The 52,657-nt window shown below is 53.2% G+C and carries 42 protein-coding genes, 1 tRNA gene, 1 pseudogene and 1 riboswitch; of the genes and pseudogenes, 23 read left to right on the top strand and 21 right to left on the bottom strand.

Features of this window, described 5'->3' with window-relative positions; genetic code table 11:
* Positions 1-274: 274 nt before the first annotated feature.
* Positions 275-350: transfer RNA gene (locus ACTG3Z_RS14430), tRNA-Lys, on the bottom strand.
* Between the two features lie 106 nt (positions 351-456).
* On the opposite strand from ACTG3Z_RS14430, the gene dapF reads away from it, so the two are divergent.
* The 4 genes from dapF (at position 457) to ACTG3Z_RS14410 (ending at position 3,852) form a co-directional block, all read left to right on the top strand.
* Positions 457-1,278, top strand: a complete 822-nt coding sequence (gene dapF / locus ACTG3Z_RS14425; protein WP_439143760.1) for a diaminopimelate epimerase — start codon at positions 457-459, stop codon at positions 1,276-1,278.
* Entirely contained in the window at positions 1,275-2,528 is a 1,254-nt protein-coding gene (gene mtaB / locus ACTG3Z_RS14420) for a tRNA (N(6)-L-threonylcarbamoyladenosine(37)-C(2))-methylthiotransferase MtaB (RefSeq protein ID WP_439143759.1), read from the top strand. Before dapF ends, mtaB begins: the two co-directional genes overlap by 4 nt.
* A 61-nt stretch (positions 2,529-2,589) precedes the next feature.
* Complete coding sequence (locus ACTG3Z_RS14415) at positions 2,590-3,219, top strand: FMN-binding negative transcriptional regulator (protein ID WP_439143761.1); 630 nt, start codon at positions 2,590-2,592, stop codon at positions 3,217-3,219.
* A gap of 21 nt (positions 3,220-3,240) precedes the next feature.
* The gene (locus ACTG3Z_RS14410) at positions 3,241-3,852 is read left to right on the top strand and encodes a glutathione S-transferase (protein ID WP_439143758.1); all 612 of its coding nucleotides are present in this window, start codon (positions 3,241-3,243) and stop codon (positions 3,850-3,852) included.
* Here the strand turns inward: ACTG3Z_RS14410 and ACTG3Z_RS14405 are convergent.
* Positions 3,849-4,511 carry an outer membrane protein gene (locus tag ACTG3Z_RS14405; RefSeq protein ID WP_439143757.1) on the bottom strand — a complete coding sequence of 221 codons (663 nt, stop codon included), beginning with the start codon at positions 4,509-4,511 and terminating at the stop codon, positions 3,849-3,851. The genes ACTG3Z_RS14410 and ACTG3Z_RS14405 overlap by 4 nt on opposite strands.
* A gap of 255 nt (positions 4,512-4,766) precedes the next feature.
* On the opposite strand from ACTG3Z_RS14405, the gene petA reads away from it, so the two are divergent.
* Genes petA through ACTG3Z_RS14390 form a run of 3 tightly spaced genes read left to right on the top strand, consistent with a single transcriptional unit; the run spans position 4,767 to position 7,481 of the window.
* Positions 4,767-5,327 (top strand): ubiquinol-cytochrome c reductase iron-sulfur subunit, encoded by a 561-nt coding sequence (gene petA / locus ACTG3Z_RS14400; protein ID WP_439143756.1) that lies wholly within the window; start codon positions 4,767-4,769, stop codon positions 5,325-5,327.
* 14 nt (positions 5,328-5,341) lie between these two features.
* Positions 5,342-6,667: a cytochrome b gene (gene petB / locus ACTG3Z_RS14395; protein WP_439143755.1), complete on the top strand. Its 1,326-nt coding sequence runs from the start codon at positions 5,342-5,344 to the stop codon at positions 6,665-6,667.
* A gap of 16 nt (positions 6,668-6,683) precedes the next feature.
* Positions 6,684-7,481, top strand: coding sequence for a cytochrome c1 (locus ACTG3Z_RS14390; protein ID WP_439143754.1), 798 nt, complete (start codon positions 6,684-6,686; stop codon positions 7,479-7,481).
* 58 nt (positions 7,482-7,539) lie between these two features.
* On the opposite strand, the gene ACTG3Z_RS14385 is transcribed toward ACTG3Z_RS14390, so the two are convergent.
* Genes ACTG3Z_RS14385 through thiB form a run of 3 tightly spaced genes read right to left on the bottom strand, consistent with a single transcriptional unit; the run spans position 7,540 to position 10,740 of the window.
* On the bottom strand, positions 7,540-8,235 hold the full coding sequence (locus ACTG3Z_RS14385) for a thiamine ABC transporter ATP-binding protein (RefSeq protein ID WP_439143753.1): 696 nt from the start codon (positions 8,233-8,235) through the stop codon (positions 7,540-7,542).
* Entirely contained in the window at positions 8,228-9,787 is a 1,560-nt protein-coding gene (locus ACTG3Z_RS14380) for a thiamine/thiamine pyrophosphate ABC transporter permease ThiP (protein ID WP_439143752.1), read from the bottom strand. The genes ACTG3Z_RS14385 and ACTG3Z_RS14380 overlap by 8 nt, the downstream gene beginning before the upstream one ends.
* On the bottom strand, positions 9,763-10,740 hold the full coding sequence (thiB, locus tag ACTG3Z_RS14375; RefSeq protein ID WP_439143751.1) for a thiamine ABC transporter substrate binding subunit: 978 nt from the start codon (positions 10,738-10,740) through the stop codon (positions 9,763-9,765). The genes ACTG3Z_RS14380 and thiB overlap by 25 nt, the downstream gene beginning before the upstream one ends.
* Positions 10,741-10,785: 45 nt before the next feature.
* A riboswitch (TPP riboswitch) is annotated at positions 10,786-10,886 on the bottom strand.
* Between the two features lie 88 nt (positions 10,887-10,974).
* Here thiB and aroC point away from each other — a divergent pair.
* Complete coding sequence (gene aroC, locus ACTG3Z_RS14370) at positions 10,975-12,078, top strand: chorismate synthase (protein WP_439143750.1); 1,104 nt, start codon at positions 10,975-10,977, stop codon at positions 12,076-12,078.
* Between the two features lie 74 nt (positions 12,079-12,152).
* Here the strand turns inward: aroC and serB are convergent, their stop codons facing one another.
* Entirely contained in the window at positions 12,153-13,034 is an 882-nt protein-coding gene (gene serB / locus ACTG3Z_RS14365) for a phosphoserine phosphatase SerB (RefSeq protein WP_439143749.1), read from the bottom strand.
* Between the two features lie 154 nt (positions 13,035-13,188).
* On the opposite strand from serB, the gene ACTG3Z_RS14360 reads away from it, so the two are divergent.
* From ACTG3Z_RS14360 to ACTG3Z_RS14350, 3 genes are all read left to right on the top strand, one after another.
* A complete protein-coding gene (locus ACTG3Z_RS14360; protein ID WP_439143748.1) occupies positions 13,189-14,331 on the top strand; it encodes a phosphoserine transaminase in 1,143 nt (380 codons plus the stop codon).
* Between the two features lie 51 nt (positions 14,332-14,382).
* Complete coding sequence (gene serA, locus ACTG3Z_RS14355) at positions 14,383-15,978, top strand: phosphoglycerate dehydrogenase (protein ID WP_439143747.1); 1,596 nt, start codon at positions 14,383-14,385, stop codon at positions 15,976-15,978.
* Between the two features lie 66 nt (positions 15,979-16,044).
* Positions 16,045-16,773: a metallophosphoesterase gene (locus ACTG3Z_RS14350; protein WP_439143746.1), complete on the top strand. Its 729-nt coding sequence runs from the start codon at positions 16,045-16,047 to the stop codon at positions 16,771-16,773.
* Positions 16,774-16,855: 82 nt separating this feature from the next.
* On the opposite strand, the gene ACTG3Z_RS14345 is transcribed toward ACTG3Z_RS14350, so the two are convergent.
* The 4 genes from ACTG3Z_RS14345 to smpB all read right to left on the bottom strand — a co-directional run bounded on the left by ACTG3Z_RS14345 (position 16,856) and on the right by smpB (position 19,908).
* A complete protein-coding gene (locus ACTG3Z_RS14345) occupies positions 16,856-18,040 on the bottom strand; it encodes an aromatic amino acid transaminase (RefSeq protein ID WP_439143745.1) in 1,185 nt (394 codons plus the stop codon).
* Positions 18,041-18,898 (bottom strand): 3-mercaptopyruvate sulfurtransferase, encoded by an 858-nt coding sequence (gene sseA / locus ACTG3Z_RS14340; protein ID WP_439143744.1) that lies wholly within the window; start codon positions 18,896-18,898, stop codon positions 18,041-18,043.
* A 124-nt stretch (positions 18,899-19,022) separates the two neighbouring features.
* Positions 19,023-19,295 carry a hypothetical protein gene (locus ACTG3Z_RS14335; protein WP_439143743.1) on the bottom strand — a complete coding sequence of 91 codons (273 nt, stop codon included), beginning with the start codon at positions 19,293-19,295 and terminating at the stop codon, positions 19,023-19,025.
* A gap of 136 nt (positions 19,296-19,431) precedes the next feature.
* Positions 19,432-19,908: an SsrA-binding protein SmpB gene (gene smpB / locus ACTG3Z_RS14330; protein WP_439143742.1), complete on the bottom strand. Its 477-nt coding sequence runs from the start codon at positions 19,906-19,908 to the stop codon at positions 19,432-19,434.
* 144 nt (positions 19,909-20,052) lie between these two features.
* On the opposite strand from smpB, the gene ACTG3Z_RS14325 reads away from it, so the two are divergent.
* Both ACTG3Z_RS14325 and ACTG3Z_RS14320 read left to right on the top strand, forming a co-directional pair.
* A complete protein-coding gene (locus ACTG3Z_RS14325) occupies positions 20,053-21,972 on the top strand; it encodes a cation:proton antiporter domain-containing protein (protein WP_439143741.1) in 1,920 nt (639 codons plus the stop codon).
* Positions 21,969-23,321, top strand: a complete 1,353-nt coding sequence (locus tag ACTG3Z_RS14320; RefSeq protein ID WP_439143740.1) for an aminotransferase class III-fold pyridoxal phosphate-dependent enzyme — start codon at positions 21,969-21,971, stop codon at positions 23,319-23,321. Before ACTG3Z_RS14325 ends, ACTG3Z_RS14320 begins: the two co-directional genes overlap by 4 nt.
* Here the strand turns inward: ACTG3Z_RS14320 and ACTG3Z_RS14315 are convergent, their stop codons facing one another.
* The 4 genes from ACTG3Z_RS14315 to ACTG3Z_RS14300 are packed head-to-tail and all read right to left on the bottom strand — an operon-like array spanning position 23,322 to position 27,223.
* Positions 23,322-24,251, bottom strand: coding sequence for a metal ABC transporter permease (locus tag ACTG3Z_RS14315; RefSeq protein WP_439143739.1), 930 nt, complete (start codon positions 24,249-24,251; stop codon positions 23,322-23,324). It lies immediately after the preceding gene.
* Complete coding sequence (locus ACTG3Z_RS14310) at positions 24,248-25,453, bottom strand: metal ABC transporter permease (protein ID WP_439143738.1); 1,206 nt, start codon at positions 25,451-25,453, stop codon at positions 24,248-24,250. Before ACTG3Z_RS14310 ends, ACTG3Z_RS14315 begins: the two co-directional genes overlap by 4 nt.
* Before the next feature lie 3 nt (positions 25,454-25,456).
* Positions 25,457-26,260 carry a metal ABC transporter ATP-binding protein gene (locus tag ACTG3Z_RS14305; RefSeq protein WP_439143737.1) on the bottom strand — a complete coding sequence of 268 codons (804 nt, stop codon included), beginning with the start codon at positions 26,258-26,260 and terminating at the stop codon, positions 25,457-25,459.
* Positions 26,261-26,263: 3 nt separating this feature from the next.
* On the bottom strand, positions 26,264-27,223 hold the full coding sequence (locus tag ACTG3Z_RS14300) for a metal ABC transporter solute-binding protein, Zn/Mn family (RefSeq protein WP_439143736.1): 960 nt from the start codon (positions 27,221-27,223) through the stop codon (positions 26,264-26,266).
* Between the two features lie 193 nt (positions 27,224-27,416).
* On the opposite strand from ACTG3Z_RS14300, the gene deoC reads away from it, so the two are divergent.
* Positions 27,417-28,406, top strand: coding sequence for a deoxyribose-phosphate aldolase (deoC, locus tag ACTG3Z_RS14295; RefSeq protein WP_439143735.1), 990 nt, complete (start codon positions 27,417-27,419; stop codon positions 28,404-28,406).
* A gap of 11 nt (positions 28,407-28,417) precedes the next feature.
* Complete coding sequence (locus ACTG3Z_RS14290; protein ID WP_439143734.1) at positions 28,418-30,742, top strand: aldehyde dehydrogenase family protein; 2,325 nt, start codon at positions 28,418-28,420, stop codon at positions 30,740-30,742.
* A gap of 15 nt (positions 30,743-30,757) precedes the next feature.
* On the opposite strand, the gene ACTG3Z_RS14285 is transcribed toward ACTG3Z_RS14290, so the two are convergent.
* Positions 30,758-32,356: a hypothetical protein gene (locus ACTG3Z_RS14285; RefSeq protein ID WP_439143733.1), complete on the bottom strand. Its 1,599-nt coding sequence runs from the start codon at positions 32,354-32,356 to the stop codon at positions 30,758-30,760.
* 84 nt (positions 32,357-32,440) lie between these two features.
* On the opposite strand from ACTG3Z_RS14285, the gene ACTG3Z_RS14280 reads away from it, so the two are divergent.
* Complete coding sequence (locus ACTG3Z_RS14280) at positions 32,441-33,619, top strand: acetyl-CoA C-acyltransferase family protein (protein ID WP_439143732.1); 1,179 nt, start codon at positions 32,441-32,443, stop codon at positions 33,617-33,619.
* A gap of 57 nt (positions 33,620-33,676) precedes the next feature.
* On the opposite strand, the gene pbpC is transcribed toward ACTG3Z_RS14280, so the two are convergent.
* Both pbpC and ACTG3Z_RS14270 read right to left on the bottom strand, forming a co-directional pair.
* Positions 33,677-35,719 (bottom strand): penicillin-binding protein 1C, encoded by a 2,043-nt coding sequence (pbpC, locus tag ACTG3Z_RS14275; RefSeq protein ID WP_439143731.1) that lies wholly within the window; start codon positions 35,717-35,719, stop codon positions 33,677-33,679.
* A 3-nt stretch (positions 35,720-35,722) separates the two neighbouring features.
* A complete protein-coding gene (locus ACTG3Z_RS14270) occupies positions 35,723-41,155 on the bottom strand; it encodes an alpha-2-macroglobulin family protein (RefSeq protein WP_439143730.1) in 5,433 nt (1,810 codons plus the stop codon).
* 139 nt (positions 41,156-41,294) lie between these two features.
* Between ACTG3Z_RS14270 and ACTG3Z_RS14265 the strand changes: the two genes are divergently transcribed.
* Entirely contained in the window at positions 41,295-43,493 is a 2,199-nt protein-coding gene (locus tag ACTG3Z_RS14265; protein ID WP_439143729.1) for a response regulator, read from the top strand.
* On the opposite strand, the gene yaaA is transcribed toward ACTG3Z_RS14265, so the two are convergent.
* The 3 genes from yaaA to ACTG3Z_RS14250 form a co-directional block, all read right to left on the bottom strand.
* Positions 43,481-44,251: a peroxide stress protein YaaA gene (gene yaaA, locus ACTG3Z_RS14260; RefSeq protein ID WP_439143728.1), complete on the bottom strand. Its 771-nt coding sequence runs from the start codon at positions 44,249-44,251 to the stop codon at positions 43,481-43,483. The genes ACTG3Z_RS14265 and yaaA overlap by 13 nt on opposite strands.
* Positions 44,252-44,280: 29 nt before the next feature.
* Positions 44,281-46,326, bottom strand: coding sequence for a DNA helicase RecQ (recQ, locus tag ACTG3Z_RS14255; protein WP_439143727.1), 2,046 nt, complete (start codon positions 46,324-46,326; stop codon positions 44,281-44,283).
* Between the two features lie 76 nt (positions 46,327-46,402).
* On the bottom strand, positions 46,403-46,690 hold the full coding sequence (locus tag ACTG3Z_RS14250) for a YggT family protein (protein ID WP_439143726.1): 288 nt from the start codon (positions 46,688-46,690) through the stop codon (positions 46,403-46,405).
* 131 nt (positions 46,691-46,821) lie between these two features.
* On the opposite strand from ACTG3Z_RS14250, the gene ACTG3Z_RS14245 reads away from it, so the two are divergent.
* The 6 genes from ACTG3Z_RS14245 (at position 46,822) to arfB (ending at position 51,927) form a co-directional block, all read left to right on the top strand.
* A complete protein-coding gene (locus ACTG3Z_RS14245) occupies positions 46,822-47,358 on the top strand; it encodes an acyl-CoA thioesterase (protein ID WP_375264952.1) in 537 nt (178 codons plus the stop codon).
* Positions 47,359-47,426: 68 nt separating this feature from the next.
* Positions 47,427-48,800: an MFS transporter gene (locus ACTG3Z_RS14240; RefSeq protein ID WP_439143725.1), complete on the top strand. Its 1,374-nt coding sequence runs from the start codon at positions 47,427-47,429 to the stop codon at positions 48,798-48,800.
* The gene (mepA, locus tag ACTG3Z_RS14235; RefSeq protein ID WP_439143724.1) at positions 48,797-49,663 is read left to right on the top strand and encodes a penicillin-insensitive murein endopeptidase; all 867 of its coding nucleotides are present in this window, start codon (positions 48,797-48,799) and stop codon (positions 49,661-49,663) included. The genes ACTG3Z_RS14240 and mepA overlap by 4 nt, the downstream gene beginning before the upstream one ends.
* Positions 49,636-50,517: an esterase-like activity of phytase family protein gene (locus ACTG3Z_RS14230; RefSeq protein WP_439143723.1), complete on the top strand. Its 882-nt coding sequence runs from the start codon at positions 49,636-49,638 to the stop codon at positions 50,515-50,517. The genes mepA and ACTG3Z_RS14230 overlap by 28 nt, the downstream gene beginning before the upstream one ends.
* Before the next feature lie 90 nt (positions 50,518-50,607).
* Positions 50,608-51,240, top strand: a complete 633-nt coding sequence (locus tag ACTG3Z_RS14225) for a queuosine precursor transporter (RefSeq protein WP_439143722.1) — start codon at positions 50,608-50,610, stop codon at positions 51,238-51,240.
* Positions 51,241-51,504: 264 nt separating this feature from the next.
* The gene (arfB, locus tag ACTG3Z_RS14220; protein WP_439143721.1) at positions 51,505-51,927 is read left to right on the top strand and encodes an alternative ribosome rescue aminoacyl-tRNA hydrolase ArfB; all 423 of its coding nucleotides are present in this window, start codon (positions 51,505-51,507) and stop codon (positions 51,925-51,927) included.
* Here the strand turns inward: arfB and ACTG3Z_RS14215 are convergent.
* Positions 51,924-52,657 (bottom strand): annotated as a pseudogene (locus ACTG3Z_RS14215) (nicotinate phosphoribosyltransferase); the annotation flags it as partial. The gene arfB and the pseudogene ACTG3Z_RS14215 sit on opposite strands and share 4 nt — an antisense overlap.

The raw sequence follows: 52,657 nt of genomic DNA, 5'->3' as shown, positions 1-52,657 counted from the left end.
CGGCGAAACAAAGGTCAGCGATTACACCGGCACAAGACCTTGCATTCTTGGTCGCAAGTCACGCAATAAAACGGTTCGATACGAGACGTGGCGCTACAAACGACATAACAGGTTCGAACGAATGCTGTAGCAGGGTGAAGAAAAGACCGGCTTCGCCTAGGTGGGATTTACAAAGCAATATATTTTGCTAGCAAGAATGGCTGATAGACTTTCAGCCGCGCAAAAAGGCTTTGAACAGGAAAACTAAATTTTTTTAAAAGATTTAGGGAAAAAGTGGTGAGCCGTGATGGGTTCGAACCATCGACCTACTGATTAAAAGTCAGTTGCTCTACCAACTGAGCTAACGGCCCACTGAGCGCGTATCTAGAAAGCGCAGAGCATCGGGTCAACCCCGAAAATCATGTAAATGCACACAATGTCTGGATTCATTTCAAGCGCGTCTCTATATGCGCGGATATGGTAGCGAAAGCAGCGTATAAACTGCCGTTCATGAAGATGCATGGGCTAGGCAACGACTTTGTCGTCTTTGATGAGCGCGAGAGCGGGCCTGTCGTGACGCAGGCGTTGGTGATTGCGATGGCTGATCGTCATTGTGGCGTCGGTTATGATCAGCTTGTTGCCATTCGGAATCATCCGACTGAGGATATTGAACTGGTATTCTGGAACGCGGATGGCAGCATTGCAGGGGCCTGTGGAAATGCAACGCGCTGTATCGCAGGCTGGGAGTTGGCACGTCTTGGCGAGGTCGCTCTGAGCATACGAACAGAACGCGGTATTTTGCGGGCGACCGATGCAGGCTATGGCCAGATAGAAGTGAACATGGGCCAGCCGCTCGTGCTCTGGGATGAGATACCTTTGGCGGAAGAGCTTGATACTTTGAGCCTCCCTATTGAAGGCAATCCAGTCGCGACGGGAATGGGAAATCCACATTGCACCTTCTTTGTGCAAGACATCGAGGCCATTGACCTAGAGGCTTTGGGGCCAACAATAGAACACCACCCCTTGTTCCCCGAGCGTACCAATGTGCAGATTGCACAGATGATCAGCCCTGAGCGGATTCGTATGCGGGTTTGGGAACGCGGTGTCGGGATTACCTTGGCTTCAGGTTCATCGTCTTGTGCTGTTGCCGTCGCAGCGTCGCGTCGTGGTTTGATCGATCATCAGGCGACGCTTGTGCTTGACGGTGGCGAGATCGGGATCAAGATTTTGCCAAGCGGGGTTCATATGACAGGCGCATGGGCGCATGTGTTTGATGGTCTATGGCGAGGCGTAAGATGAGCGCGCCGAAGTTCACAACGCTCGGCTGTCGATTGAATGCATATGAAACTGAAGCCATGAAGGAGCTGTCGGGGGCCGCAGGGCTTTCGAACGCGGTGGTTGTGAACACATGCGCAGTCACCGCGGAAGCCGTGCGCAAAGCGCGCCAAGAGATTCGAAAATTGCGCCGTGAGAACCCTGATGCACGTTTGATTGTGACAGGATGTGCCGCACAGACAGAGCCAGAAACATTTGCTGCTATGACCGAAGTCGATGCCGTCATCGGAAACACTGAAAAAATGCATGCTGATACATGGGCAGGTCTCGCAGCTGATTTTATTGGCGAGACTGAAGCAGTGCAAGTCGACGACATCATGTCAGTCACCGAAACCGCTGGGCATTTGATTGATGGTTTTGGCACGCGCAGTCGTGCCTATGTGCAAGTTCAGAACGGGTGTGATCACCGTTGCACGTTTTGTATCATTCCTTATGGGCGGGGAAATTCGCGTTCTGTGCCCGCAGGCGTTGTTGTTGAGCAGATCAAACGGCTTTTGGGAAAAGGTTACAATGAAGTTGTCCTAACGGGTGTCGATTTGACATCGTGGGGTGCTGATTTGCCAGCGGAGCCTAAGTTGGGCGATTTGGTAATGCGGATCCTCAAGCTTGTTCCGGATTTACCCCGTCTTCGAATTAGCTCGATCGATTCTATCGAGGTTGACGAAAATTTGATGCAAGCGATTGCGACGGAGCCACGTCTGATGCCACATCTTCATCTCAGTTTGCAGGCAGGGGATGATATGATCTTGAAGCGTATGAAACGTCGCCATCTTCGTGACGACGCTATCGCGTTTTGTGAGGAAGCCAAGCGTTTGCGCCCGGATATGACCTATGGTGCAGATATTATTGCAGGCTTTCCGACTGAAACGGATGCGATGTTCGAGAATTCCCTCAAGCTGGTGGAAGAGTGTGATCTGACATGGTTGCACGTGTTTCCCTATTCACCGCGCAATGGCACGCCCGCGGCGCGCATGCCTGCGGTAAATGGTAAGATTATCAAAGAACGTGCTTCGCAGCTTCGCGCCGCAGGAGAGCGTCAAGTGAGCGCGCATCTCGATCAGCAGGTTGGAAAGACGCATCACATTTTGATGGAAAACTCAAAGATGGGGCGCACGGAACAATTTACAGAAGTGCGGTTTGAAACTGATCAGCGTGAAGGTCAGATCGTCACGGCACAGATAAACGGCCAATCAGGTACTCAGCTTACGGCGTAGGGGTACAATTCTTTTACAAAAAGGAATTGCAAAAGTCTTCGTGAAGACTTTTTCTGCGCCCATGCATCCAAATCCGATTTTTCATAAAACCGACGCCCAACATAGTCTCGCCTTCGCACGAGAGCGGAGCTTTGGCACGCTCGCAATGAACGCTGATCCTGTTCCATTGTTTGCACATATTCCGTTTTTGTTAAACGACACAGCGAGTTATGCGGATTTACACTTGGTCCGCTCTAACCCGATTGTGCGTGCGCTTTCAACGGCAAAGCAAAACGCGCGGCTCGCGGTTACGGCCCCTGATAGCTATATTTCACCAGACTGGTACGAGGTTAAAGATCAGGTTCCGACATGGAATTATGTTGCCGTGCATTTTATCGGAGTATTAGAATTACAGCCGCAAGAGCATTTGCACGCGTTGCTTGACCGGCAATCATCACATTTCGAGAGTCAGCTTTTGCCCAAGGCACCGTGGACGTCTGACAAAATGAGTGAGCGTGTCATGGAAAAGATGATGCGCGCTATCGTGCCTGTTCGGTTCCATATTGAAGACATGCAGAGCACATGGAAGCTTGGTCAGAACAAGCCTGATGTGGTTCGAAAAAGCGCAGCCAAACATGTGGCTGAGCACAATTTGGGTTCGGACACATCAGCTCTTGCAGAATGGATGGAAACTCCGCCATCTTCAAAGTGAATTCATAAAAGGACGTTTCAGATGAAGCTTTTCTATAGTCCCGCCTCTCCCTACGCGCGCAAAGTTATAGTTTTGCTGCATGAAACAGCTCAGCTAGACGATGTTGAGTTGGTTGAAGGATCCGGCACCCCCCTCGCACCAAATGCTGACATCATTCAAAAGAACCCGATGGGTAAGATTCCAGCGTTAGAACGCCCAGACGGCGCAACGCTTTACGATAGCCGCGTGATCTGTGCGTTCCTAGACGCGCGCAAGGGTGACAAGCTGTACCCCTCCGGAACACGCCGCTGGGAGACTTTAACCTTAGAAGCCACCGGCGACGGGATCATGGATGCCGCGCTGTTGATGACTTATGAGGGACGTCTTCGTCCGCAAGAGCTTCAGATGGAGACTTTTGTTGATGCTCAATACGGGAAAATTGCCCAAGCTTGTGCAGCGCTCAACACGCGATGGATGAGCCATCTTGCTGGTCCGATTGATATGGGACAAGTCGCAGTGGCTTGCGCGCTTGGCTATGTTGATTTCCGCCACGGTCACCGTGAATGGCGTAAGGGCAATGATGCGCTTGCAACGTGGTTCGAAAGTTTCAGCGAACGTGCATCTATGCTGGCGACAATGCCGCCTGCGTCTTAAAAGCTATAGCTGACACCGACATTGATCGCATTGGTGATGATGTCGGTGTTCAATGATCCGCCTCCGACCAACTCGGCCTTGTTGGAAGAATAGGTGAATTGATACTCACCAAAAAGCGCCCAGTTGTTGGTCAGATCATATTTCATACCAGCAGTGAGACGCACGGCTGGGCCAGTCAGTTGATACCCCAGCGTTTGATGACCGTTCGCGGACGTTACATCCACGTGCGGCAGAGCGAGACCAAGTCCAGCACCAACGTAGGGTGTGAAAGAGCCAAAACGGTCGTTCCAGCGTTTCATTATATTCAGTGTGATGATGTTATGCCCGTCAGTAAACTCCATGCGGTTGAAGCCAATTGCGCTGCGCTCTGCAGCAGGGGCGTAAGTCTTCGCATGGGTCAGCTCCGCGCCGAAGCCAAGATCAGAGCGCTGCCACCACATGACACGCGCCCCATAGTAAGGGGGTGGCGCGAAGCTTTTGCCTTCCCAACCGATCAATGCGTCAAACGGTGCCCCTGTGCCGGGGTAGTTTCCAGTGACACGGCTGTGCGGGGAGCTTTGTGTGCCGCCGTAAAAACTCAGCTCGATTTGTGCGCTTACCGGGGCGGAGAGGGACAACAAAACCGTCAGGCTGGCGAAGAACGATAGAATCAAGCGCATTGAAAACCCTCACAAGGCGATTTTTGAGCGAAATATTTAACTTTATCTTCTCATATAGATGTTTGAAGACCCTCTCAACCGCGACACATCGGCGCTAATTACATTCCTATGCTTTGCTTGCTGGACGAGTTGTCTTTGTAGCGCTAGATACCCCTCGAACCGGTCGCGGGGATTCCCTTTTCGAATCCTCGCGGCTCGACGCGTTTTTTGCCGCAATGTCATACCGACCAGCGGCCCAGATATGGAGAGAACCTCGTGTCCCACGCAGACGAAAACGAAGGCACCCGTAGGGATTTCCTCTACTACGCAACAGCGGGCGCTGGAGCAGTGACAGTTGGTGCAGCCGCTTGGCCGCTTGTGAACCAGATGAACCCATCTGCTGATGTGAGGGCGCTGTCCTCAATTCAGGTTGACGTATCGGGCATCGAGCCTGGAACTCAATTGACGGTCAAATGGCTTGGTAAGCCGGTTTTCATTCGACGTCGCACCGAGGCAGAGATTGCGGAAGCCCGTGATGTTGACCTCGCTGTTTTGATCGATGGAGACGCGCGTAACACCAACCTTGGTGAAGTTGACGCTTCCGATGAAAACCGTTCGCTGGATGAAACAGGCGAATGGCTGGTCATGATGGGCGTGTGTACACACCTAGGCTGCGTTCCGCTTGGCGATGGCGCTGGCGACTACAATGGTTGGTTCTGCCCATGCCACGGTTCGCACTACGACACATCTGGCCGTATCCGCAAAGGACCTGCACCGACGAACCTTCCGGTTCCGCCAGTCGCCTTTGTAGACGACTCAACAATTAAACTCGGTTAAGGGAGAGCATACACATGTCTGGAATTCCTCACGACCATTACGAGCCGCAGTCAAACGGCGCAAAGTGGGTGCACTCGCGCCTGCCTGTCATTGGCTTGCTCTACGACACCATCATGATTCCAACGCCAAAGAACCTCAATTGGATGTGGATCTGGGGTATTATTTTGACGTTCTGTCTCGCGATGCAAATCATCACGGGCGTTATCCTTGCAATGCACTACACACCGCATGTTGATCTTGCGTTCGCGTCTGTCGAACACATCATGCGCAACGTAAATGGCGGTCACATGATCCGCTATCTGCACCAGAACGGCGCATCTTTGTTCTTTGTTGCGGTCTACGCGCACATTTTCCGTGGTCTTTACTACGGCTCATACAAGAGCCCGCGTGAAATCACATGGATCATTGGTATGCTGATCTTCGTTCTGATGATGGGCGCAGGTTTCATGGGCTACGTTCTTCCATGGGGTCAGATGTCCTTCTGGGGTGCGACCGTTATCACGGGTCTGTTCGGTGCGATCCCATTCGTGGGTGAGGCAATTCAAACGTTGCTGCTCGGCGGTCCTGCCGTTGATAACGCGACGCTGAACCGCTTCTTCTCGTTGCACTACTTGTTGCCGTTTGTGATTGCCGGACTTGTGATTGTTCACATCTGGGCGTTCCACACGACAGGCAACAACAACCCAACGGGTGTTGAAGTTCGCCGCACATCTAAAGCAGACGCAGAGAAAGACACGCTTCCATTCTGGCCCTACTTCGTGATCAAAGACTTGTTCGCGCTTGCGGTCATCTTGGCTGTGTTCTTCGCAATTGTTGGCTTCATGCCGAACTATTTGGGTCACCCAGATAACTATATTGAAGCAAACGCGCTGGCGACGCCTGCACACATTGTTCCTGAGTGGTACTTCTTGCCATTCTACGCAATCTTGCGCGCGTTCACATCTGAAGTCTGGATCGTAATCTTCTTTGAATTCATCTCAGGTGGTATCATCGACGCGAAGTTCTTCGGTGTTCTTGCGATGTTCGGTGCGATCATCGTGATGGCGCTGGCACCTTGGCTCGATACATCGTCTGTGCGCTCCGGTCGTTACCGCCCAATGTTCAAGTGGTGGTTCTGGATCTTGGTAGCAGACTTTGTGTTCCTCACATGGCTAGGTGCAATGCCAGCAGAAGAGCCATATGCGACGCTCTCGTTGATCGGTTCTGCCTACTGGTTCGGTTACTTCCTAGTGATCTTGCCACTGTTGGGTGTAATCGAGAAACCATTGCCACAGCCTGCCACAATCGAAGAAGACTTTGCTGCTCACTACGGCAAGTCCGACGCGACACCGGCTGAATAAGAAAGGACTGAGGACAATGTTTAAGAAACTCAGCATCGCAGCGATTGCTGCACTGGCCCTCACATCCGGCGCGTTTGCGGCGGGTGGCGGCGATCAAAAGATCGAAAACATCGATTTCTCTTTCGATGGGCCATTCGGTAAATTCGATCAGAACCAGCTCCAGCGTGGCCTTCAGGTCTACACCGAAGTTTGTTCTGCTTGCCATGGCCTGAAGTATGTGCCCCTTCGCACGCTTGCAGATGAGGGCGGCCCACACTTGCCCGAAGATCAGGTTCGCGCGTATGCCGCTGAAAACTTCGAAGTTTACGATGAGTCGATTGAGGATTTCCGCACGGCTACGCCGGTTGACCACTTCCCTGAAAATAACGGCGCAGGCGCACCTGACCTATCTATGATGGCTAAGGCGCGCGCGGGCTTTCATGGTCCTTACGGCACAGGTATCAACCAGTTGCTGAAAGGTATGGGCGGCCCTGACTACATTGCATCCTTGCTCCTTGGCTACACTGGCGAAGAGAAAGAAGAAGCAGGCGTAACTCTGTATGAAAATACGGCGTTCCCAGGTGGTTGGATTTCCATGGGCCCCCCGCTCTATGGTGAAGACGTTGATTACAACGACGGACACGCCAATGACTTGCGTAGCATCTCTGAAGACGTTTCTGCATTCTTGATGTGGACAGCGGAGCCAAAGATGATGGCACGTAAGCAGGCTGGTTTCGTATCCGTGTTCTTCCTGACGGTTCTTTCTGTTCTCTTGTATCTCACGAACAAGCGGATCTGGGCACCAATCAAAGGAAAAGGTCGTAAAGAGAGCTGATCTCTTTCGCCTTAATGTGAAAATGAAACCCCTGTGAGAGTGATCTCACAGGGGTTTTTTATTTGCCCAAGTATGCGCGCAGGGGCTCAGGTGGGTTATCCAGCAAATCATCCGTGGCTGTTGGTGCATGAGCGAGCCCGTCTGCGACTAAAATGGTATTTTCACAGATGCGCCTTGCGTCTTCAGGATCATGGCTCACCATTAAAAGACCAGCGCCAAGCTTTTCACAGAGTTCTGCCACCAGATCGAGCATTTCAATTTTTAAGGCGGGGCCAAGCGCTGCAAATGGTTCATCAAGCAACAGCATTGGTTTGCGCTGAACCAACACTCTGGCGAGCGCGACGCGGCTTTGCTGACCACCTGAAAGTTCGGCTGGCTTACGCTCGTCCATGCCTAATAACCCAACCGACAAGAGTGCCTCTTGAACACGCGTCTTGTCTTTCGCGGACAGGCGCAAAGACGGCCGAACCCCCAACCCAACATTCTGCGCGACGCTCATATGGGGAAATAGATTATTGTCTTGAAACAAAACCGAGAATGGCCGCGCACTAGGAGCAGTGGACGTAATATCTGCACCGTCCCAAGACAGCTGCCCTGAGGCAGGTTTCAAAAACCCCGCAAGCGCCATGAGCAGTGTTGATTTACCAGCGCCAGACGGGCCAATCACCGCGGCGCGCGCAGCAGGGTCAACGCTGAACGAAGCGTGCAGCGCAAACGTGCCTTGACGCAACTCGATATTCTTTAACTCAAGCATTTTTGCGCCCCCACATGTCGCAGATCCAGAATAGACCAAATGACAACAGTGCCAACAAGAGCGCTGCGCCCGCTGCATCATCCATGCGATATGCGCCCATCAGTCGATATATTTGTAGCGGTAAAGTTGCGTCCTCTGTGCTTGCAAACAGTGCAATTACACCAAGATCCCCCATCGACAATGCCGCCGCCAAACCGATGGCAAACCCTAGCGGTGCGCATACACGTGGCAGGACGATAAGCCTAAGCATTGTTGATTGGGACATACCTAAAATCTGTGAAAGTTTCCCGTAGCTTTCGATTACGTCTTGGACAGCGGGGATTAAGACCCTCAAGGCAAAGGGCAATGCCATAACGGCGTTGACGCAAGCAGTGACAACCGTTCCCCAATCTTGCGGTGAGGCGATGGGAAAAATCATGATAAACAGTCCCGTGCCAATCACTAAAGGTGAAGCGGCAATCGCAAGTAATCCGATACTTTCGACCCATGCAAATCTTACAGCAGAAAGGGCAATAGATATGCTTAGCAAGAAAGCCAAGGCCGCCGATGTGAACGCAATTTTAAGAGAAATCCAGCTTGAACTCCAAACAGACAGCGGAAGATCTGGAAGAGCCGTGATGCCGCGAATGCCGACGGCACCCATCGGGACCAGTAAAAATAATGCTGCGCATAAGATTGCTATAAAGTCGCCCAGTTGCGCGACACGGGTCTGGCCATCCCACCGTAGGACAACGCGATCCAACCCTTTGCCAAAGCCCGCTTGTCCTTGGCTCGCCCATAGCGCAAATAATGCAGCGCTTCCTGCCATGACCAGCTGAACACTTGCCAACATCGCTGCTTTGCTTAGGTCGAAGTCAAATCGAAACGCCTGATAAATCGCAAGTTCTACGGTGGTGGCGCGCGGTCCCCCACCCAAGGTGAGCGAAACCGCAAAGCTTGAGAGACAGATCGCAAAGACGATGGCAAACGCTCCGGGCACAGTGCGTTTCAACATCGGATATTCTAAGTATCGCGCTACATCGCGGGAAGAGAACCCAAGCTGCGCAGCAAGGCGGAAGCGCTCGGCAGGAATGCTCGACCAGCCTTGCAAGATGATCCTTGTGGCAAGGGGAAGGTTGAAAAACACATGGGCGATGACCACACCATGAAATCCGTAGATCGGAATTGCGGGTAGGCCAAAAACCTCTAGCAGTTGTGATACCCAACCTGATCGCCCGAATACGGCAAGCAGTCCCATAACGGCAACGATCACCGGTAGTAGAAAGGGTGCGCCAAGCAAAGTAATTAATAAAGAGCGCCCTAAAAACTGCCGTCTGCTCAGTGCCTTGGCGACAGGAATCGCGAAAAGCACACTTAATGCTGCTGATAGCAATGCTTGTGAGACTGTAAACCTTACTGCCGCCCAATCGCTTGGCCCAAGCTGCCCTGCCTCAGGCGCATAACTTGCGACGACACTCAAAGTACCAAGGATAAGGGCAGCCACTAATGCCGCTGCCCCAAGCCCAACCCATGGGTTGATCAAAGGTTTTATTTGCTGAGCGCGGTAAGCCATTCAGCCAATGCTGCATCACGAATGTCTGGCGCATCTTCTGCTGGAACCAGCAACGATTTTGTTGGCGTCACAAGCGTCTCAAACCCGTCTGGTAAGCCGGCTTCTGGCGTGACTGCCGGATACATCCAGTTCGTGGTTGGAATGATCGTTTGGAACTCTTCGTTGACCATAAATGCGAGGAACTGATCTGCCAGTTCCGGCTGATCCGACGAAGTCAACTTGCCCGCGACTTCGACCTGCAAATAGTGCCCTTCGTCGAATGCTGCTGCGGCAAAACCTGCGTCCTCTTCAGCGATCAAGTGATAGGCAGGGGACGTGGTATAGGATAACGCCATGTCTGCTTCGCCCTCAAGAAACAGGCCATAAGCTTCGGACCAGCCCTTCGTCACAGTCACGATATTGTCTGACAGGCTGTCCCAAATCATCGGGGCTTCATCGCCATAGGCCGCTTTGACCCACATAAGCAAACCAAGACCGGGGGTCGATGAGCGAGGATCTTGAATAACGATCTTCAGGTCGCTTTCGCCCAATGCCTTCAAGCTTGTTGGCGCGTTGATGCCTGTTTTATGAACGAATGCGAAATATCCCCAATCGTAGGGTACAAACGTTTGATCATTCCATTCAATCGGTAGGCTATACTGTGCGCTCACGCTGTGCGGTGCAAACAGTTCCGTCGCGTTGGCCGCGGCAGTTAAGTTGGTATCCAGCCCAAGTACAACGTCTGCCTCCGTGCGCGGGCCCTCAAGCTTGATGCGCGCAAGCAAAGCAGCGCCATCGCCAGCACCGACGAATTTCAAATCACATCCGCACTCAGCCTCAAAAGCCTTTTCGACAGCAGGGCCGGGGCCCCAGTCGGATACAAAACTGTCGTAGGTGTAAACCACCAATTCAGGTGTTTCTGCTGCAGCCATACTTGCTGCAAAAACACCCGCGATACATCCAAGATACTTCATCGCATCCTCCAATAAATGTAGGCGGACGGTCGGATAGGGTTGGAGATAGTGTTTCCAGACCTTCCCTCCGCCGGTCCTAACCGGTTCAGGTTCTACGGGTCATGCGTACGCATATCTCAGCCAGATTGGCCCCCCGAGGTACTCCTTTGGTAGGATGCGTTAAAGGACTTGTCCAGCGAAATCCCTTGAGAGCCGCGCGCGGCCTATGTAACAGGGGCGCAAAGGAGCTATTCCATGAGCCTAAACACATTCGGTCATCTCTTCCGCGTCACCACCTGGGGTGAAAGCCACGGGCCTGCTTTGGGTGCGACTGTGGATGGCTGTCCACCGAATGTTGCGATTGATGAAGGCGCGATCCAGCACTGGCTCGACAAGCGTAAACCGGGGACCTCCAAATATACGACGCAGCGCCGTGAAGCAGATGCCGTTAAAATCCTCTCCGGCACGTTTGAGGGCAAAACAACCGGCACACCGGTTCAGTTGATGATCGAAAACACCGACCAGCGCTCGAAAGACTACGGCGATATTATTGAGAAATTTCGCCCGGGCCACGCTGACATCACATACTACCAGAAATACGGAAACCGTGACTATCGCGGTGGTGGCCGCTCCTCCGCGCGCGAAACGGCGGCACGTGTGGCTGCTGGCGGGTTAGCACGCGCAGCTCTTGCCAAACTTGCGCCGCAGGTCGAAATTACGGGTTACATGACGCGTATGGGCGCGCATGAAATTGATCGCGCTAATTTTGATTGGGATCAGATTGAACAAAATCCATTCTGGACACCAGATGCCAAAGCCGCTGAAACATGGGCAGACTACCTTGATGGTCTGCGAAAATCAGGAAGTTCTGTCGGCGCGATTATCGAAGTCACAGCGCGCGGGGTCCCCGCGGGACTTGGAGCGCCGATCTATGGTAAACTCGATACCGATCTGGCCGCGGCAATGATGAGCATCAACGCTGTAAAAGGTGTTGAAATCGGCGAAGGCATGTCAGCAGCAATGCTCACAGGTGAGCTAAACGCTGACGAAATCTCTATGGGCAATGATGGCCCGCGCTATAGCTCCAACCATTCGGGCGGCATTCTTGGGGGTATCTCAACAGGTCAGGACATTGTGATCCGCTTTGCCGTCAAGCCAACAAGTTCGATTCTTACAACGCGTCAAACAATCACAAAATCAGGCGAGAATACTGAAATCATTACCAAAGGACGACATGATCCCTGCGTCGGTATTCGCGCGGTTCCTGTTGGTGAGGCGATGATGGCTTGTGTCATTCTTGATCACCTACTTCTCCATCGCGGCCAAATCGGAGAGAACCAAGGTGTCATCGGAGCTTAACGAACTCTTCTTCTCTCTATAAATACCTCTGGAGAGCGGGAGAGGGCTGGCTCTCTCGCACCGGTCCATTTGCTTTAGCAATTGGAAAACTCATCCAGTGAGTAGCCCTGTAAGTATAGCAAGGCCGTTAGATCACCGAAATTCACCCGAACATCACACTCTGCAGCCACAGATGGTTTTGCATGCAACGCAACCCCCGTACCGGCGCGTTTTAACATGCCAAGATCATTGGCCCCGTCACCGACTGCTAGAACGTCGTGCTCTGACAGTCCCAAGCGCGCTGTGATTTCTTCCAAGGCATCGACCTTAGCCTGCTTTCCAAGGATGGGCATCCCGACCTCACCAGTCAAAAAACCATCTTTTTCAAGTAGTGTATTCGCACGATTCTCATCAAATCCGAGTTTCGCGGCAATTGCTCCTGTAAACGCCGTAAAGCCGCCAGAGACCAAAGCCGCATACGCGCCATGGGCTTTCATCGTGGCGAGCAGTTCAGCTCCGCCTGGCATCAATGTGATCCGCTTTTCGAGAACGTCCGCGATCACGCTTTCTGGCAAGCCCTTCAACAAACCCACACGCTCACGCAATGCACCGTCGAAATCCAGTTCACCATTCATTGCAGCGGCAGTAATTGCCGCAACACGTGCACCGACACCTGCTTCATCGGCAAGCTCATCTATGCATTCTTGTTGGATCATTGTGCTGTCCATATCGGCAAGCAGCATCTTTTTGCGCCGACCCGCACCTTGTTGAACGATCAGGTCAACGCCAAGACGCTGCAGATCGCTCCAAACGTCCCAGCGATTGTCTGGCATGCTGTCCATTGGAAATTCTGCGGCCGTCAAAGGCGATAGCCAGACGGCATCACCGCCACCCCAAGCATTTCGAAGCGAATCAACCAATTCCAGTGTCACTGAGTCTGCGCCCCGCGCCCCGATTAAAGTCGCAATCTGTGTCATGACCTGTCCAATCGCTTAAAGTTATGCCGTATTTATCTGATCAAGCGGCGCTATAGCCCCGTTTTTGTCGTTGCGCTACCCCGTGCTCCCGCATATCAGCGTCCGTGGGACACCCTTCCCCAACGAAGGGCATATATCTGTGAGGATACCAGCAATGGCTATTAAGCAACCGGCTACGCGGCCGGCAAACCCGCGTTTTTCGTCTGGCCCCTGTGCCAAACCCCCCACATTCACGCTCGACACGCTCGCGGACGCTGCTCTTGGCCGTTCGCACCGTGCTGCTGTTGGCAAAGATAAGCTTAAAGCGGCAATCGAAGAGACGCGCGAAATTCTTGGCGTGCCAGCGGATTACAAAATCGGCATTGTGCCTGCGTCCGATACAGGCGCTTACGAAATGGCGATGTGGAACCTGCTTGGTGAGCGCCATGTTGAGATGCTCGCATGGGAAAGCTTTGGTTCCGGCTGGGTCACAGATGCGGTCAAGCAACTCAAGCTGGATGCAACTGTTAAGACTGCGGAGTACGGTGAAATTGTTGATTTCGAGACTGTCGATTTCAACAATGACGTTTGTTTCACATGGAATGGTACGACCTCTGGTGTTCGTCTCGCCAATGGCGATGTGATCCCAAGCGATCGTTCTGGTCTTACACTTTGTGATGCGACCTCCGCCGCCTTTGCTATGGACCTTCCTTGGGACAAGCTTGATGTGACGACGTTCTCTTGGCAAAAAGTGCTCGGCGGCGAAGCGGCACATGGCATGATTATCCTGAGCCCCCGTGCTGTTGAGCGTCTTGAGAGTTACACGCCCGCTTGGCCACTGCCCAAGATTTTCCGCCTTACCAAAGGCGGTAAATTGATCGATGGCATCTTCTCTGGTGCGACGATCAACACACCTTCCATGCTCGCTGTTGAGGATTACTTGCAAGCGCTCAAATGGGCCCGCTCTGTAGGCGGTCTGCAAGGCTTGATAGCGCGTGCTGATGCGAATACGGCAGCAATCACTGATTTCGTCACTGCGCATGATTGGATTGATTTTCTAGCGGTCGATCCTGCGACACGTTCCAATACATCGGTCTGTCTCAAGTTTACGGATGGGCGGATTGCGGATGGTGCAGCGTTTGCCAAAGCCATTGCGAAGCGCTTAGAGGCTGAAAATGTCGCCCTCGACATTGGTGGATACCGTGATGCCCCTGCGGGTTTGCGCATCTGGTGCGGCGGGACCGTTGAGACGTCTGACATCGAAGCAATGCTTCCATGGCTCTCATACGCGTTCGAAGCCGAAATCATAGCAGCCTAACATTCCGAATTTCTAGAAAATTCGCTACATCTATTCGAAAGGACCAATCCGATGGCTCCCAAAGTACTCGTTTCTGACAAACTCAGCGAAACAGCTGTTCAAATCTTCCGTGATGCAGGCATCGACGTGGATTTCCAACCAGACCTTGGCAAAGACAAAGATAAGTTGGCTGAAGTCATTGGTCAGTATGACGGCCTCGCCATCCGCTCGGCAACAAAAGTCACCGAAAAGATCCTTAATGCGGCCACTAATCTAAAGGTCATCGCCCGCGCGGGCATTGGTACCGACAACATCGATAAAGTCGCGGCCTCCAAGAAAGGTGTGATTGTCATGAACACACCTTTCGGCAACATGATCACGACGGCAGAACACGCGATTGCGATGATGTTCTCCGTTGCGCGCCAAATTCCGGAGGCCAGCGCATCCACCCATGCGGGCAAATGGGAAAAGTCCAAGTTTATGGGGGTCGAACTTACGGGTAAAACGCTTGGCGTGATTGGTGCGGGCAACATCGGTGGCATCGTATGCGATCGTGCGCGCGGCCTGAAAATGAAAGTTGTGGCCTACGATCCCTTCCTTGGCGAAGAAAAAGCCAAAAAGATGGGCGTCGAGAAAGTCGAGCTGGACGAGCTTCTAAAGCGCGCTGATTTCATCACGCTGCACGTGCCGTTTACAGAAGCTACGGCTAATATCTTGAGCCGAGAAAACCTTGAGAAGACAAAAAAGGGCGTTCGCATCATCAATTGTGCCCGCGGTGGTTTGGTTGATGAAGAGGCGCTGGCAGATATGCTGAAATCCGGCCATGTGGCGGGTGCTGCCTTTGACGTGTTTGCTCAAGAGCCGGCGACGGAAAATCCGCTGTTTAACTTGCCTAACGTGGTGTGCACCCCTCACCTCGGCGCGGCAACCAGCGAAGCGCAAGAAAACGTAGCGTTGCAAGTTGCAGAGCAGATGTCGAACTACCTCAACACAGGCGCGGTTGAAAACGCATTGAACATGCCATCTGTAACGGCTGAGGAAGCGAAAATCATGGGGCCATGGGTTTCGCTTGCGGGTCATCTTGGTTCCTTCATCGGACAAATGACCGATGAGCCGATCAAAGCGATCAACATTCTGTATGACGGCAGTGTCGCACAGATGAACCTTGAAGCCCTGAATTGCGCGTCAATCGCGGGCATCATGAAGCGCGTAAACCCGGATGTGAACATGGTTTCTGCGCCGGTTATCGCGGCTGAGCGTGGCATTCAGATCAGCACGACCAATCAAGAAAAATCCGGCACATTTGATGGTTATGTGAAAGTGACTGTTGTCACCGACAAGCGCGAGCGTTCTGTAGCAGGCACGGTCTTTAGTGACGGCAAGCCACGCTTTATTCAGATCAAAGGCATCAACATCGACGCAGAGATCGGTGCGCATATGCTCTATACCACGAATGAAGACGTTCCAGGCATCATTGGCCTCTTGGGCAACACGATGGGCAAAAACGGGGTCAACATCGCGAACTTTACGCTCGGTCGTTCGGATGTGGGGGGCGAAGCGATTGCGCTGCTTTACGTCGACAACCCTATTCCTGCCGATGTTCTGAAGACGCTCGATGGGACGGGCATGTTCCAGCAGGTCAAACCGCTGGAATTTGATGTTGCCTAAATTGGCATTCAACGAAAACAAAGGCCGCTCTTCTCAGGGCGGCCTTTCTGCTTTAGGCCTTAGCGCATGACACAGCCAATCTACGCCATCGGCGATATTCACGGCCAGTTAGAGATGCTGGAACAGGCTCTTTCGCTCATTGAAACAGATGGTGGAAAAGACGCTCAGATCGTCTTCTTGGGCGATTACGTAGACCGTGGTGCAGATTCGAACGCTGTTATCGAACGTCTTGTTCAAGGCAAAGCTGCGGGCAGGCCATGGCGTTTCCTGAAAGGTAACCATGACCGGATGTTTGAGTGGTTCATGGAACCTGTCCCGCGCCATGATCCTTTTCTGCTCGTCGGCTATCATTGGCTGCATGAGCGCCTTGGTGGTACAACGACACTGGCGTCTTATGGGGTCGAGGCGGGTGCATCACGCAGATTATTCAACGTTCACGCTGACGCACAAAAAGCGGTACCGCACCATCATCTTCGTTTCTTGCAAGACTGTGAAATTTCGATTTTTCACGGGCCGCTTTTCTTTGCGCATGCGGGCGTTCGTCCTGGTGTCGCTTTAAGCGATCAAACCGAAGATGATTTGGTTTGGATCAGAAACGAATTCTCAAACGACACGCGCGATCATGGTGCTTTGATTGTACACGGTCATACACGCGTCGCCGCGCCGCTACATGCGGGCAATCATGTGAATTTGGACACAGGCGCAGGCTATGGAAAACCCCTGACAACGGCTGTTTTTGAGGGCACAACAGTCCATACTCTGTCAGACAAAGGCCGCCAAAAACTTACGCCCTAATCTTCCTCTTTCAGCAAATATCCTGGGGAGTTCGAGGGGCTAGCCCCTCGTCGGCGGGATCGGTATTGCCGATCCGATAGCTTTAACCACCCACGTCAATAATGGCCTTCGCCAACACCTGAACAGAGCGTGCATTAAGCCCTGCGATATTCATCCGGCTGTCACCAATCATATAGATGCCATGCTCGACACGCAGGCGCTCTACCATGTCCGGCGGCGTCCCTACTCGTGAGAACATTCCTCGGTGTTGCGCCAAAAATCCATAACGGTCAGAGCCACTCAAGCGCTGCAATTCTCCGGCAAGCTGTTCACGCAAGCCAAGCATGCCAAGACGCACCTCTTCCAATTCTGAAGCCCAATCAGCCCGCAAGTCAGGGTCCTGTAAAACCATTGTCACCAAACGCGCGCCATGATCTGGCGGGAATGAGAAATTCTGACGGTTCAAAAATGCCAAAGTATCTTGGTTCAACCCGCGGCTTGATGGTTCTGAAGAAACCGCCATCAACAATCCTGTCCGCTCTCGGTAGATGCCAAAATTCTTTGAACAACTTGCCGCGATTAAACATTCTGGAACTGATGCGGCAACCAAACGCGCCGCAGCAGCGTCTTCTTCAAGGCCATCACCAAAACCTTGATAAGCAATGTCGATCATCGGGATCGCACCGCGCGCGTTGAGCACATCCACAACAAGTTGCCATTGAGATAAGTTCAGGTTTGCGCCCGTGGGATTGTGACAGCAACCATGTAGCAAGACGACATCGCCAGCTTTTAAACCTTTGAGGTCTTCCAGCATACCTTCAAAATCAACGCCTCGGGTCTCAGGGTCGAAATAGCGGTAAGGCACATGTTCGATTCCAAGATAATTGAGGATTGATGTGTGGTTCGGCCACGTAGGGTTAGAGACGAAAACACGCGCTCCCGGATTGGCCATTTTCACCAATTCAAACCCTTGACGACAGGCACCTGTGCCACCGGGTGTTGCAGCTGCCGCAACAGTTGAGCGATCAACTGCATCTGAGAGTACAAGATCTATCATCACATCAGAAAAGGCAGGGTCCCCCGCAAGGCTCACATAGGACTTGGTACTTTCCAACTCCCAAAGCTGCTTCTCGGCTGTTTTTACAGCGCGCATGACGGGCGTCAGGCCTTCGGCGTTCTTGTAAACGCCCACTCCAAGATCAATTTTATCAGTACGTGGATCTTCGCGGAACAATTTACCAAGGGCCAAGATCTTGTCAGCGGGTTGCGGCTTTAGGTTGCCAAGCATTTAGGCGTCTCCAGTTTCAATCGGCATTGTGGGCACTGCGCCCCATTCATTCCAAGACCCGTCATACACAGCGTGATCGGACTTACCAATCCGTTCAAGTGCGAGTGCGAGAATACAAGCAGTCACTCCCGAGCCACATGAGGTGATGACAGGTTTTTCCAAATCAACCCCAGCCGCTTCAAACACAGCTTTCAGTTCAGCTGGGTCTTTCATTGTGTTGTCATTGTTGAGCAAGGTTTTGAAAAACACGTTGCGCGACCCTGGAATATGACCAACCCGCATACCTTCGCGTGGTTCAGGCTCTGTCCCAGCAAAGCGCGCAGGTGAGCGTGCGTCGACAATTTGCGGCGCGCCCAGTTTGGCAGCCGCTGCGACCTGCGTGGCATCTCTTACCATCTGGTTTTGGAAACGCACCATCATATGGCGGTCGCGAATGACAGGGGGCATATCTTCGGTTTCGCGGCCTTCAGCGAGCCATTTGGCCAAACCACCATCAAGGACCGCAACATCCATTTGCCCCATCAAACGGAATAGCCACCACACACGCGGTGCGGAAAAGATGCCGGACCCATCATAAACCACCACCTGATGCCCGTCGCCTACGCCCATCGCGCGCATGCGCGACATGAACTTTTCTGGCGTCGGCGCCATGTGATCCAACTTAGATCGTGCATCACTGATTTCGTCGATGTCAAAGAAACGCGCGCCGGGAATATGCTCTGCGTCGTATTCGGCGCGGGCGTCACGACCCTCTGATGGCATGTACCAGGATGCGTCAATGATGCGTAAATCGGGGTCACGCATGTGCGCAGCAAGCCATTCGGTGGAAACCAAAGTCTTCGGATCGTCAGATGCCATGTGAATTGCCCTCTTTTGCTTGCAAACTTGCATACTTGCGAGGGCGCGCAGTGGCAAGTGTTAGAGGTCGTAGGTGTAGGCACCGCGAGCCCGCGATGCCTGCTATCTCATCTTAGCGTGCGAATTACTTCGCCATCATGTTTTTAACAACACCGACTACCGCAAGCACGGCACCGCCGCCGATACCACCGCCAGCAACCTGTGTTAGGATGGATGCGATATCCAAACCACCAGCGCCGCCGCCTGCGCCGAGCATGCCTAGCACTTGACCGCCAATGCCACCGCCAACAATACCGGAGATCGAGTTGATGAGCGTACCTTGGTTGAGGTTCTTGAGAACGCCACCAGCAACGTTACCAGCTACCGCGCCTGAAAGCAGACCAATCAAAAGTTCCATAGTAATTCCTTCCCGTTGGGCCAATTATCTATGCAGCGCCGTTTTGGCCCAATCCGTGCGCGCAGGTATTTATACGCGCGCTTTGAAAGTGCCGTCACGGGGAAAGATGTGTAACTATTCCCAAAATGCCTATGTCTTAATCAGAATGACGCAGCAGGCGTTGTTTCTGGCGCCCCCAATCGCGTTTTGCATCGCTCGCACGCTTGTCGTGATTCTGCTTCCCTTTGGCGATGCCGATCTTCAGTTTCACAAAACCTTTGTGGTTGAAGTACAAAACCAGCGGGACCAGCGTCATGCCTTTGCGCTGCGTGTCTGACCACATGCGCGCCAGTTCTTTTTTGGACGCCAGCAATTTGCGACGCCGCCGCTCTTCATGGCCCCATGTTTTGGCGGCTTCATAGGGCGCGATATAGCTATTAACGAGCCAAAGCTCGCCATCTTTTACTTCCGCATAGCTTTCCGCAACATTGGCAGAGTTCACACGCAGCGATTTCACTTCGGAGCCTTGCAGAATGATCCCGCATTCAATGTCGTCTTGAATCGCATAATCATACCGTGCACGCCGGTTTTCGGCGATCACCTTGTAGTTCGGGTTGTCCTTTGGCTTGGCCATGATCTGCGTATCTTTCTGAAGTCTGAAAGGCCTACATAGGCGCTAACGTGGCGCGCTCCAAGACCATTTGAGAAATGTCGCTGGACTTGACCTGTCCTTGTCCGCAGACTTGAGCAATATCACTATTGCTCCGAAAGATTTAAAATGACTGATTTCCTGCTGCTTGCTTTCATATTTTTGTGCGCTGGCGTTGTTTCCGTGCCCATCGCTTCGAGGCTCGGGCTTGGGTCCGTGCTTGGCTATCTTATCGCAGGAATCATCATTAGCCCGATTTTGGCGCTGCTGCATGTAGACGTTATCGCGATCCAGCATTTTGCGGAGTTCGGTGTTGTGATGATGCTTTTTCTTGTCGGATTGGAGCTAGAGCCGAAAATGCTCTGGGCGATGCGCGCAAAGTTGTTGGGGCTTGGTGGTGGGCAGGTGGGAATAACCACGCTGGTTGTCATGGCGCTGTGCATGGCGTTTGGGCAACCTTGGACGATTGCCTTGGCGATTGGTTTGGTCATGGCGTTGTCATCAACCGCGATTGTTTTGCAGACGCTGAACGAAAAAGGCTTGATGAAATCCGATGGCGGCCAGTCAAGTTTTTCTGTCCTGCTGACCCAAGACATTGCGGTTATCCCGATGCTTGCCTTGCTGCCGCTTTTGGCGATGCCAGAACTGATGGATGTCGCGAGTGACGCTGTTGCGCACGGCGCTGATGCAGCACATGGCAGTGATGACCATGCTGGCGACGGCGATCATGGGTCTGGGATGAGCCTTGTTGATGGGTTGAATGGTTGGCAAACCATGTTGGTGACTGTCGGTTCGGTTATCGCAGTGATCCTTGGGGGTAGTTTTCTGACATCCCCCATCTTTCGCTTTATTTCCGGCGCTGGGTTGCGGGAACTTTTCGTCGCTGGCGCGTTGCTTATCGTCATTGGTATCGCGTTGCTCATGTCCCTCGTTGGTCTGTCCCCCGCGCTTGGCACATTTATCGCGGGTGTGGTGCTGGCCAATTCGGCGTATCGACACGAATTGGAAAGCGATATTGATCCATTCCGTGGCCTCTTGCTTGGGTTGTTCTTCATGAGCGTTGGCGCTGGTATTAACTTTGCACTGCTTTTTGAAAATCTTGGGGCCATTGTCGGCATGACCTTTGGCTTGATAGCTGTGAAAGCGCTTGTGCTGCTCGGGCTTGCGAGGATTTTCAAGATTGAAGGGGCTGACAAGTGGCTCTTTGCGCTGGGCCTCGCGCAAGCGGGTGAGTTTGGATTTGTGCTTTTGTCCTTCACGGTTGCTGGCAATATTATTCCGACATCGACCGCCGACATACTCTTGCTCGTTGTCGCGCTTTCGATGCTGCTAACGCCTGCGTTGTTCATCATTTACGACCGTTTAATCGCGCCGCGGTTCAGTGATGAAGAGTCTCGCGAAGCTGATGATATCGATGCAGACTCCAATATCATCATCGCAGGTCACGGTCGCGTAGGTGGCATGGTTGCGCGCGTGCTTCGTGCGGCAGGTCATACGCCGACGGTCATCGACTATTCCTCCAAGCAACTCGATATGCTCGAAAAATTCGGAGTTAAGGCGTTTTTTGGTGACGCTAGCCGCCCTGATCTTTTGCATGCTGCTGGCATCCATGAGGCAAAGCTGATCGTGATTGCGATCGACAACAAAGAACAGATCACTGAAATGGTGCACTACATCCATACCAATCACCCGAACGTCCATATTATGGCCCGCGCGTTGGATCGTAACCACGTTTACGAGCTCTATGCTGCTGGTTGCCGTGATATCATTCGCGAAACCTATGATAGTTCTTTGCGCATGGCGCGCTCTGCGTTTGAAGCGCTTGGTGTTCCAAGCGATAAAGCCGTTGATATGGTATCAGTGTTTGATCAATCGGATCGAGAAGGTATGGTCGAAGTGGCTGATACTTATGACGTAAATATTCCAGCTTTTGAGAACGAAGCGTTCATGGCAAAAGTGCGAGAAGTTGCACCGCGCCGCGAAGCCGAAGTCAGAGAGCAAATGACAAAAATCCTACAGCGCAACTCTAAGGGTGAGGAACAGCTATGAAAGACGACAACTTTTTGCGCGAAAATAACGCGCGTCACATGTGGCATCCGATGGGTCATCAGGGCAATTCAGACGCCAATATGCCCGCGATTATCGCCAAGGCCGAAGGTGTGGTGATTGAAGATCTTGATGGCCACAAAACTGTCGATGCTGTTGGCGGTCTATGGTGCGTAAATCTTGGCTATTCCAATAATGTCATCAAGGATGCCATTGCCAAGCAGCTTTATGATCTCCCTTACTACTCCGCCTTTGCCGGCACCTCTAATCCGCCGGCGATTGAAGCGTCTTATGCCGTGCGCGAGTTCTTTGAACCCGACGGCATGGTGCGTGCTTTCTTTACATCTGGCGGCTCTGACTCTGTCGAGACCTGCTTGCGTCTTTCGCGTCAGTATCATCGTCTTCGCGGAGAGCCGACGCGCACCAAGTTCATTTCGCTCAAAAAGGGTTATCACGGTACGCATTTTGGCGGTGCATCGGTGAACGGGAACAACCGTTTCCGCATTGGGTATGAACCTATGCTTCCCGGTTGTTTTCATCTGCCGAGCCCTTATCCCTATCGTAATCCGTTCAATGAAACTGATCCTGCGCAACTCGCGCAAAACATCGCAAATGCGTTTGAGGACGAGGTGCAGTTCCAAGGCGCGAACACGATCGCTGCGTTTATCATGGAGCCGATCCAAGGCGCAGGTGGCGTGATTGTCCCGCATGAGAGCTTTATGGGCCTGATGCGGGACGTCTGTGATCGTCATGGTATCTTGATGATCGCGGATGAGGTGATCACTGGCTTCGGGCGCACTGGTTCTTGGTCTGGCTCAAGCCATTACGGTGTGAAGCCTGACATGATGAGCACTGCCAAAGGCATCACTTCTGGCTACTTCCCTGTTGGTGCCGCGCTTTTCAATGAAAAGGTCGCGGATGTGTTCGAGAACAGCGATCCTTCCGAGGGCGGTATTTATCACGGTTATACCTATTCTGCGCATCCTGTTGGCGCTGCTGCTGTTTCTGCGTGTCTCGCGGAAACTGTCCGCCTTGATCTGCGCGCCAATGCGGCCGCGCGGGGTACGCAACTGTTTGAGGGTCTACGAGCGCTCGCAGCCAAGCACGATATTATTGGTGATGTGCGCGGCGGTCAGGGCCTCATGACAGGGATGGAATTTGTGTCCGACAAAGCCGCCAAGACCCCGATGGATCCCGCAACTGTCAAGCGCATTCAACAGGCGACCTACGAGGCTGGCGCGATGGTGCGCATGGGTCCACCCAATATCCTGATGTCGCCGCCTTTGACGATTTCAGAGGATGAAGTGAACGTCATTTTGAACGCTTTGGACACTGGCCTTAGCGCGGCGTGATCAAATTTCTGTAGGGGCTCCACCGCGCAAACGGTGGGGTCCAAAGACCGCAGCAGCGCACAGGATAAGGCCTGATACAGCCGCAATCATCCCCGCGGCGCTGACCGCATTATCCGCACCAAGCCAAAGTGGCCCATAGCCTGCAAACACATACCCAAGAACTGCCGACAATGTCGCGAACACCACGCTCCACGCCACTTGAACGCCCAAAGCGTTGGTCATCAAGCGCGCTGCTGCTGGGGGGCAAATGAACATTGCGATTACAATAATCGAACCGACTGCATCAAATGCCGCCACAGCGGCCAGCGCTGCAACGATCACCAGTGCAAATCCAAGCGCACCTGTCCGAATGCCCATGCTTTGCGCGAACCCTTCATCGAATGTGGAGAGCTTTAAAGGACGCCAAAAGACCCAGGTGAACAAACCCACGGCTATAAGAACAATCAATAATCGCGGCAGTTCCACAGGCAGATAAGCCAGTGCCTCGCTATCCAAGAGAGAGCCCCAACCCGTCGCATCAAGCCAGATCAAACTTTCTAAGTTGCCAAATAGTGCGTGTTCCACATCAAGGTGAACAGTGCTTGTGTCCGATTGCTCCAGCAACAAAACGCCCCCTGCGAACATCGCTGTAAACGTCACGCCCATCGCGGCACCCGGTTCAATCTTGCCCAAACGGCGGATCGCTTCGATCATCAAGACCGCGACAACTGCAGCGCCCGCAGCGCCAAGCATCATAGGAACTGCAGCGACAACGCCAGTGATCAGAAAGGCGACAACAATGCCGGGCAAAACTACATGGCTTATTGCATCCCCGATCAGGGCCTGTCGTCTCAGCAACAGAAAATTGCCGGGCAAAGCGCAGGCGATTGCTGCCAGAATACCGATCAGCATTGGGGTCAAAGACAGCGCAACAAACTCTTCGCCAATCATGAATGCACCGCCTTTGGCGCGCCTATGAGGCGATCTAACTCATGGATCTGATCAACCGTCAGTACGCTCTCTATCTCTGTCAGCCCGTCATAAAAGGTCGCCGCCAGTGCGAACTCTTCACGCGACCTTGCCATTTGCCAACGTGTTTCATCGCGCAGTGCTTTTGCGGCGCGGGCTTTTCCGTCTTGTGTTGCCACTCCGTCAGCGCGCGCAAGGCCAGAGCGCTGAAGCAGGCGCAATGTTAGCCTTTCATAGATGGGTTGACCTTGGGCCAGGGCGAGCAAACCCTGACGAATGTGCACACGCCGTTGAAAGGAAAGATGCTTAAGAACCGCCGCCAGAACGCCACGGGCAGGGGCGAACAGTAGCGATAAAGCAAACATTGCAAACAGTACTAAGACGATCACTGGACCGGTAGGCAAAGCAGGTGCAATGGCTGAGACAGCGGCACCAGTGTAACCAGCAACGCCACCCACAATGCCCGCAACCCATAGAACACCAGTCACCCGTTCGCTCCAAAAGCGCGCGGTTACGGCGGGTATGATGAGCAGGGCAACGATTAAGATAAGACCAACGATTTTGAGCCCGACGACCGTAATGGCCATAACCAGACCCATCATGATCAGATCAAGGCGCGCAACATTCAAACCGCTCGACGCAGCAAATTCAGGGTCAAACGCAACAGCGCTTAGGGGTCGGCGAAATGCAATGACAGCCAAAAGAACCGAAGCGCCACCAACGGCAATAATGACCGCATCTGAATAAAGCATACCAGCAGTCGAGCCGAGCAAGAATCCCTCCAAACCAGCTTGGCGACCCTCAGACATTGTTTGAATGAACGTTAAAAACACAATGCCGATGCCGAAGAAAACAGACAGGACAGCCCCAATCGCGGCGTCCTCTGCCAGACGGGTGCGGCGCGTCAGAAATCCAATACACAGCAGACCCAGCCAAGCGGATGCAGCAGAGCCAAGCATCAAGCCGATCAGGCTGCGACCATCGCCCCCAAGCGCCACCATGATGATGAAAGCAATGCCGACACCGGGCAAAGTCGCATGGGATATCGCGTCACTGACGAGTGCACGTTTACGAAGAAACAGGAACGTACCGGTGACGCCTGAAGCAATCCCTAGAAGCATTGCACCAAGAGTCACAAGCGTGGCGTTGTAGCCAAGCTGAAGGGTCAGCGCATGCCAAAGCATGTGTTACGCACCAAGCGCAGTCTGGCCAAGTTGACCAGTCGCAAGGCGCCCACCGTAAGCCTCTTGCAGGGTTTGTGGGGTAAAGGCGTCCTGAATACTGCCTTCCGCAATGCGTGTCGTGTTGATCAAAAAGACACGATCGAAATAGTCGCTCACGGTGCTGAGATCATGGTGCACAGCGACAACTGTTTTGCCGCTACCTTGCAACGTTTGAAGCACATCGATAATCGCTTTTTCGGTCGCGGCATCAACGCCTGCGAAAGGTTCATCCAAAAGATAGAGATCAGCATTCTGCGCTAAAGCACGCGCGAGAAACACTCGTTGTTGTTGGCCACCGGACAGCTGGCCAATTTGTCGGGTTGCAAAATCTTGCATACCGACACGCTCCAGACATTCCATTGCTTTTGCTTTGTGTGCGCCGCGCATGCGACCCAACAAGCCCAACTCACGGTAAAGTCCCATTAGGACCACATCAATCACGCGTGTTGGGAAGTCCCAGTCGACACTTGCGCGTTGGGGCACATATGCGATGCGCTCACGCGAGGCGGCAACGGGCTGTCCAAACACATGCGCTGTACCTGCGAGCGGTTTGATGACGCCGAGCGCTGCTTTCAACAAGGTTGATTTACCAGCGCCGTTTGGCCCAATAATTGCGCTCATGGACCCCACTGGCACTGTCATATCAACAGAAAATACCGCAGGTTTTTGCCCGTAGCTAACTGTCATGCCACGGATCGCTAAAGCTGCATCACGGGCTGTTTCAGCCATATGTGTGCCATTAGAGGTCGCCAGTTCAACCGCTGTCATATCCTAGCTTCCCGCTGCCAATTTACCGTTCATGCCGCGCTCTGGGACGGTGCCGCCAAGGGCGCGAGCAATGGTCGTAATATTATGATCAATCATGCCGATATACGTCGCTTCATATGTACCATCAGCACCCATCGCATCGGAGAAGAGTTCGCCCCCGATTGTCACCGTGTGGTCTTGCGCTGCTGCGCCTTCGATCAAGGCGCGAATGTTGCGGTCAGAAACAGAGCTTTCTACAAATGCAGCGCCGATCTTGCGCTCTACCAACATATCAACAAGGGTCGAAATCCGGTTCAAACCCGCTTCACTTTCAGTCGAAATACCTTGGATGCCAATGACCTCATAGCCGAAGGCACGTCCAAAATAGCCAAACGCATCATGTGCTGTGAGTAAGACACGCGCTTGCTTGGGCACGGTGCTGAGTGCCGTTTCGCCGTAAGTTTGCAAAGCGTTCAACTCTTCCTCGAAAGAAGCTAAATTCTGTGTGAATGCGTCTGCTGCGTCAGTCTTTGCTGCGCTCAAAACACGCGTAATTTCGCGTGCAACATGGGTCCACAAGTTAGGTACCATCCACACATGAGGATCAAAACGACCCTCGTAATCAGCATGTGAAATCAAAACACCGCTTGGCATGGCTGCAGCGACGGGAACGGAAGTGCGACGACGATCGAGCTTAATCAAAAACTCTTCCATCTGCGCTTCGAGATATAGGCCATGCCAAAGCACTAAATCGGCGCGCGTCATCGCTGTAATGTCTGTCCGCGTCTGGCGATAGGCATGCGGGTCAACACCCGGCCCCATTAAGGCTTGCACCTCAACATGTGCGCCACCGATCCTGCGTGCTGTGTCTGCGATCATTCCTGTTGTGGCGACAATTTTCAAAGTGTCAGCTGCCAAAGCAAAGCGTGGGGCAATGGATGCTGCCGCGACGGTGCTCATAAAATGACGACGATTGAGACGCATGAATCCTCCTCTGCTATTTTGAATATGAGAGTCATTCGCAAGAAGTCAATGATGTTGCGACTTATTCGCAATAAAGAATGAAATATTCTGATCATTTGGTCAAAAAAGTGAACTCAGACGCGGCCTGTGCTTGCTTACTGTGCAAACTCGTGGGACAGAATAACAACCGCCCCCTCCTTTGGAGTGCATGACAATGACGACCCAAACCGCCCCATCTACAACTCATTTGCCGCAAACGGTTGAGCCACGAAATCCTGGAATGGAGCTTGATCTAAGCTGGGTGCGCTCGGTTCAGGCGAATACGTCTGCAATTGAGCGACGCGCGAAAACTTTGCCCGGGAGGCGCAGTGTCAAGAAAGAGTACCAAGCGGCATGGCTCTTGCGCGCCATTGAGTGCATCGACCTGACGACCTTGTCTGGCGATGACACGTCCGAGCGGGTGCGTCGTCTCTGTGCCAAGGCGCGAATGCCTTTGCGCAATGACATCGCTGATGCGCTTGGTATGAGCGGTATCCAAACAGGTGCGATCTGCGTGTATCACGATATGATTGAAACGGCTGTCGATGCTCTGAAAGGATCAGGCATTCCTGTTGCGGCTGTTTCTACGGGTTTTCCTGCTGGTCTATCGCCGTTCCATTTGCGCGTTGCAGAGATTGAAGAAAGCGTGAAGGCAGGCGCTGCAGAGATTGATATCGTTATTTCCCGCCGCCATGTTTTGTCCGGCGATTGGCAAGCCCTTTATGAAGAGATGCGCGCGTTTCGCATGGCCTGTGGGGATGCGCATGTGAAGGCAATCTTGGCGACGGGAGAGCTGGGCACGCTGCGTAATGTCGCGCGTGCGTCGTTGATTTGCATGATGGCTGGTGCTGATTTTATTAAAACGTCGACTGGCAAAGAAAGCGTGAATGCGACATTGCCGGTATCCTTGGTGATGATCCGCGCGATCCGCGACTATCATGAGCGCACCGGCTTTCGTGTCGGTTACAAACCAGCGGGTGGTATTTCCAAAGCGAAAGATGCGCTGGTGTATCTCGCTTTGATGAAAGACGAGCTTGGCGATCGTTGGCTGCAACCTGATCTTTTCCGCTTTGGCGCGTCCTCGCTTTTGAATGACATCGAACGCCAGCTAGAACATCACGTCACAGGCGCATATTCCGCCGGCTACCGCCACGCACTGGCGTAAGGAGACCCCTCATGAGCATTTCCGAACGCCTAGACAAAATGGACTACGGCCCCGCCCCTGAAAGCAGCGCTGAGGCGCTAGAATGGATTGAAAGCCGCGGTGGTATTGCTGGGCATTTCATAGATGGCAAATTCGGCATCCTTCGCGATGATCTGGAGCTGCGCAACCCAGCGACAGGCGCGCGGCTTGCAGGCCTGACCAAGGGCACCGCTGATGAGGTCGCAAGCGCCGTGAAAGCCGCGCGCCGAGCGCAAAGCAAATGGGCCAAGGATGCACCTGCCCGAGCGCGCGCGCTTTATGCGATTGCGCGTTTGATGCAAAAACACGCGCGCTTGCTTGCGGTATTGGAAACGCTCGACAACGGTAAACCCATTCGCGAAAGCCGTGACATTGATGTCCCTCTGGCGATCCGTCATTTCTACTATCACGCTGGCATGGCACAGTTGATGGACGATGAAATGCCTGATCGCGAAGCGCTAGGCGTTTGCGGGCAGATTGTGCCTTGGAATTTCCCTTTGCTGATGCTCGCTTGGAAAATCGCGCCAGCACTTGCGATGGGCAACACTGTTGTTCTGAAACCTGCTGAATATACGACGCTAAGCGCGATGGTATTTGCCGAGATTTGCGTCGAAGCAGGTGTGCCTGCGGGTGTTGTGAATATCGTCACGGGTGATGGGGAAACAGGTCAGCACATCGTTGATGCAGACGTCGATAAAATCGCCTTCACAGGGTCCACCGCCGTGGGTCGCCGCATTCGCGAGGCGACCGCTGGCTCTGGCAAGGCGCTGACTTTAGAGCTGGGTGGTAAATCGCCCTACATCGTCTTTGACGACGCTGACCTTGATAGCGCCGTTGAAGGGCTGGTTGATGCGATCTGGTTTAATCAGGGCCAAGTCTGTTGTGCTGGGTCTCGCCTGCTGGTGCAGGAAAGCGTGTCGGATCGGTTCTATGCCAAGCTAAAGCGCCGGATGGATGGGCTTCGCATTGGCGATCCGCTAGATAAATGCATTGATGTTGGTGCTATCGTTGATCCTGTGCAATTGGCGCAGATCACCAAGATGGTGAATGACAACACAGAGGGCGAAACCTATCATGCCGCTTGCAACATGCCAGAGCGTGGCTGTTTCTATCCCCCTACTTTGATCACTGGCCTTTCGCCATCTGCGACCCTGATGCAGGAAGAAATTTTCGGCCCTGTCCTTTGTGCCACCACGTTCCGCACCCCTGCGGAAGCGGTACAGCTAGCCAACAATACGCGTTATGGCCTCGCGGCGACGGTATGGACAGAGAACGTCAATCTCGCGCTCGATATCGCGCCAAAACTTGTAGCGGGCGTCGTGTGGGTGAATGCGACAAACCTTTTTGACGCGGCAGCACCTTTTGGTGGTGCCCGTGAAAGCGGGTTTGGGCGCGAAGGCGGTCTAGAAGGGCTGATGGCATATACGAAGCCAAAGGCAGCGACTAAAGCCTTGGAGCAGATTGAAGCATTTACCGGAAATGATGCTGGGTCTGATCCAATCGATCGCACCGCCAAGCTTTATATTGGTGGTAAACAGGCGCGCCCTGATGGGGGATATTCCAAAGCGGTTTATTCTAAGAAGGGCAAGAAGCTGGGCGATGTATCGCTCGCCAATCGCAAAGATATTCGTAACGCTGTTGAGGCCGCGCAAGCCGCGAGCGCATGGGGCAAAACAACGGGTCATTTGCGCGCGCAAATCCTATACTACTTGGCAGAGAACCTTTCTGCTCGTGCCTCTGAATTCGGCAAGCGCATTGATTTGATGACGGGCAAGACTGGCGGCAAAGCAGAGGTTGAAGCGTCGTTGAACGCGCTGTTCACCTATGCTGCATGGGCTGACAAATGGGACGGTGCCGCGCGCGGCGTTCCTATAAAAGGTATCGCGCTGGCAATGAAAGAACCTGTTGGCGTGATTGGCGCGCTTTGCGCTGATGATTTGCCTTTGCTTGGTTTGATCAAGCCTATGGGTGCGAGCATGGCGATGGGCAATCGCTGTATATTGGCGGCGAGTGAGCCGTTTCCTTTGGCTGCAACGGATTTCATTCAGATCCTGGAAACTTCCGACGTGCCGTCTGGCGTCGTTAACATTCTCACCGGACGTCATACTGAGCTGGCACCGCACATGGCGGCGCACAACGATGTTGATGCCGTGTGGAGCCAGTCCTCCTCCAATGTGTCCGCTGTGATCGAGGCGAAATCCGTCGGCAATCTCAAACGCACTTGGGTGAACAACGGGCAAACGACGCAAATCAACACGCGCGATTATCTAAATGCTGCGACAGAGACAAAAACGGTCTGGGTTCCTTACGGGGAATAAAGGTGCTGTTGGTCGTTAGTCCTGCCGCACTGCCCCTGTCACAGCCGCCGCACCGAGCGCTGTGATGATCCATCCAAGCGCTTTTGCGAACCAACGCAACCACCATCCGATGCGCCCCAAAGGGGAGCGCGAGGTGGACGGCGCCCAAGCGGTTTCCTGCCCCAAAGATACGATGGGTATGACCAAGTCAGCGGCGTAGGCGTAGCCATTGAAGGTTTCCCAATCTTTGCCTGCTTCAGTGCTACTGGACCAGAACGCCGCGGGGTTATCTGCATGGCTTTTGGTCGCAGAAATCCAATCCGCAGAGATGAGAATTGGGGCAGCATTGGGCGTCATATCACCCGCGCGCCAAGCTTGGTCAAAGAACGCGCCAAGACCAATGATCAGAGCCGCAGCAAAGAACAAGGCGCGAGCAGGTCTGTACCCATAGCCTACCGCCACGCGCATCACGCCATCAGCGATACAATGAGCAAGCCAGCGTAACGGCAAACCGCCACGCGCGAAAATTGCACGCCTGTTTGCCGCTCTCAGCATGTGTTCTTTGCGCATGAGAACACTGCGAGCATCGGCGCGTTGACCGTTCAATAGCAATACGCGTGCAAGCTGTTCATAGGTCTGCGCCGTGAAACCCATGTCTTCGGGTCGCCGCTCTAACCATGCGAGACGATTTTGGACTGACGTATCGGTGTGTTGTGAGAATCCGTCATATGTGAGCCCGTCTAAGCGGATTGGATAGCTCGCGCCCGGACCTTCGGGCTCATCGCGCAAGCGCGCACAGCGCGCGCCAGACAGATTTACGATGCCGCGACCGATCTGGTTGTCTTTGAAGTACAAAAGCCCTTCAATCCGCGCACGTGCAAATGACAAAGCGATGTCGCGCCCATGTTCTTCTGTGGCTTGAAAAATCCCGCCTGCGCCAAAATCATCTTGTACAGATGTTGCGACGTTCGTCACAAACACATCGTGCTTTGTCGCAAGTGACAAAAAGAACAACGCGCCTTTGCAGGTCAGCGAAGTATCTTCGCCAGAATAGGGATAATTTCCCAGATAGAGTGACCCATCAACCGTCATTGAGGGGGCAAAAATCGCGTCCTGAGTTTCTGACAGGATGCTGCAATCCACAAGTTGCACGTCGCCCTTAATATGCGCGCCTGACAGGCTCATCTCGCCGCTCATGTGGGTGCCTGCGCGTATGAACAAGGCCCCGTCCAAAACAACGTTGTCTGCGGACAGGCCGGGCAGGTTGCAGCCTGAGAAGATTAACCCGCGCATCCGGGCGTTCACTAGTTCAAGCACATCCGTGAAATGGCATTGAGTGAAGGACAGATCACAATTCAAGCGTGCGCCTTGAAGATCCAGCTTCCCAGAAATCCATGCGCCTCTTATACGAAGCCCCTTGGCACCCAATCCCGCCTCGGAGAGCAACAGATCACGCAAAAAAGTTGCGTTGATTAAGTTATCGTCACTTTGTTGTTCGGGCACCGATCCTTCGCCAAACATAATGCGTGCAGGTTCAGCGCATTCGGCAAGCAATTTTTGTTCAGCGGGTGTTTGTGCTGTCGGCGTTGGATGCAAAGTCATGGAAAAAAGAAAACACGCTATTGCGTGGCTCACAAGTCTCTTTGACGTTTCGTCTGTGCTGACAAACAGTGGGTGTGGGGCCATAGTCTGATCAAATTCACGAATGGGAGAATACAAATGTCCGACGAAATCGTCATCCTTGATGGCGCGCGCACAGCGATTGGCACATTCGGGGGCGCACTCGCGCAAACCTCGCCAATCGAATTGGCAACGATTGCGAGCAAAGCCGCGTTGCAACGCTCTGGTGTTGAAGGTGCACAGATTGGTAATGTTGTCTTCGGTCATGTGATCAATACAGAACCGCGTGATATGTATCTGTCGCGGGTTGCAGCGATTGATGCTGGTATTCCCGACACCAGCCCTGCGATGAATGTTAACCGTCTTTGCGGCTCGGGCGCGCAGGCGATTGTATCGGCAGTCCAATCGCTCATGCTTGGAGATGCCGATTTCGCGCTTGCGGGTGGTGCGGAAAACATGTCGCGTTCGCCCTTTATCAATCCTGACCAACGTTGGGGCGCGAAGATGGGCGACATACGCACACTGGATATGATGCTGGGGGCTTTGAACTGTCCCTTTGGTACGGGTCATATGGGTGTCACCGCAGAGAATGTTGCCGCGGAGCATGACATCACGCGCGCAGCACAGGACGCTTTCGCGATGGCGAGCCAAACACGGGCCGCTCATGCTATTGAGAATGGCTATTTCGAAAGCCAAATCACCCCAGTTGCGATCAAAGTGAAACGTGACATGGTTGATTTTGTGGTGGATGAGCATCCTAAAGCCACCTCTGATGAGGCGCTCGCAGGATTGCGCACAGTGTTCCAGAAAGATGGGACTGTGACCGCAGGAAACGCTTCGGGTATTAATGATGGTGCTGCTGCAATGGTGCTTGCAACGGCTGCTGCTGCTGAAAAGGCCGGTCTGAAACCACGCGCGCGTATGCTTGGCTATGCCCACGCCGGTGTACGTCCCGAAGTGATGGGGATCGGTCCTGTGCCAGCGGTAGAAAATTTGCTCGCGCGAACCGGGTTAAAGGCGGCTGACTTTGACGTTGTAGAAAGCAACGAAGCTTTCGCAGCACAGGCGCTGGCGGTGAACAAAGGGCTTGGCCTTGATGCGGCAAAAGTGAACCCGAATGGTGGTGCGATTGCGCTGGGCCATCCCGTTGGTGCGACAGGTGCAATCATCACGCTCAAGGCGCTCTACGAGCTAGAGCGCATCGGTGGTAAGCGCGCGTTGATCACGATGTGTATTGGCGGCGGTCAGGGCATTGCTTTGGCAATTGAAGCACTCTGATCGGAAAAAGATCTTTTTGAAAAGATCTTGCAAGAGCCTTTGCGAAGGCTCTTGACCCTAATCCAGTCGAATGGTTGCGCGGGCCGCGCGACCGTCTTTGTCGATAACAGACAATTGTACGAAGCCTTCTTCCATAATGGGGAGCTGCGTCTCTCTGGTGTGCACATTGGTTAAGACAGGTGCGCCATTGGCGAGCCACGTGAAGGGTGCGCGACCGTCTCTGACTTTAACGTTGAGGCCTGTCCCTGTGCGCGCAAGTCGTGAGCCATCGGGTGGAAAAGCCATCTTTGGCGCATCTGGTGGCGCGTCGAAAACCGAACGCCGCCCTTTGAAGCGACGTAAAGGTTGGGGCAAGTCAGCAGTCTCTAGCAACAAGGTTTCTGGTGGTGGGGACGGCAAAGGTGTCGCGTGGTCAGCGATCAAACCAACCAGTTCGAACAAGATTGGCGCCGCGAGCTCCCCTCCAAATGCGCCAGGTACGGGCGTTCCATCGGGACGTCCAATCCAAACGCCGGCTACATAGCGACCATCAAACCCAATCGCCCAAGCATCGCGATGCCCATAAGACGTGCCGGTTTTATATGCTAGTCGCATGTTTGCAGCGCCAGCAGGTGGGGCAAGACCCGCGAGAATGTGTGAGACCTGCCACGCAGCGGAACGCGATAAAAATCGTTCGTCAACGTTGCTGGTCGGTTCGTTCCGCCAAGTTAGGCTCTGTTTTCTACCCCCTTGCGCGAGACCTGCGTAGAGTTGAACCAACCCTTCAAGTGATGTTCCAACACCACCCAAGGCCACAGCAAGTCCAGCTTGACCGCTTGGCAATTTTGCCGCCACCCCTGCGTTTTTCAGCGCGTTCATGAGGCGTGCAGGGCCTAGTTCTTCTGTCAGCAAAACGACCGGAATGTTGAGCGATAGACGTAGCGCTTCATCGACACGCAATTCACCTCGAAACGCGCCATCGAAATTCTGTGGCGCATAGCTGCCAAAAGCAACGGGTCGGTCATTGATCAGGGTGCTTGGATGCGCGAGCCCTTGATCGAATGCCAAGCCGTAGACCAGCGGTTTTAAAGTGGAGCCAGGCGAGCGTAACGCTTGGGTCATGTCGATAAACCCCTGACGTGCATCTTTGTCAGAATATCCACCGGACCCCACATGTGCGATGATCTCGCCGCTGGTGTGATCGGCCAAAACCATCGCGATGGACACATGTTCAGCCTGTCCATAAAGACGGGACGCCGCAAGCTTTTCGGCTTGCCTTTGTAGGGCGGCCTTCAATGTCAAACTGTGTAGCGTATTTTCAGGGCGCTCTTTGCGTGCGCGATCTGACAGATGTGGCGCATATGAAGGAAATTGATGACGCTGAGCAGAAACAGGCTCTAAATAGGCTGTTTGGGCCTCCTCTTTGCTGACAGTTTTAGTGTCTAACAACCGTTCCAAAACGATCTGGCGCGCAGATTTTGCGGCCAGAAGATCAATATCCGGACGACGGGCTTCAGGCGCTTGAGGTAGCGCAACCAAAAGCGCGGATTGCGCCGCGGTAAGACGGTTAGGTTCTTTGCCAAAATAGCTTAACGATGCTGCACGCACGCCTTCGAGATTGCCGCCAAACGGAGCAAGTAAAAGGTAGAGGTGTAAGATTTCATCTTTGCGCAACACTTGCTCAAGCCGCAATGCAACGCGCACTTGGCGCAGCTTACCTTGCCATGCGCCTGTGCCGCTTTGTTCAAGCAAACGCGCAACTTGCATGGTCAATGTAGATGCGCCTGATACCACTTTGCCATTTATTAGTGCCTGCTTTGTTGCACGGATGACCGCCAAAGGATCGACACCTTTATGAGAAAAGAAACGTTTGTCTTCGTATGCGATGAGCATGTCGAGATAGCGCTGATCCACCTGATTTAGCGCGACGCCAAGCCGCCAACGGCCATCTTCTACCGTATAGGCGCGCAGCAAAACATCGTCGCGATCGCGCACCTCGACAGAGGTTTCAGGCAGCACACTGGGCAACTGCGTGCGCGCCACCCAATCGTCAAACGCATCGCGCCCAAGCGCCACACAGAACAGCGCAAATGCAAATACAAAGGGCGCGAAACGGCGCATCTGTTATTCGGTCACAATCAATTGGCCCGTGTAGCTGCGCGCGCGGTATTGAGGGCGGTACATGTCTTCTACCGATGCTGCAGGATGGTGGTAAACGCCCGGCGAAACGGCGCGTACGATATAGGCGAGGCGCAGGGGTGTTACACCGCGCGAATCCACAGCAGCAAGGAAGCGATCAGAGCGGAACTCTGAGTGCTGCGCGTTCGCTGTTTTCAGCCATTCGAGCGCCCGCACGTCTCCGCCACGGATCAGGTTGGGATTATCGATTTCCAGCCCTGCAGGAAGGGGATCATTGATCATCAAACGTGAAGCACCATCCTCGAACGGAATGACCGTAAGGACCGTGACAAGGCGATTACCCGTTTGTACCCTCAAGTCCGTGACAGGTGCTCCTTCCATCGTGAAATACTCACGGGTGATCTTGTAGCTATATCCCCCTTCCGCCGGTGCGATTTCGGGGATACCAAAGGTGCTCAATGTTATATCCATCGCACGGTTTGAATCATTGCCAATGATCATAGACGTCGCCCCGCTTTCAAAACGTCGGATCAGCGGACCGGCGCTGGCTTCACCATTGATCAATAGATCTGATGCGCCAGGGTTTTCCACCAGTGCGTGCGCGGCGAGAAGTGCCCAAGACGCTTCTTGCGTAGAGAGTGAACGCCCCGCAGCAACGATGCGCTCAGAGAGTACAGATGTGTCTATCGTCGTACTGCCTGCTTCCACGGCGAGGGTCAAAAGACCTGCCGCGTCACGTAGGTTACTGCCAAAGTCAGAACGCCATACTCGCGCTTCTTCACCCATGCGTGGGATCATCAAACGCGCAGCGTGTGCGAACATCGCATCTGCGCGGGTTTGATCGCCATAAGACGCCAAAGCCGCAGCAAGTTGAGCAGCCGCAAGGGGTGTCGTGAACGCGTCTGCTTTCACATCAGCGTAGTAGCGTAAATCGCCCATTGAGGCGGCCCCCTCGCGTGCGAGCACCATGAGAGAATATGCGATGTCCTCGCCCCCCTCATCGAAGTCGGGCGCGTAATTGATACGGTTGCGCAAATTATCCATCGCGATGCGGAAGGCGAGGGCTGGTACGTCGTACCCTTGTGCCTTGGCGCGGGACAGGAAATCGCTGACATAGGCATCTAGCCAAAATTCACCGGAGTCTGCACGCCAAAGGCCAAACGCCCCATTAGAGGATTGTCGCGTCAACACTTGCGCTATCGCTTGATCAACACGTTTTTGTACTGTCGCACGTTCATCCAGACCCATCGCACGGGCAACTTCATCGAAATACAAAAGTGGCATTGCGCGGGACGTGATTTGCTCAGTGCATCCATAGGGGTAGCGATCGAGCGCTTGCAACAAACTTGGTGCGTTGAGTTTTGCAAGTGGACCAGCCGCAAGAATGGCAGAACCCGTGCCCCCCTTAAAGCCCGCGAATACGGCGTTATCCAGGGTGAGTGTTTCGCCCGCCGCAATGCTGATTTGGCGGACTTCGCTTACCTCCGGGTCATTGGCCCGCACGGGGAGGGTTAAAGTCTGGACGAGTTGCTTGCCATCAGGTGTCGTTAGCGCGATGCGCAAAGTATGATCGCCAACAACCGAAGCACCAATTGGCACTGTTAGTGTCTGTTTTTGTCGATCTTCCAGCGTCAATCCCGATGGGATCAATGTGGCATCCAACGCTATTCCCAAGCTTGAGACATCAAGCCCCATACGTCCGCTCGGACCCGTTGCATGCACAATTTCAAGCAACATACTTGATTGATCTCCGGGCGCGAGAAAACGCGGGAGCGATGCCGTGACAACCACTGGATCGCGCACCAGAACATCTGCCTGAGCTTGGCCAACGCCAGTGTTCGACCATGCGACAGCCATCAGGCGCACTGTGCCGTTAAACGCTGGGATATCGAAAGAAGCAGTTGCTTTGCCGTCAGCGCCAATTTCAACAGGACCAGAAAAGTAAGCGACTAGGTCTTGTGTTGGGGGTGGGCTTTGCAAGCGCAGGCGGGATCCAGCGTCGCCACCTGATCGCACTTGTCCCATCGCGCCGTTCATACCGTCTATCAAGCGACCATACACATCGCGAATTTCCATACCAAGACGACGTTGGCCAAAGTAATGATCTGATGGATTAGGGCTATCAAACGCAGTCAGATTGAGGATTCCGAGATCTACAGCAGCAAGGGTGACATAAGCCGTATCTCCTGCTTTGACCCCTTCAACCTGAAGCGATACATCCAAAGAGCCACGCGGTTGAATTGCGTCGGGAGCATCTATCGTAACGTTTAGCTGTTTTGCCTTTGGATCAATCTTCGCATAAGACAGGCCCAAAGCGCGTGCGGGGTTTTGCCCAGCAACGACATCCATCGGACGGATAACGTTTGCCGTCACATATGCGCCTGCGCCCCATTCATCGGTCACGGTGAGGGGGATCAGGTTTTCACCCTGTCTAACCTCAACCGTTTCCATGTGAATAACGCGATTTGACATAACGGTGACAAGCGCCGTACCCGCGAAACGCGGGACAAGTCGCAAGGTCGCCGTATTGCCCATTTTGTAGTCAGGCTTGTCTAGGGATAGCTCTAATGTGTCGGGCGTGTTCGATGTATCCGCAGGAGCGTACCAGCCTGCGTAAAAATCGGTAGAGGACGCGATATAGCTGCCATCCAAACGCTCCACGATCACCTCGTAGCGTCCCCAATCCACAGGTGCGCTTATGGTCAAAGGCGCGTCGGCTAGGTCGACCACTTCGCTTGCCACACGCTTGCGTGTTGTAATGGGCTCCCAGTCCCAATTTCCGTAAAGCTGGTACCATTGATACCGTGTTTCGACGCGGTTCATTGCCCAACGTACTTGCATCGGTGCTGCCTTCAAATCAGCGCCGATCGCGATAAGCTGAAGGCTTGCTTCGGTGCCTTGTGGCACGACATCATCAAACATTTTTTTAATGCCGATCATCGGACCATTCGGGGCAAGCGCTTTTGTGATTTGACGTTCGACAGGGCGACCGCTGCCTTCGGAGACTCGGATCGTTGCACGTAACTCTAACGGCACTGCCGCATTGTTTATTTCGGGCATTTCAAGGGCGACAGTTGCTTCACCATTCGCGTCTGTGCGCGCGCCGCCAGAAAGAAATTTGGTGCGCGGATTGATGGGCTCATCGTAGCGGCCGAAGCGATATCCTTTAAATCCTGCAAGCTCGTTTATTGCGCTCAAACGGACAGACCCTTCTATCGGTAAATCTGAGCCAGGGGAGCCGAATAAGTAACGCGCAGACACTGTCAAAGGTGGCGTATCACCCGCGCGGATCGGCGTATCTGGAAGCGCAAGATCGAAGTCGATGCGCTCTGGCAGAAAATCCTCGACAAGAAGTTTTTGGGTTGAAAGCGGGGCTGCATCTGGGTCCGCTTTCATGTCCAACGTCCACGTGCCGCGTGGAACAGTGTTGCCAAGAGTGAATGCGAAAACATGACCGCCAGCGCGATCATCGCTTGATAGTTTGCGCGTGTACTCAACGCCATCTGGACGGGTCAGGATAGCAGTGATTGGAACATCGTTCAGTGCAGTCGCGGTACCATCGCGTGCCAAGGCTGTCGCATAAATCGTCTCGCCTGCACGGTAAGCACCACGGTCCGTTGTTAAGAAAAGGTCTATCGGCCCAGCCGTTGCGCGGCCTTCAACCCCACGATCAGAAAGATCGAACGCAGGCTCTGTCAGCGACATAAATGCGAGATCATCTTCGCCCTGCTTTGCCAAGACGAGCGCGGGCGACGCACCACCTGTACCGCGCGTGAGACCTGCTGCGAAATGCGCGTAGCCATTTGTGTCAGTCTGCGTCGTCCCAAGGATGCGGTTAGAGCGAGAAAGAAGCGTCACTTCGATCCCTTCCTTCGCCGTCGCATCAGATAGGCCACGCACAAAGGCATGGACCCCATCAGCACCTTTCAGCGTGCTCAAACCTAGATCAGATAGAATAAACCACTGCGTCGCACCCGCGTTGTCATAAAGATCAACGCCCGGTACACGGGCTGTCAGGGCGTATAGTCCAGCGGGCAAGTCTTTGATCAGTTCACCCATAGGCAGACGCGTCGTCATATCGCGGTTCAGCTCGTTTTCAACGAGGCCTGTGCCACTCCAAATCTGCTCACCAATGTTGCGCTTGAAGACTTCGTCTTCGTATTGGCTGAGCGGTCGACCAAACATGTCGTCTTGCATTGTGCGTAGAACGTTTCGGTCGCTCACACGTCGCAACAATAGATCGACTTCATCAAGGTTAACCGTTTGAAGTGGGATTGCCGCGTCAGCAGCTTTTGGCAACACGTAGGCGCGCCCCGGGAAGCGCGCGGAAGCAGTCCGATCGCCCACATACAGCGTCAAAGGCGTGTCCTTTATCAAGGTTTCCCCGCTTGCCGCAGGAAGGCCGGAACGGAACGTAACCTGATAGCGCGCACCGTGTTCAACACCGTCGATACAAAGCTGACGACCATCAGCTTGTACAACAAGTGTTTGGGTGGGCAGCTTCACAAAAGGTGTGTAGTCAACGCCCGTTTTCACCAGTGGCTCAGAGAATTCCGCACAGATTCGCGGCGCTGCGGCGTCCTTATCAACACGATGTTCTGTGATGCGAAAGCCGTATTTAGCGATGGCTTTGTCAAGCGCGACGACCACGTCAGGACGTGGCTGAATACTTTCAGCAAGACGTAACGCAGGGATCATATCGCGACCGCGCCTAAGTTCTTCCATCGCATTGGCCATGATCTGCAAGGCACTGACTTTCGCGCCGTCATTTGTTGCGCGAAGATACGCGTTATGCGCTGCATTCAAAGCGCGCTGGCGCATCTTTCGGGTGTCGGAGCTGTTCTTGCCTTTCACCTCCATCGCAAGGCGCGCGTATTCGGCCCACATATCGCTCGCGTCAGATTGCGCAGTTGCCGCCCCTTGCCAATGCATCGCGCTGAGCAGGTTGTTTTCCGTGCGTCTGTCGCGAACTGCATCCAAAAGGACCTCAACGCTCCATTGGCCGCCGGGATGCAATGCCCCGAGCTTCTGCGCTTGTGCGAAGGCCGCGTCACGATCGCGTTGCGTTAGGAACGCAATTTCGCGTGTGCGCTGTTCTGCTGCGTTCAATAGGTTGGCATTGGTGCGATAAACCTCTGCGGACATTGCGCCCTCATAGGTTTGTTTTTCACTCACACCGCTTTTGGGAAAACATGCGTTTGATTTTTGGTTAAATGTGAACGCGCTGCACTGACTGTTGTTAAGACATGCCCGCTCACAGGCGTCGAGTGTCGTATCAAACAGATTGGTTAAATCAGCGCCGAAAAAATCAACGTCTTTTGAGTAGACCAATCGTTGCTCTGGAATAGGGCCGCTCTGGGCTACAGCGGTTCCGACACATAACAAAGCGAATACAACGGCGAAAATGACGCGGCGCATATAATTCTCCTAAAATAATGCATCAAAGGTGACACGTGCGATGTGCTTTTGGCAAGTTTTCTGCATCCGAGTTAAATCAATCTTCACTTCCTAAGCGGATTGTCGCGTTAACCTTAACCTTGATTCACGTGACTTCAGAATGACGCTTGCCCACAAACTTGCCGAGGAACGGCGTGCCCGCCTTGCGGCTGAACGGCTGTTGCAAATGAAAGAGGCTGAACTGTTTTCGGCCAATCGCAAACTGGGGCGGCATGCGCGCGCGTTGTCTGAACGGATTGAACGCACAGAAGCGGAAGTCGCAAACGTGCGCGATGAAAATCGTCAGGTGAAGACAGATTTGACCGTCGCCCATCAAAAGGTGGAGATTGCAGAACGACGGCTGTGGCATTCTATTCGCACCATCCGTGATGGATTTGCTTTCTTTAATTCGGATAGTGAAATGATTAGCGCCAATGACGCCTATCTTGGTGTTTTTGACGATCTTGAAGACATGAAACCCGGGGTCACATACCCCGAAATTCTGTTGGTTCTGACGGAAGAAGGGATCGTTGATACCGAAGCGTTAAGTGCGCATGAATGGCGCAATGCGATGCTTGATCGATGGCATTCGCCCAACCCTAGCCCAATTGTTTTAAAATTTTGGAATGGCATGTATGCCAAACTTATCGATGAGCGTGGTCCTGATGGCGATGTCGTATCGCTCGCGTTGAATATCACAGACACGATCCGCTATGAAAACCAGCTAAAGCAGGCCCGCCACCAAGCCGAAACCGCGAACCGTGCTAAATCTGCCTTTCTCGCAAACATGAGCCACGAAATTCGCACGCCGATGAATGGTATTGTTGGCATGGCAGACTTGCTCGCGGAAACAACGCTGGAAGATGAGCAGCAGCTTTTTGTCGATACGATCAGAAATTCTGGCGAAGCTTTGCTGACGATTATCAATGATGTGCTCGATTATTCAAAAATAGAAGCCAATCGGTTGGAGCTACGACCCACTACATTTGATTTTGAACAGTGTATTCATGAAGTTATTCGCCTTTTGCAGCCATCTGCGCGCGACAAAGGTATTGCTTTGTTTGTTGACTACGATCTGTTTTTGCCGACCCAAGTTGTGGGTGATCCGGGGCGCATACGCCAAATCCTAACCAACCTTCTGGGCAATGCGGTTAAATTTACCAAAGTCGGTCACGTGCTGATTTCTGTTACAGGAACCCATGAAGACGGAATATGCGATCTGCGTGTGACCGTCCAAGATACCGGAATTGGGATTCCAGAGGACAAGGTTGATCAAGTTTTTGGTGAATTTAACCAAGTCGATGAAGAGAAGAACCGCGAGTTTGAAGGAACGGGTCTTGGCCTTGCGATTACCAAACGCCTGGTTGAAATGATGGATGGTCAGATTTGGGTTACGGCAGAAGATAATGTGGGCAGTTGCTTTGGGTTTCGTGCGAAGCTTGCCAGCTATCCGGCGGAAGATCTCGAAATTGTCAAACCTGCCATCAAACGCGCGTTGATCGTTGATAGTTCAGAGCTGACCCGCACGATCATTGAGAAACAGGTTTCTCTACTTGGTATCGACTGTGTCGCTGTGAATTGTGAAAACGATGCAATTGCGCAGTTAAACGCTGATTTTGATCTCGCTATTATTGACGATATGCAGGGCGAGATTGATGGTTTTGATCTTGCCCGCAGCTTTCGTGCGAAATTTCCCGATCTTGCGATACTACTCATAACGTCGAACGCTAGCGTTGCGGAGGCTGATCCGGCGAGGGACGCAGTAACGCGCATCCTGCAAAAGCCTGTGCCACGCCAGCACTTATACCGCGTGTTGATAGATCTCGCGCCGCCTGAGCAGAAGGAGCCTGCGCCTGACGCTTTGGTTTTTCATGCAGTCAATCGCGCGCCGCCAAACGCGCCCCAAGCTGGGCGCAAATTACGTATTCTTGCTGCGGAAGATAACAAAACCAATCAGCTGGTCTTTCGCAAGATGCTCAAAAACCTTGACGTTGACCTAGAGTTTGCCAGCAACGGAATTGAAGCGGTCGCGCTTTATCAAAGTTTCGAGCCGGACGTTGTGTTTATGGACATTTCGATGCCGAAAAAAGATGGCAAAGAGGCGACGCAAGACATTCGCGCATTGGAGAAGACCAGCCAAAAAACTGTTCCGATAATCGCAATGACCGCGCACGCAATGGCGGGCGATCAGGAAACGATATTGCAAGCAGGGCTCGACCATTACCTGACAAAACCGCTGAAAAAATCTCTTGTCATTGAACATATTGCGGCTTTGGACCTGCCAGGAGCCCAAGCGCTTAGGTCGGATCAGTTAGGGTAGTCGCGCAGGAAAACCCAGCGATCGCCTTCGCTCATATCTTTCTGGAAAGCGTAGCCACCTGTATCAAACTCTTTGATGTCGTCAGCACTCTCAACACGGTTTTGGATCATGTAACGCGCCATCGCACCCCGTGCTTTCTTGGCGAAGAAACTTACGATTTTGGCTTTGCCGTCTTTATTTTCCATAAAGACAGGGGTGATCACACGTAGTTTCAGTGCTTTGGGTGCGACCGCGCCAAAATATTCCTGACTTGCACAGTTTACCAACGTATCTGTCCCGATCTCATCCGCTTGCGTGTTCAGCATTTTGGACAAATCGGTGCGCCAATAGTCATAAAGTGATGTGCCGCGACGGGTCTTGAGACGCGAGCCCATTTCAAGGCGATAAGGTTGAATGCCATCGAGTGGGCGTAAAACGCCATAAAGGCCAGACAAAATGCGCAAATGATCTTGTGCCCAGCGCAGCTCATCATCGTTTAGGCTGGTCGCTTCGAGCCCTTGGTATGTATCGCCCGCGAAAGCCAAAGCTGCTGGGCGTACGGCGTCATCGCTTGGCTCTGCTTCAAATGCTTGAAAGCGGTCCCGATTGAGGCGCGCCAAATCTGGGCTGAGATCCATCAGTTTGCGCAATTCGGCTAGCGTTAAGTTCTTCGCTGTTTTGGAAAGGCGTACCGCGTCTTCTTGCAAATCAGGCGCGGTCATTTTTACATCGCGCTCTGCCCAATCCAAACGCTTGGCCGGTGAAATCACAACTAACATATTCGCCCCTCTATTCGCTGATGGTTGATCTAGCTCGCCTCACGCAAGACGTCCAGAAATGCGCGCCCAAATCTTTCACTGCGCCGTTCGCCCAAGATGCGTTCAAGCGCCATTTCATTTTGCGGTTTCTGTGCCGCGATCTTTGCAAGCAAGGAAGCAGAACAGCTGAGCGGCTTGTCATGCCCCTCGCCACCGCGTGCGAGATCGGCCTGCACTTCGAGCAGACGATCATACAACGTGCCGCTTTCGCGACCGGCAAGCTTGCGCCGTGCCGGATGCTGGCTTTCCACTTCGCCATTGATCACTTCCAGAAAAGCAGCGCCGTAGGTATCAAGTTTTTTTGCGCCAACGCCACCGATGGAGGCCAAGTCATCCAGTGTTTTGGGCCGCGCCTGTGCCATCTCGATCAACGTTTTGTCGTTGAATACGATGTAGGCGGGAACGCGCGCCGCTTCTGCCAACCCGCGCCGTTTCGCTTTGAGGGCTGACAGCAAAGGCGCGTCTTCTTCGCTCACCAACGTTCTTACAGTTGGCGAGAATTTCGAGGCAGCCTTGATGCTGTCACGACGCAGTCGAATGGAGGCTTCACCACGCAAAATCGGCAAAGCCTCGTCTGTCATGCGCAAAGCACCGTGTCGCTCGGGGTCAGGGCGTACCAAATCATGCCCCATCATTTGACGAAAGACAGCCTGCCACTCGCGTTTGCTGTATTCTTTTCCAACGCCATACGTTGGCAAATCATCGTGTCCGCGCGCGCGAATTTTGTCAGTGTCATTGCCTAAAAGGACATCGATCAAATGACCCGCGCCGAAGTATTCGTTTGTTCGTAAGATCGCGGACAATGCTTTGCGTACAGCAGTTGTCCCGTCAAAGACGTCTACAGGTGCATCGCAAAGGTCGCAGTTTCCGCATTTGACGTTGGTTTCGCCAAAATAAGCAAGCAAGCTGGAGCGGCGACAATCAAGTGCCTCCGCGAGACCCAGCAAAGCATTCAGGCGCGCATGATCCGCAGCGCGGCGTTCGGGTGGTGCGAGGCCTTCGTCAATCTGGCTGCGGCGCAGTCGAATATCATCCGGTCCATAAAGCGTGAGCGTTTCGGCAGGTGCACCGTCACGTCCGCCGCGACCAATTTCTTGGTAATACGCTTCGATCGACTTGGGCAGATCAGCATGTGCGACCCAGCGAATGTCTGGCTTGTCCACGCCCATGCCAAAGGCCACCGTCGCCACAACAATCAAGCCATCTTCGCGTTGAAAGCGTGCTTCAACGTCACGACGTGCATCAGGATCCATGCCGCCATGATAAAAACACGCGCTATGGCCGGCTTGGTTCAGCGCGCCAGAAAGCCCTTCGGTCTTGGCGCGTGTGCCGCAATAAACGATGCCTGATTGACCTTTGCGCGCAGCTGCAAAGCTCAAAATTTGCTGGCGCGGCCCATCTTTGGCGGCAAAGGCGAGGTGGATGTTGGGACGATCAAAGCCATGTAAAAACGTCTGGGGCGATTCACCATCAAAAAGACGTTGCGCAATTTCAACCCGTGTCTCTGCATCGGCGGTGGCTGTGAACGCAGCGATGGGCACGTTCAACGCGCGTCGTAAATCGCCAATACGCAGATAATCGGGACGGAAATCATGACCCCACTGGCTGACGCAATGTGCTTCATCCACGGCGATACGGTTCACACCAGCGCGGCGCAAAAGGTTAACAGCCCCACCAGAAGCAAGGCGTTCAGGTGCCATATACAAAAGGCGCAATGTGCCTGCGTCAATCGCCTCAAACACAGCGTTTGTTTCTTCTTCGGTGTTTCCAGAGGTCAGCGCGCCTGCAACAACGCCGCTGGCTTTCAGAGCCTGCACTTGGTCACGCATTAATGCGATCAATGGTGAGATAACGACAGTTAACCCTTCGTCATCCATTAATGCGGGAAGTTGGTAACACAGGGATTTGCCGCCACCCGTGGGCATAATCGCGAGCACGTTTTCGTTGCCTGAAACAGCATCGACAATGTCGCGCTGGCCAGGCCGAAAGGCGTCAAATCCGAAAACGTCGCTTAACAGCGATACGGCGCGGTCCATGGGATGTCCTGTAATGGCATTGCTTTGCTCTTACAGGATATGTCCCATAGGTTAACAACTCACACAAGATGCAGTGTTAGTAAAAGGACTGCATGTTGTTGGCGATAATGATCCGCAAGGCGTAAACGCCGACCAATGCCACCAATGGTGCCAAGTCGATGCCGGCCATGTTTGGTAAGAAGCTACGAATCTTGGAGTAAACAGGATCAAGAATACGGTTCAGACCGTACCAAATCTGCGCAACGAACTGTTGGTTCAGGTTAAGGACTTGGAAACTGATCAACCAGCTCATGATTACATGAGCCACAATGAAGAACCACGCGATATCGAGGATCAGAAGAAGGATTTGGAAAAGCGATAACATGGGCAATAGGCTCCGAAATTTTGAGTTACTCCCTAGGTAGTCGTGCTGGGGCGCGGCGACAAGTGCCGCAGGGTCGCGGCTTGACGCGAATACGAACTATCGCAGATGTGGGGCTTAACAGGAGCGCGTTTATGTACCCTTTCATCCGTATGATCAAAGCCATGTGGCAGACCAGAAATCTAGAGCCACTCGGCTTTGATGAGATGCATATCTCACGCCATCGGTGCTGGCCTTGGGACATCGATATGTGGATGGAGCTGAATAATGGGCGAACGCTGACACTGCTTGATCTTGGGCGCATTCCTTTGGCAAAACGAGCAGGCTTGGTGGATGCTTTAAAAAGCAATCGTTGGGGTCTGACAATGGCGGGCGTCTCTGTGCGTTATCGGCGCCGCATCCGCACGTTTGAGGCGTTTACGATGAAGTCGCGCGCTGTGTGCTGGGATGAACGGTTCTTCTATCTTGAGCAATGTATGGTCAAAGATAATGGTGAAGTCGCTAATCACGCTCTTTATCGGGCTGCGGTGACGGACAAATCGGGCATTCTAGCGCCTGCGCGCGTTGCAGAGGCAATGGGGCGAGAGCCAACATCTCCGCCTATTCCTGACTGGGTTGCGAATTGGATTGAAGCGGATGCCAGCCGTCCGTGGCCGCCAATGCAGGACTAAGCGACAGGATTGTCTTGCGCGTGTGACATTGTGTCTGTCTAACTGTCCCCAATAAAGGGGACGGATAAATGACAAGCGCAACAACTGACAAGACATTGAAGAAGCGCATTTGGGGTTGGTACTTTTTCGACTTTGCCAGCCAGCCGTATCATACGGTTTTGAACACCTTTATCTTTGGCCCTTTTTTCGTGGCAATCGCTGCGACTTACTACCTTAATCAAGGGTTGGTTGAGGGCGTTGCGGATGCAAACGCGCAAGCAATGTGGGCTTGGACGACTGCACTGATTGGTTTGATCATCGCCTTTTCGGCTCCGATTTTTGGTGCAATGGCTGATAGCACGGGGCGAAAAATGCCTTGGATCGTCTCGTTCAGTTTGATGTATGTGCTTGGTTGTGGCGCGCTGTGGTTTACGGCCCCCGATGCGAGCAACCTGTTTTGGATGCTTGCCGCCTTTGGAATTGGCTTTATCGGTGCGGAGTATGCTCTCATTTTTACCAACGCGCAGTTGCCTGGCTTGGGAACGCGCGAACAGATTGGTAAGATTTCGGGCTCTGGTTTTGCTTTTGGCTATCTGGGTGGCGTAATTGCCTTGGCCATCGCACTTTTGTTGCTCGTTGAGCAGGGGAATGGCAAAACTGTTGCGGGTCTTGATCCCTTGTTCGGGCTTGATCCAAGTGCGCGCGAAGGGACACGTGCCACAGGGCCGTTTGCGGCGATTTGGTTTGTCCTGTTTATGATCCCCTATTTCCTATGGGTGCGCGAAGTCCGTACGGATCAAATTAGATCCAGCTTTTCTGAAGCATTCGGGCAGGTTGTTAAGTCTTTGAAGGGCCTCAAATCCCGTCGCTCGCTTGGGTATTTCCTTGTCGGGTCGATGTTCTATCGCGATGCGCTAAATGGCCTCTACGCGTTCGGTGGCGTTTACGCTAAGCTGGTTTTGGATTGGGAAGTCACGCAGATTGGCGTGTTTGGTGTTGTCGCGGCAATTGGTGCGGCTTTTTTTAGCTACATCGGCGGTTTTGCGGATCGTCGCTTCGGACCAAAACCTGTGATCGCTTTCGCAATTGTCGTTCTGATGTTTGTCAGCCTCACAATTATCAACATCACACCTGACACGCTGTACGGAATGAAAGTTGCAGCAGGAACGCCAGATCTGGTCTTCATTATCTGCGGTGTTTTGATTGGAGGTATGGGAGGGATGCTACAATCGGCAAGCCGCTCTTTGATGGTGCGTCACACAAATGAAGAGAATGCGACTGAGTATTTTGGCCTTTATGGCCTGTCTGGCCGCGCGACTGCATTCCTCGCACCGCTTTTGATCGGAATCGTTACAACCATGACGCAAAGCGCGCGTTTGGGTGTATCGCCTGTGATCTTCCTTTTCTTGATTGGATTAATCTTGTTAGCCTACGTTCATAAAAACGGAGATTTTGAAAAATGATGCGCGTTTTTGCACTGTTTATTGGTTTAATTATTGCTTTGCCACTTGCCGCAGCACCTGAAGCGAAACAACTTTTTGGTGCTGCAAAAAAAGGTTCTGCCCAGCGTGCTGCCCCTTTGGGGTCATATGCGAAAGGATGTGCCGCTGGCTCTGTCGCGTTGCCGGAAACCGGTCCAACTTGGCAGGCGATGCGCCTGTCGCGCAATCGCAATTGGGGGCATCCGACGACAATAGACTTTATTCAAAAGCTTTCGGCCAAGGCCGCGCAACTGCCAGGATGGAACGGGTTATATATTGGTGACATTAGCCAGCCACGCGGCGGTCCGATGTTGTCAGGTCACCGAAGCCATCAGATTGGCCTAGATATCGATATCTGGATGCTGCCTGCCAAAAATCTAAACCTGTCGCGTCGTGAACGTGAAAAGATCAGCTCTGTATCGCTGCGTCGCGCCAAAGGTGCCTATATCAACGACAAGTTCACGCGGCAGCACATGGAAATCATGAAAGCCGCTGCAAAAGACAAGCGTACTGCGCGTATTTTTGTCTTTCCGGGCGCGAAAGTCGCTATGTGCAACGCTGAAAAGGGCAATCGTCGTTGGTTGCGCAAAATTCGACCTTGGTATGGGCATCACTACCACTTCCATGTGCGGCTCGCTTGTCCTAAAGGTGCGCGCGGATGCAAGGATCAGAACCCACCTCCCGCAGGGGATGGCTGCGCAGACGCGCAAAAGTGGGTGAACGATATTCTAAATCCGCCAAAGCCGAAACCGCGCGATCCGAATGCGCCCAAGCCAAAGCCACGGCGTGAATACGTTCTGGCGGATTTACCTTCTCAATGCGCAAATGTCTTGCAGTCTCGGTAGCCCTTTTATTCGCTGCGCCACTTTATGCGACACCGCTCGCGGTGCCTGTTTCTGAATTTGAATGGTCGCCTGATGTGGAAGATTTTGGAGGGCTTTCAGGGCTAGAAGTCGATAAGGATGGTCTGGGTTTTGCCGCAGTCAGCGACGATGGTGTGCTCTATTCCGGCGCGCTGCTGCGCGATGGTGCGGGCGACCTTATCGGCGCTGACATTGAACGCAGCCAACCTTTGCTAATCGAAGATGGTACGCGTCCTGATCCAAAACGTTTCCGCGATATGGAAGGGCTTGCGCTTTTGTCTGATGGACAACTCGCCATTTCCGCGGAAAGTCGCCCTCGTATTTTGATCTATTCTGATGTGAGCGGGACACCTTCAAGGCGCGAACTCCCAAAGCGTGGCAAGCGGGCGCCAAGCAACATCGGTTTTGAGGCATTTGCTGTTTCACAAGAAGGTGCTCTTTTTCTCATTCCCGAGGGGACAAATAACATCCGCACTCCGTTTCCTATCTTTCGCAGTTCAGGGAACGACGATTGGACGCGTATCTATGGCCTGCCGCGAGTTGGGGGGTTCCGCCCTGTTGGCGCAGATTTTGGACCTGATGGTCATCTCTATGTTCTGACGCGTAGCTTTATCGGCTTCGCCTTTCAAACGCGCATTGATCGCGTGATCTTTGTTGACGGGGAACCCATCCGCCACCAGCATCTTTTTACCAGTTCGTTTGGTCAGTTCGACAATCTTGAAGGGCTTGCAGTATGGCAGGACGCGGCTGGCTCTTTGCGCCTTTTAGCAGTGTCTGATGACAATTTCAGTGGCTTTCAGCGCACAATGATGGTCGAATTTTTGCTGCAAGAATAGCTTGCCTCGCCTGCAAACAGCGCATAAACGGCTGCGACTCTCATGCATGAGAGGAAGTAGCCGCAACCTTGTAAAAAACGGGCAATAAAAATGACACGCACTTACTTACCTGGCATTCTTGCCATGGCAGCCATTGTGGTTGCTTCTAACATCCTTGTTCAATTTCTGTTTGGCAAATGGCTCACGTGGGGTGCTTTCACGTATCCCTTTGCCTTCCTCGTCACAGACTTGATGAACCGCATCTATGGCGCAAGTGCTGCGCGCCGGGTCATCTTTGTTGGCTTTCTCGTGGGTGTCATCTGCTCACTGATCGGTACTCAAATTCAGGGTGAGTTTGGTCCATTGGTCACGCTTCGTATTGCGATTGCCTCTGGGACAGCGTTCCTTGTTGCGCAATTGATCGACGTTTCAATTTTCTCTGCGCTCAAGAATGGGAAATGGTGGCGCGCGCCGCTTGCTTCCTCAATTGTGGGATCCTCGCTTGATACGGCTTTGTTCTTTAGCATAGCATTTTCCACAGCGTTTATCTTTATAGAGCCGTCAAATGATGTGAGTTGGGCAAATGAAACTTTGCCGCTTCTTGGCTTTGGTCCAGTTGTGCCGCTTTGGGTATCCTTGGCTGTCGCAGATTGGGGTGTCAAACTTGCGCTCGCATTGATTGCTTTGGTTCCATTCAAAGCCCTCGTTTCACGTTGGCTGAGCAACGAAACTCAAACTGTATAAAAAAGTGTTTGGCGATCACAGATTTCCATGCAATCCTCTGCTTAGTTGAAACAAATGAGAGGAGGTGATCCTGTGTCTAAAAAGGTATTGGAGAAATGTGTTGGGACAATTTGCGAGGTGCGCCGCTAGCGGCAACCCCTAGCCGGCCTTGCGCCCGCGAATTGGTGAGAGCCTAACTGGCACACCTCCGAAACTCAGATTAAGGGCCGCTCTTTTAGGGTGGCCCTTTTTGCGTCTTGGCTTGGGTTCTGGCATGTAGGGCCTATGTTGCAAATAACGCCAAATATCGAAATCGCAGATTGGGAATTGACCGAGAGCTTTACCCGCTCTTCCGGGCCGGGTGGACAGAACGTAAATAAAGTTTCGACCGCAGTGGAATTGCGGTTCGAGGCGGAGCGTTCGCCGAATTTATCTGGCCCCGTGAAGACCCGTTTGAAACGACTTGCAGGCCGTCGTTGGACGCTTGATGGTGCGTTGATCATCCGCGTCGAAGAAGAACGCAGCCAAGCTCGCAATCGCGCGATTGCGCGGGAACGATTGAGCGCGCTGATCCGCAAAGCGCTGGTTGTTCCTAAACGGCGCATTGCAACACGGCCAACGCTAGGCAGCAAAAAGCGCCGCCTTAAGGCGAAAAAAGAACGCGGTGAGGTGAAGGCCTTGCGGGGAAAAGTGACCGGCGAGGATTAAACAATCACCTCTTGGCGCTCTTGTTCGCCTAACTCGAATACGCGCTTGTACCGTTCGATCTCATCGGCTGGCCCCATGGCTTTTCCAGGATTGTCAGACAGTTTAACCGTCGGGCTGCCGTCAGCTTCAACGGCTTTGCAAACGATTGAAAATGGATCAAGCCCGCCATCTGGGACGAGACCACGGAAGTCATTCGTCAATAAGGTGCCCCAACCGAAACTGACGCGAACACGGCCGTCGAACTGCCTATGTAGTTCAATGATTTTCTCAACATCTAGGCCGTCCGAGAAAATGACGAGCTTGTCTCGGGGGTCTTCGCCGCGCTGCTTCCACCACTTGATTGCGTTTTCTGCGCCGGTTGCAGGATCGCCTGAGTCAATTCGAATGCCTGTCCAGCCGGCTAACCAATCCGGTGCGCGATTGAGAAAGCCCTCGGTGCCGTAGGTATCGGGTAAAATGATGCGCAGATTGCCATCATGCTCTTCCTGCCAGTCTTCCAAAACCTGATAGGGTGCTTGGCGCAATGTATCGTCCGTCTTTGCAAGCGCGGAATACACCATCGGCAATTCATGCGCGTTCGTGCCAATTGCTTCGATATCGCGCAGCATCGCGATTTTACAATTTGAAGTTCCGACAAACTTCTCGCCCAAACCTTCGCGCATCGCTTGAACGCACCAGTCTTGCCAGAGGAACGAATGGCGTCTGCGCGTGCCAAAATCAGCGATGCGCA

Source organism: Planktotalea sp. (genome assembly GCF_965659345.1).
In the GTDB taxonomy this organism is placed as follows: Bacteria; Pseudomonadota; Alphaproteobacteria; order Rhodobacterales; family Rhodobacteraceae; genus Planktotalea.
The sequence above is the reverse complement of the archived record's forward strand: the minus strand, read 5'-3'. Positions and strand labels throughout refer to the sequence as shown.

Bases quoted from the DNA above. Each gene is read 5' to 3' on its own strand.
- dapF (WP_439143760.1), top strand. From the start codon at position 457: ATGGTAGCGAAAGCAGCGTATAAACTGCCGTTCATGAAGATGCATGGG.
- mtaB (WP_439143759.1), top strand. From the start codon at position 1,275: ATGAGCGCGCCGAAGTTCACAACGCTCGGCTGTCGATTGAATGCATAT.
- ACTG3Z_RS14415 (WP_439143761.1), top strand. From the start codon at position 2,590: ATGCATCCAAATCCGATTTTTCATAAAACCGACGCCCAACATAGTCTC.
- ACTG3Z_RS14410 (WP_439143758.1), top strand. From the start codon at position 3,241: ATGAAGCTTTTCTATAGTCCCGCCTCTCCCTACGCGCGCAAAGTTATA.
- ACTG3Z_RS14405 (WP_439143757.1), bottom strand. From the start codon at position 4,511: ATGCGCTTGATTCTATCGTTCTTCGCCAGCCTGACGGTTTTGTTGTCC.
- petB (WP_439143755.1), top strand. From the start codon at position 5,342: ATGTCTGGAATTCCTCACGACCATTACGAGCCGCAGTCAAACGGCGCA.
- ACTG3Z_RS14390 (WP_439143754.1), top strand. From the start codon at position 6,684: ATGTTTAAGAAACTCAGCATCGCAGCGATTGCTGCACTGGCCCTCACA.
- ACTG3Z_RS14385 (WP_439143753.1), bottom strand. From the start codon at position 8,235: ATGCTTGAGTTAAAGAATATCGAGTTGCGTCAAGGCACGTTTGCGCTG.
- ACTG3Z_RS14380 (WP_439143752.1), bottom strand. From the start codon at position 9,787: ATGGCTTACCGCGCTCAGCAAATAAAACCTTTGATCAACCCATGGGTT.
- thiB (WP_439143751.1), bottom strand. From the start codon at position 10,740: ATGAAGTATCTTGGATGTATCGCGGGTGTTTTTGCAGCAAGTATGGCT.
- aroC (WP_439143750.1), top strand. From the start codon at position 10,975: ATGAGCCTAAACACATTCGGTCATCTCTTCCGCGTCACCACCTGGGGT.
- serB (WP_439143749.1), bottom strand. From the start codon at position 13,034: ATGACACAGATTGCGACTTTAATCGGGGCGCGGGGCGCAGACTCAGTG.
- ACTG3Z_RS14360 (WP_439143748.1), top strand. From the start codon at position 13,189: ATGGCTATTAAGCAACCGGCTACGCGGCCGGCAAACCCGCGTTTTTCG.
- serA (WP_439143747.1), top strand. From the start codon at position 14,383: ATGGCTCCCAAAGTACTCGTTTCTGACAAACTCAGCGAAACAGCTGTT.
- ACTG3Z_RS14350 (WP_439143746.1), top strand. From the start codon at position 16,045: ATGACACAGCCAATCTACGCCATCGGCGATATTCACGGCCAGTTAGAG.
- ACTG3Z_RS14345 (WP_439143745.1), bottom strand. From the start codon at position 18,040: ATGCTTGGCAACCTAAAGCCGCAACCCGCTGACAAGATCTTGGCCCTT.
- sseA (WP_439143744.1), bottom strand. From the start codon at position 18,898: ATGGCATCTGACGATCCGAAGACTTTGGTTTCCACCGAATGGCTTGCT.
- ACTG3Z_RS14335 (WP_439143743.1), bottom strand. From the start codon at position 19,295: ATGGAACTTTTGATTGGTCTGCTTTCAGGCGCGGTAGCTGGTAACGTT.
- smpB (WP_439143742.1), bottom strand. From the start codon at position 19,908: ATGGCCAAGCCAAAGGACAACCCGAACTACAAGGTGATCGCCGAAAAC.
- ACTG3Z_RS14325 (WP_439143741.1), top strand. From the start codon at position 20,053: ATGACTGATTTCCTGCTGCTTGCTTTCATATTTTTGTGCGCTGGCGTT.
- ACTG3Z_RS14320 (WP_439143740.1), top strand. From the start codon at position 21,969: ATGAAAGACGACAACTTTTTGCGCGAAAATAACGCGCGTCACATGTGG.
- ACTG3Z_RS14315 (WP_439143739.1), bottom strand. From the start codon at position 24,251: ATGATTGGCGAAGAGTTTGTTGCGCTGTCTTTGACCCCAATGCTGATC.
- ACTG3Z_RS14310 (WP_439143738.1), bottom strand. From the start codon at position 25,453: ATGCTTTGGCATGCGCTGACCCTTCAGCTTGGCTACAACGCCACGCTT.
- ACTG3Z_RS14305 (WP_439143737.1), bottom strand. From the start codon at position 26,260: ATGACAGCGGTTGAACTGGCGACCTCTAATGGCACACATATGGCTGAA.
- ACTG3Z_RS14300 (WP_439143736.1), bottom strand. From the start codon at position 27,223: ATGCGTCTCAATCGTCGTCATTTTATGAGCACCGTCGCGGCAGCATCC.
- deoC (WP_439143735.1), top strand. From the start codon at position 27,417: ATGACGACCCAAACCGCCCCATCTACAACTCATTTGCCGCAAACGGTT.
- ACTG3Z_RS14290 (WP_439143734.1), top strand. From the start codon at position 28,418: ATGAGCATTTCCGAACGCCTAGACAAAATGGACTACGGCCCCGCCCCT.
- ACTG3Z_RS14280 (WP_439143732.1), top strand. From the start codon at position 32,441: ATGTCCGACGAAATCGTCATCCTTGATGGCGCGCGCACAGCGATTGGC.
- pbpC (WP_439143731.1), bottom strand. From the start codon at position 35,719: ATGCGCCGTTTCGCGCCCTTTGTATTTGCATTTGCGCTGTTCTGTGTG.
- ACTG3Z_RS14270 (WP_439143730.1), bottom strand. From the start codon at position 41,155: ATGCGCCGCGTCATTTTCGCCGTTGTATTCGCTTTGTTATGTGTCGGA.
- ACTG3Z_RS14265 (WP_439143729.1), top strand. From the start codon at position 41,295: ATGACGCTTGCCCACAAACTTGCCGAGGAACGGCGTGCCCGCCTTGCG.
- yaaA (WP_439143728.1), bottom strand. From the start codon at position 44,251: ATGTTAGTTGTGATTTCACCGGCCAAGCGTTTGGATTGGGCAGAGCGC.
- recQ (WP_439143727.1), bottom strand. From the start codon at position 46,326: ATGGACCGCGCCGTATCGCTGTTAAGCGACGTTTTCGGATTTGACGCC.
- ACTG3Z_RS14250 (WP_439143726.1), bottom strand. From the start codon at position 46,690: ATGTTATCGCTTTTCCAAATCCTTCTTCTGATCCTCGATATCGCGTGG.
- ACTG3Z_RS14245 (WP_375264952.1), top strand. From the start codon at position 46,822: ATGTACCCTTTCATCCGTATGATCAAAGCCATGTGGCAGACCAGAAAT.
- ACTG3Z_RS14240 (WP_439143725.1), top strand. From the start codon at position 47,427: ATGACAAGCGCAACAACTGACAAGACATTGAAGAAGCGCATTTGGGGT.
- mepA (WP_439143724.1), top strand. From the start codon at position 48,797: ATGATGCGCGTTTTTGCACTGTTTATTGGTTTAATTATTGCTTTGCCA.
- ACTG3Z_RS14230 (WP_439143723.1), top strand. From the start codon at position 49,636: ATGCGCAAATGTCTTGCAGTCTCGGTAGCCCTTTTATTCGCTGCGCCA.
- ACTG3Z_RS14225 (WP_439143722.1), top strand. From the start codon at position 50,608: ATGACACGCACTTACTTACCTGGCATTCTTGCCATGGCAGCCATTGTG.
- arfB (WP_439143721.1), top strand. From the start codon at position 51,505: ATGTTGCAAATAACGCCAAATATCGAAATCGCAGATTGGGAATTGACC.